The organism is Saccharopolyspora sp. NPDC050642 (assembly GCF_040654735.1).
GTDB classification, from domain to species: domain Bacteria; phylum Actinomycetota; class Actinomycetes; order Mycobacteriales; family Pseudonocardiaceae; genus Saccharopolyspora; species Saccharopolyspora elongata.
The window spans coordinates 1-57,671 of sequence record NZ_JBFAIN010000021.1 but is presented as its reverse complement, the minus strand read 5'-3'; the positions used below and the strand labels follow the sequence as shown (position 1 = coordinate 57,671).

Genomic DNA, 57,671 nt, shown 5'->3' with positions numbered 1-57,671 from the left:
GTCGGACTCCCCGTCCCGGCGCCGCCGCACGTCGACGCCGACGACGTCCCGGTGGACGACCCAACTCCCCTCGACCGCCCCGGTGCGAACGGCCAGCCGGACCCTGTGCACGGGAGGCAGCACGTCGACCACCGCTCCGGCGGGCCGCGACCACGCGCCGCCTTCCCCGGCGGCGAAAACCGCGTACCCGACGCTCCCGCCCGCCGCCACGGCGGCGTCCACCACCACCGTCTCCGCGCCTTCGGCGACCACGTCGCCGTCGTCGGCGTCGCCGGGCGTCCGCCCGGCTCGCCGCACCACCCGGTACCGGGTGGCGTCGTCGTGGTCGGGCTTCGCCCGCCACGACACCCGCACCCCGACGCCTTCCGGCTGCGCCGTCACGGCGTCGACCGGGCTCAGCGGGATGCGCCGCAGCTCCGCCGCTATCGCGTCGTCGTCGACGGCGAGCCGCGCGGCTTCGCCGAGCTGGCGCCTGGCTTCGGCTTCGGCTCCGCCTCGCAGCGCGCGGTCCGCCGCTTCGCGGAGTTCCCGCACCTGCTGCGCGTGCCGGTCGACGGCCGCTTTCGCGGCCGCGGCCTCGTCGGTATCCGTGATCGCGGCCAGGGTTTGTTGTGCGGCGATGAGGTTTCCGGCGGCGAGGAGTTCGGTGACCTTCTGCAGCCCGGTGACCGGCGGTGCGGCAGTGCCGGTTTCGCTGAGCACGCTGAGCACCGCCAGCCGTGCTTCGTCCGCGTCCAGGCTGCTGCGGCCGAGCACTCGCAGCAGCGCGCTGGCCGGTGCGCCGTTCTCACGGAGCCGTCGCACGTCGTCGAGCAGGTGGTAGAGCGCGAGCAGCCGGAGGTCTGCGCCTTCCTTGCCCGCGGCGGTGTTGAGCAGGCCGAGCGCTTCGCGGGCGGGCTGGTTGCCGGAGCGCCGGTTCTCCCGGTCGATCGCCTGCTGGACGGCTTTGGCGGTGAGTCCGGCGGGTTTGGGCGGGCTGCTCTCGAAGTCCGCCAGGAGCTTGTAGCTGTCGAGATTTCCGTGCAGGAGCTCGGGAATCCCGGTGATCTCGGCGTCGCCCAGCAGCGCCTTGAGACGGCGGAAGAGGGTGTCGGGCAGGCCGCTGGTCTTCGGCAGTTCCGTCGGCGGCGCGGTCCGCACCCCGGCCTTGGCCAGGGCCTGGTCTACTTCGGCGGGCGCCAGCTGGCCGAAGGTCTCGCGCATCGCCTCCAGCTGGCCGGGCGTGATCAGGCCGAGTTCGCCGAAGTTCGCCTTCAGCATCGCGACGAGTTCGTCGACCTGCGCCTGACTGGCCCCGGCCCGGGCGTCGTTGCGGTTGCGCCACCAGGCCATGCTGGACATCTCGTTGCCAGGCGCGCGCCGCAGTTCCTCGTCCTCGCGCAGGAAGGCCTTGTAGACGCTGGTGGTGAAGCTGGACTTCGCGGTGGACTGGGCGCTCTTGTTCCAGTGCGAGCGGACCTCGGCGAGCCGCTGCGACAGCTCCGCGTCCGAGAAGCCCGGCTCGACCGCGTACCTGGTCAGCAGGTCGTCGGGTAATCGGCCGCTGCGTCCCCGCAGCGGCCGGACCACCTCGCGCTCGTAGACCTTGGGATCGAAGGGTTGCATCGGAGCCCGTCTCTGACCTCGTGATTCCGGTGGAAACCAACGCGCTGATTCGCATCGAGCCGCTTTGTCGTGAGTGGCGATGGTCGCTCGGACGGCCACCGCCACTCACGACCGTCCGCCTCGCTTCGTGAGTGGCGATGGTCGCTGGAGCGACCACTGCCGCTCACGACCCCACCGGCGCCGAGACGCGGGCAGGTTCGGGTGGAGCCGCTTCAGCCGGAGACCGTGATCCCGGCGACCACCCTCTTGGCCTCGGCGACCTCCTCATCGCTGCGGACGCTCACCCGGACCTTGATGTCCAGCGACTTCCCGGTGGACGGTTCGGTGGCGGTCAGCTCCAGCAGGCCCTCGTCGTCGACGGTCATCCGGATGTTCACCGGCGATCCGACCGGCAGCGGCGGCAGCCCGTCGATGAGGCCCTTGCCCTCGTTGATCGGCTTGTTCTCGGCTAGTTCCGGCCCGGCGACCACCCCGGACTGCTCGAACAGCTCGATCATCACCCCGGTCTGGCCCGCTTCGACGGTGGCCGCCTCCAGGACGCGCTCCGCGGTGGGCAGCGAGTCGTTGGCGTGCACGAGGTGCTTGACGAAGTGCTGCGTCGGCTTCTGCTGCCAGTCCGGGTCGCTGGTGTCCACCAGCTTCACGCCGAAGGCCTTGGGCAGCACGTTGCGGGTCTTCTTGGCGGCCAGGTCCTCCAGCGCCTTGACCGAAATCCCGGTCTGCTGCGCCACGTTCTGCACGGCCTCCGCGACGCCGGTGGCGCCCTGCTCGGCGGCGTCGGTCATCTCGCGGTGCACCACGCGGCCCAGCGCGTACAGCGCGGCGCCCTTGGCCACCGCCAGGTCCGGGTCGTGCAGCTTCGGCTCCCAGCCGAAGTCGGCGCGCAGCCGCTCGGCGACCGCCGGCATCTTCGTCGACCCGCCGACCAGCAGCACGTCGTCGATCTGCGCGCCGGGCTGCTTCTCCTGCAGCGTCGCCAGGGTGCGCTTGAGGATGTCGACGGTCTTGTCCAGCAGGTCCTGGGTTTCGGACTCGAACTGCGCGCGGGTCACCTCGACGCGCGCGCTGACGCCGGCGCCGCGCAGCGCCACCGCCCGGGATTCGGCCTTGGAGAGCTGCTTCTTGGTGTCCTCGGCGGTGGTCGCCAGCGACTGCAGGAACTCCTCGTCGTCCTCGACCTCGGTGCCGTCCGGCGCCTGCTCCAGGAACTTCGCCAGCAGGTGGTTGCGCAGCCGCAGGTCCCAGTCCGCGCCGCCGAGGTGGTCGTCGCCGTCGGTGCAGACCACCACGATCTCGTCCTTCGACACCCGGATCACCGTGGTGTCGAAGGTGCCGCCGCCGAGGTCGTAGACGAGGATCGTCTTGTCCTCGGCGTCGGTGGTCGCCTCGTAGTGCAGCGCCGCGGCCACCGGCTCGGGCACGATGCCGATCACGTCCAGCCCGGCGATCTGGCCGGCGTTCTTGGTCGCGCTGCGCTCCAGCATGCCGAAGTAGGCGGGCACGGTGATCACGGCGCGGCTCGCCTCGCCGCCGGTGTGCGCGGCCGCGTCCTGGGCGAGCTGCTTGAGGATCAGCGCCGAGATCGATTCCGGCGTGTAGGTGGTGCCGTGGAACTCGAACTCGGCGTCGCTGCCCATCTGCCGCTTGATCAGCGACACCACCCGGTCCGGGTCGATGATCGCGGAGTTCTTGGCCACCGACCCGACGACCACGTTGGACTCGTTCTCGAAGAACACCACCGAGGGCGTGGTCTCGCTGCTGTCGGTGTTGCGGCAGACGGTCGGGCGGCCGGTCTCGTCGACGTACGAGATGGCCGAGTAGGTGGTGCCCAGGTCGATGCCGAACACCTTCAGGTCGCTGTCAGACATCTGCGCTCATCCCCTCTGCTCGCGGGTCGTTCTCGGTGGCGGGCGCGGTTTCGGCGCTCCAGCGGTACACGTGCACCCGCGCGGGGACGGTCACGCGATCGGTCGTGGTGTCCAGGTATCCGTCGGAGACGACGAGGGCGATCTGCTCGTGCCGGCCGGGGTCGTCGGCCGGGAGGACCTTGATGGCGCGGTGCTCGCGCGCCGAGAACGCGGCGCCGACCTCGGGCCGGATCGGCGCGCTGCCGCAGCGCTCCAGGGCCTGTTCCGCGCTCAGCGCGAAGGATTCGAGGAGGTCCGCGACCTGCTGCCGACCGAGCTCCGCGGGCAGCGTGCGGGCCTGGTGCAGCAGGTCCTTGCGGAGGTTCTGCAGATCTGTGGTGATCGGGCGCAGCACGAGGTTCTGCTCCCCGGCGCGCAGCCGCTCCACCTCGGCGTGCAGCTTGTCGATGACGCGCTCGCGGGCGGCGGCGCGCTCGTGGTGCTCGCGAACCTGCTCGGTGAGCGCCGCGACCGCCTCGGTCAGCTGCGCGAGCGGGTCCGGCTCGGGTAACGGCTCGGCGGATTCCGCAAGCGGCTCAACCGGTTCCGGCGCCTGGTCCGCCTCCGGTACCGCCGGTTCGGGTACGCCGGCGACCGCGTCGACCGGCTCCCCGGTGTCCGCCCGCCGGTCGCCGTGCCCTGGCTCGTCGCGCATGAACTCGCCCGCCTCGCTGCTCACCGCTGCCGCGGAGTGACCAGTAGATGATCACCAAGCCTAGTATTCTCCCGCACCGTTCAAGCGGGATTCGCGGACTTTGACGGCAGCACGGCGGAAGCGGTTCCCGGCGGCGGTTGCTCCGAACCGGTGAGTCACGACCCGTGAGTACGTTGTGCCGCTATCGCAGCACAACGTGCTCACGGCTGGTGATCAGCGGAAATGAAGAGGGTGGCGGCGCATCGGGGCGCGGACCGCCGCCACCCGCGCACTCACCGGGTGGCGAGCACGTCCTCGCGGAACACCTGCGGCGCGATCAGCACGCCACCGGCGAAGTTCCGCTCGACCTCGGCGATCTCATCCGGGTTCGGCTTGGGGTTGTCGCAGTCCGGCCCGGCGCTGGCGCCCGACATCAGGTCCTCGCACAGCCCGGTCCGGTTGTCCGGCAGGCCGAGGATGTGCCCGAGCTCGTGCGCCGCGATGCGGATGGTGTCGTGGCCCTCGTTCACGGCCTGGCGCCCCATCCAGACCCGGCCCTTCCCGAGCCCGATCACCTCGGCGCGCGGCCAGCCGTCGTCGGCGAGCACCACCACGTCGGCGGCGCCGCCGGAGGCCGGCTCCAGCCGGACGTTCTGCACGTTCTCGTTCCAGACCTTCGCGCCGGCGTCCACCGCATCGCGGAATTCGGCCGCCTGGCTGGCGTCGTAGGTGACGACCCGGACGTTCTCCGGGACCACCGCGCCGGCCGAGGCCGGGACGACGAGTGCGACCAGGAATGCGATGAGCAAACCGACGACGGGTCTTATCGTTCGGGGCAGGTTCATCTGCGGACCTCCTGAAACGAACCGGATCACGGTGTCCTCGAACGTATTGCCCCCACCAGCGCCGCACGGTCTCCTGGCGTAGATGTGCCACGACGCGAATTTCCCGGAATTGCGGCGGTCGGTCGCTTTTCCCGCGAAATACCGGAAATTGCGTGGCCGCCGGATCGACGCAACAGCAGAATGAACTAGTGCCACCGGAACTTTGGGAGGACATCGAGATGACCGGCGAACTCAAGCCCATGCCCCGGGACTGGCAGCGCGCGCTGGCCATCGTCGCGCACCCGGACGACCTCGAGTACGGCTGCTCGGGCGCGGTGGCCGCCTGGACCGCGACCGGCCGGGAGGTCTCCTACCTCCTGGTGACGCGCGGCGAGGCGGGCATCGACGGGGTCCCTCCTGGGCAGGCGGCGCCGCTGCGCGAAGCCGAGCAGCTCGCCGGCGCCGCCGAGGTGGGCGTGCATTCGGTGGAGTTCCTCGACCACCGCGACGGCGTGATCGAGTACGGCCTGGCGCTGCGCCGGGACCTGGCGCGCGCCATCCGCGAGCACCGGCCGGGGCTGGTGATCACGCTCAACCACCACGACACCTGGGGGCCGGGCAGCTGGAACAGCGCCGACCACCGGGCGGTGGGCCGGGCGGCGCTGGACGCGGTGGCGGACGCCGGGAACCGCTGGATCTTCCCGGAGCTCGTCGAGCACGGCTACGAACCGTGGTCGGGGGTGCGCTGGGTCGCGGTGGCCGGATCGCCGTACCCGACGCACGCCGTGGACATCACCGACACCCTGGACCGGGCGGTGGCGTCGCTGGCGGCGCACCGCACCTACCTGGAGGCGCTCAGCGACGAGCCCGCCGAGCAGCACGCCCGGAGCTTCCTGGAGGGAGCGGCCCGGGAGCACGCCGACCGCTTCGGCGGCCGCACGTGCGCCGCGTTCGAGCTGATCGGCGAGGCCTGATGGGGTCCCCGTAGTACTCAGGAAATTTCGGGCGGATATGCCTGAGTAAGCTTCTGAGCTGGGGATCTTCGGGGTGCTGGCTGGAGGCGTGGGTGGCGCAGGTGTTCGCGGACGAGGAGTTGGAGCGCCTGCGGGGCTTCCCGGAGATCGGCCGGGACGAGCTGTTCCGGTTCTTCACCCTCACCCCTGCGGACGTCGACTTCGTGGACCCCGGTCGGGGCCGAGGTCCGGCGGACCGACTAGGCCTTGCGGTGGCGCTGTGCACGCTGCCGTGGCTGGGATTCGTGCCGGACAAGGTGTCTACCGCACCGCCAGTAGCGGTGGCCCGGCTGGCCGACCAGTTGGGTATCGACCCCGTCGAGCTGCGGTCCTACGGCCGGCGGGCGAAGACCCGCACCGAGCACCTGCGGCTGGTCGCGCAGTACCTGGGTTGGCGCCCGCTGTCGACGCTGGAGCTCAAGGAGCTCGACGAGTTCCTGCTTGCGCGAGCGATGGAGCACGACTCGCCCACGCTGCTGTTCCGATTGGCGTGCGAGTACCTGATCTCTGCGCGGGTGATCCGGCCCGGACCGGTGATCGTGGTGAAACGGGTCTCGCACGCCCGAGAGGAAGCGCAACGGGAAACCTTCGCCCGGCTGGCACACGAGTTCACCGACGTTCGGTGTGCCGCGCTAGACGGGCTGTTGGTCACCGACCCCGAGGTCAAGACCACACGGCTGCGGTGGCTGGCCACCGGCCCGGTCGAGGCGTCCCCCGGCCGCGATCAAGGCGGAAGTCACGAAACTGGCGTTCTTGCGCGGCCTGGGCGCCGATGCCCTGGACTTGTCGGTGCTCCCGGCCGAGCGGCGCCGGTTCCTGGCCACCGTCGGCCGCAGGCTGACCGCCCAGGCGCTGGAGCGGCGAGATCCTCAGCGCCGCTACCCGATCCTGCTCACGCTGCTGGCGCCGACGTGCTCGACGAGGTGGTGGGGTTGTTCGACCAGGCCATCTCGGCGCGGGAAGGCACGGCCGAGCGGAAGATGCGCGACACGCTGGCCGAGCGCGGGAAGTCCGGAGAGGACCGCCAGGCCCTGCTCGACGATCTCCTGGACATCATCTTCGACCTGGGGCTCGACGACGAGCGGATCGGCGGGTTGATCCGGGGCGAGCGGATCGGGTGGCCCCGCCTACGGTCGGCACGGGAGCAGGCCGCGCCTCGGCTGCCGCGCGACCACGGGCACCTGGTTGCCCTGGATGGCTCTTACGGGTATCTGCGGCAGTTCACTCCCCCGGCCGAGGTGTCGGCGTGGCTGCTGCACTCCCGGTTCCCGCAGCAGCAGCGTCATTTCTTGCGGCTTCGGTGATCGCCACGCTCCCGCCGACGGCAGGAGGGCCTGTGACTCCGCCAGCGTGGGTGAGGGGAGCAGGCCGCTGCCAAAGCTGTTGAAGCGATGGCTGTTGTGACGGTGAGGAAGGTGGGGCGAGCATCGCGAGGGTGCTGTGCCGGTGCCGGGCGTCGTAGCGGCGCATCTGGCAGTGGTCGAGTTGGCCTCGAAAACCGACGGATGAGTGTCTCGGCGCAGTCACGATGTTCCTCGTTTGCCCAGCTGTGCATTCTCCGGTGTCCTAACGGGCACTCCACGTGACCTCGCTCCCGCCTTGTACGAAAGTCAGTGACCAAGTGGAATCACCTGGTGTGCCCAGGTGGTCGAAGTTCCCCCGAGGAGACGAATGTGACCAGCGCAGCACACCATCTCATCGGCGGCAGCACCACTGCGACGAGTGCCACGGCACCCCGGCCCAGGACAGGCGCGGAGCCCCTGTCGCGGCTACCGGCCGAGGACCTCGACACCCTGCTGATGATCCGTCACTTCGAACTGGCCGTGCTGGAACTGTTCTCGCAGGGTCTGCTGCACGGCACCACGCACACCTGCCTCGGGCAGGAGTACATTCCCGTCGCGCTCTACGCACTGCTGGACGAGGGCGACTACGTCTTCAGCAACCACCGCGGGCACGGCCACTACCTGGCCCGCTTCCGGGACCCGCACGGCCTGCTGGCGGAGATCATGGGGCGCGAGGGCGCCGTGTGCCACGGGGTGGGCGGCAGCCAGCACATCTACCGCGACCGCTACCTGTCCACCGGCGTACAGGGCGAGAGCCTGCCGGTGGCCGCGGGTGTCGCCCTGCACCTGCGACGGGCCGAGCCCGGACGGATCGCGGTGGTGCACATCGGCGACGGCACGTGGGGCGAAGGCGCGGTGTACGAGGCGCTCAACATGGCCCAGTTGTGGCGGCTGCCCCTGCTGGTCGTGGTCGAGAACAACAAGATCGCCCAGTCCACTCCGACCGAGCGGCAGATGGCCGGCACCATCCAGGCGCGCGCGGCGGCCTTCGGCATCCGGCACCACCACGTCACCTCTCATGATGTCGCCCGGGTGCGCCGGGAGTTGTCCGGCGTGATCGACGACGTCCGCACCCAACACCAGCCCTTGGTGGTGGAGTTCACCACGAACCGCGTGGGCCCACACAGCAAGGGAGACGACTCCCGCCCCGCCGAGGTGATACGGCACGCGGCCGCGCACGACTGGTACCACCGGTACGAGGAGCAGCACCCGGAGCATTTCGCCGTGTCGGACCGGAGCCAGCGACTGGCGATCGCCGAGGTCGTGCGCGAGGTCCAGGCCCGCCCCGCGTCCCGCTGGGAGCACTCATGACCAGGCCGGAACGGGTGATCGGCAACCTCAACCGGGCCCTGCACACGCTCCTCGACAACGATCCCCGCGCCTACGTCATCGGCGAGGACATCGCCGACCCGTACGGCGGCGCCTTCAAGGCCGCCCGGGGCCTGTCGGACCGCCACCCGGAACGGGTGATCTCCTCGCCGATCAGCGAGGGCGGCATCGTGGGCGTCGCCGCCGGGCTCGCGCTGACCGGCAACCACCCGGTCGTGGAAATGATGTTCTCCGACTTCGCCGCCCTCGCCTTCGACCAACTCCTGAACTTCGCCAGCAAGTCCGTGTCGATGTACGGCCGCACCGTTCCGATGAGCATGGTGGTCCGCTGCCCCACCGGCGGCAACCGGGGCTACGGGCCGACCCACAGTCAGAGCCTGCAGAAGCACTTCATCGGCATCCCCGCGCTCAGCCTGCACGAGATGTCGCCGTTCCACGACAACGCGGACGTCCTCACCGCCATGCTCTCCCGCGAGCAGCCGTGCGTGCTGTTCGAGGACAAGACGCTCTACACCCGCACGATGCACCAGGGCGGGGTCGTCGACGACCTCTTCCGGTACGAGCTGCTCGACGACCCGAGCCGGACCGCGCGCGTGTTCCCCGTGGACTGCGCTGACCCGGACTGGATCATCCTGGCCCCCGGGGGCCTGACCGAGCGAGCCGTCGCCGCCATGCGCACCCTGCTGCTGGAGGAGGAAGTCACCTGCGAACTCCTGGTGCCCTCCCGGCTCTACCCGTTCACCGTCGAACCGCTGCTCGCGACGGTGTCCCGCGCCCGCCGCATCTGTGTCGCAGAGGACAGCGCGGCAGGCGGCACCTGGGGTGAAATGCTCGCCCAGCAGCTGCATGAGCACCTGTGGCGACGGCTGGCCCGCCCCGTACTGCTGCTCAGTGCCCAACCGAGCGTCATCCCCACCGCCGCCCACCTGGAGCACACCGTCCTGCTCCAGGCGACCGCACTCCGCCGCGCCCTCACGGAGGCTTCCCAGTGATCAGCGTCAAGCTGCCCACCCTCAACACCAACGACGCCAGCTACGTCTTGGTCGAATGGCTCGCCGAGCACGGCGCACGCATCAAGAAAGGGCAGCCGCTGGTGGTGATCGAGACCTCCAAGACCCAGGAAGAGATCGACAGCACCGCCGACGGCATCCTGCACACCCTCCTCGCAGGCGGCGCTGACTGCCGCCCCGGTCAGACCGTCGCCCACCTCTTCGCCTCGGCGGACGAACGCGATGCCTACCTCTCCGCACCGGCCGTCGACCCCACCGCACGGCCGGAGCCGGCAACCGATGCCGGCCTGACGCTCACCAAGGCGGCGCGCGCCCTCGCGGACCAGCACGGCCTGACCGACAACGAACTGCGCGGACTGGGCCGCACCGTGATCCGCGCAGCCGACATCGAAGCGCTGCTGCCACGCCCCGCGCAAGCCGGTGCCCCCACCGACCGGCAACTGTCGGCGCAGCAGCGGGCGGTGGGCGCCGTGGTCACCGAGTCGATGCGCACCATCCCGGCCGCCGCCGCCTACGCCAAGGTCGACGTCGGCCAGGCTCAGGACCTCGCCCGGCAACTGCGCCAGCGCACCGGCAGCTTCGTCTCCCTGCTCGGCCTCCTCGTCAAGTCGGTGGCAGACCAACTCCCGGCGCACCCAAGCCTGTTCACCCGGCTCCTCGACGACGGCACCATCCAGCCCGCCCCCTGCGCACACGTCGCGGTGGCCGTGGACGCCGGAAAGGGCCTGTACACCCCGGTCGTACACAACACCGCCGCGCTGAGCGTCGCCCAGATCGCCGACGTGATAACAGGATTCCGCGACAAAGCCGTCCGCGGCACTTTCCGAGCCGACGAGCTCACCGGCGCCAACATCTTGATCGCTTCGCACACCGCCGACGGTGTGGTCTTCGCCACCCCCATCGTCTTCCCCGGCCAGACCTGCGCGCTCTCCCTGGGCGGCATCGACGAACAGCTCGTCCTGGACCAGCGGGGCAGGCCGGAAGCCCGCCGGTTCACGTACCTCGGTCTGGTCTACGACCATCGCGTGGTCAACGGCCGCGACGCGATGGCCTTCCTTGGCGACCTCAAACAAGCACTGGAGACACCAGCCGCCCTCGCGGCCGGTACCGAAGGCGACGAGGACGCGCCAAAGAAGGCGTGCGAGCCCCCGACCTGACAGGGGCCTCCACGCGCGGCGCGGCAGCCGGAGCACGGCGTCCGCAGCCCACTCCTCGGCATACGACTGCGGGTGCCGGGGAGGTGATCGCTGCCTATGCACCCACCTGGTCCCTGTGATGTGTGACGTCTCAATTGATCTTTGACCTTTTGTTGTCGACACATGCTTACCCTCATGCGGGGCTATGGTGCCGGATGGTGGGCGCGGTGGCAGCGGCTCGGTCGTGATCCGCGCTCCACGCAGGCGTGCGCGCTGGTCGTGGTCAACGGGCGCGGGCAGGGTCTTGACCAACTGGCCGTCGCGGATGACGTGCGCGAGGTGGCCGTCCAGGCGAAGGGTGACTTGTGCACCAGCGAGTTGTGGATCGAGGTAGAGGTACTTGCCTCCGAGCTGTGTGGAGCCGTCGCGGGTGACGATGCGGTCGACCTCGATCACGGTGGCTGGCGGAAGAAGGCTGGCGCGGGGCAGCGCTGGCGCAGCGGGCGCCGGTCCGGCTGGGCGTGCTCCACGCATCACCAGCTGCTGGAGGTGCGTGTCGGACAGGCGGGAGGAGACGGTCTTGAGGTGGTTGCCGTCGAGGAGGACGTGAACGCTGCGATGGTCGGCCCAGACGGTGATGAGCTGGCCGACGAAGTGCTTGCCCAACCACAGTTGCTGATGTCCGACCAGACTGGCTGATCCGACGTCGGAACGAGCACGTCGATCTCCACCGCGTTGTGTAACGCGGTGTTCGACGCCGCAGGAGCTGTCGGTGGTGTGATGGGACTCGGGCCCTGTAGTTCGACAGCCGCGGTGTCGACTGGTGCTGGTCGTTCCTGATCGACCGCTGTGTTCGTCTGCCGAAGGCGAGGCCGGAAAAGACTGGCGGGGGTTGCCATGTCCAGCGATTGGTGCGGCGGTCGTGATTGTAGGACTGGATCCAGGCGTCCAGAGCATCCTGGGCTGCGTGGATGTCGGTGAACTCGCCGGCCTCGTCCAGGAGCTCGCGGCGCAGGGTTTGGTGCCAGCGCTCGATTTTTCCCGTAGTGGTGGGCGACCGGCGTTTGGTCAGCCGGTGGGTGACCCCATACTCGCGGCACGTCCGCTCGAACAGCACCTCGGCGGGGACAGGACGGGTGAACCGGCCGGTGAACTGCTTGCCGTTGTCCGTGAGCACTTCGAACGGCACACCGTAGTGACGTATTGCCGCGGTGAACGCCTCGACCACCGCGCCGCCGGTCGGGCGTTCCAGCACGGTGGCGGCGACAACGAACCGGGAGTGGTCGTCGATGGCGGTGAGGATTTTGCACTCCCGGCCGTCGGCGAGGAACACCCCGCCCACGAGGTCGAGCTGCCATAAGTGCATCGGCGCTTCCCGTTGCGATGTCTCGAGGCGTCACACGACACCCGGCGGCGGGCCGAGCGTGCGCCCGTAGTCGCGTGGAGCAGGTGGCGCCGGTCCCCTATGAGGAGCGGTCCAGCGGTCGGGCCGGCAGGTTTGTATCCAGTGCTCCATGAAGGAGTTCATCGACGGCATTCGGATGCCGCTGGTGACGACAGTGATCCCGTCGAAGGACTGAGTGTGCGGCTGGTCCGGTCAGTCAGCCTTCGGCGGCGCTCCGCAATGCCGAGAAGTTAGGGCTCGGGCTCTTCCCTCAAGCGAGTGGGCGAAAGTCTGTAGTGCCCCAGTTTGGGTCGTTCCAGGAAGCCGAGAGTGGCCCCCGCGGACGCGTCCCAACCAGGCGCGGTTATCGGTGGTGTCCGGCATGTGCAGTGAGTGGCAGCCGTCGAAGGCCACCGTGCGTAGCCCGCGATAGCCCACGCCCGGCGTGCCGACCGAGGAGCGGAACCGCCAGGACCTCGAACAAGGCGCGAAACGGCGTCGGCCCCGGCCGGGCCCGCAGATGCCGCAGCGCCGCCGCAGTAGGGCGCGTAGTCCGAGTGCCCCATGAGTGGACCAGCTTCTCCCACACCAGTGCCATCCCCAGGCGCGGGAACAGACTCAAGGCGAGCACAAAATACACGCCGCAGAGGGATGGCAGCAGGCGCAGTCGTTGCTGGAGCCGACCGGTCTCCGTCAGGACCGGATGGCGTCCCTCCTGAACGACGGTCTGGCTATCGGGCGGCCCGGGAACCTCCGGCGCCCTGGGGATCTCGACGCACGGTCATCGTCCCCAGGGCCTCGACGGTTGCGGCGTCAGCGTCCCCCTGGCCCATTACGTGACGTTCCGGGTGGGGAATTGGCTGACCGTCGACACATGTACAGCCGTGCGCGCTTCCAGCCGCTCCTGCATACCCGGATCTCACCCAGTCATAAAGAGTGCCGGCAACGGCACGGCCCGGCCGGAACCCGGAGCCGACATCCCGCTGTTCGTCGCCTCCTGCGTGTTCACCAAGCAAGGCCGCGCGTGCGGTTGCCCGAAGGCCGCGAGCACCACTTGACGTATGGATAAGCAACCGCGGAGAGCACAGACAGGTGCTCGCCAGGTGCGGTCAACCGCGCAGGCCCCCGGGATGCCTCATCCGGCAGGACGCGCGCCGATGACTGAGCAGACCGTGGCGTCGCGATAACCGAGCCGGACCTGCTCGGGCAGGACGCGAACCGTGAAGTCCGCGGGGAGCGAGGGTACCGAAAGCCCCGGGGCGTCACCGTAAGGCTCGAAGCCGCAGCGGCGCAGCCGGTTGATCCAGGTAGCGGCCGCCTCGTGCCGCTCGAAACGCTGGTCGTCGGTGCGCGAGCCGACGATGTTCATGACCTCGCGGGCGAAGAACGTCTTCATGTGGTCCTTCTCCTGCCGGGTGGCAGGCGCGGCCTCGATGGCGCGAAGGATGGTGCCGAAGAACCGCCATGAGTTGAAGAACCGCTGCGGGAAGGACACCTCATGGTGGTCGGTGTCGAACTCGTTCAGCACCACCCCGCACGGGACCAGCATGCGCAACCGCTGGAAGAACTCGTCCCGGGCGTCGTGACCGGGACTCGGGTCCTGCATGTGGTGGAGCGCCAAAGAGGCGTTGACCACCAACGGGACGTCAATACGGGACAGGCTCATCCAGTCGTCATCGTCAAGTTCCTCAGCCACCTTCGCCACGGGGAGGAAGTCCAGATCGACACCGTGCTCGGCCGTGGCCTGCCGCAGGGTGCGCTCGGCTGTGGCCAGGCTTTCCCGGTCGGGGTCGACACCGATGACCGTGCAGTGACGCAATCCCGGGTTTCCGGCCGCGAGACTGTGCAGCAGCGCGCTCTCCTGGCGGCCGTGCCCAATGCCGACCGACATCAGGGCGAAGTCGTCCGCGGCGCCCACCTGCCCGGCGAGCAGCTCGTTGACGACCCGGCTCGTGTCCATGAACGGCAGGTAGGTGGTGAGCAGGTAGTACAGATCGATCTGCGGCTGGTCGTAGGCCTGTCTGTACAGGTTGGTCTCCGAGGGGCTGCCGTGCTCCTCGACACGGTTGACCAGTGCGGCACGGTAGAGCTCGTACGCCGCGTCCTGTGGCCGCACCTCGGGCCCGATCAGCTTCCGCAAGGTCTCCAGCGCGGGACGGGCCTGCGCGGGGCGGCCGGCGTGGATGTGGGCGACGGCGTCGCACAGCAGGGCGAACTTCTCCATGCCTGTCCGCGACAGGGGCTCCGCGTCTGTCCGCGACAGGGGCTCCGCGCCTGTCCGGGGCGGGGGTGCCGTGGTCTCCGTCGCAGTGGTGCTGCCGCCGATGAGATGGTGTGCTGCGCTGGCCACAGTCGTCTCCTTAGGGAACTTCGACCACCTGGGCACACCAGGCGATCCCACTTGGTCACTGACTTTCGTACAAGTCGGGAGCGAGGGTCACGTGGAGTGCCCGTTAGGACACCGGAGAATGCACAGCTGGGCAAATGAGGAACATCGTGACTGCGCCGAGACACTCATCCGTCGGTTTTCGAGGCCAACTCGACCGCTGCAAGATGCGCCGCTACGACGCCCGGCACCGGCACAGCACCATCGCGAGAGTTCGACAAGGGCAGCCGGCGGTTCCGCATGACCTACCGCACCGCCGAACGACACCTCGGCACCGCGAGCAGCGGCTGGGACTTGCACGACCTACGCCATTCCCGGCTCACCCATGCCGGTGAGGACGGCGCCACCGAGGCCGACCTGATGAACCTCTCCGGCCACGAGGACCGCCGCACGCTTCAGCGGTACCTCAAGCTGTCCAAGGAAGGCACCCACCGACGGCTGGACGAGATCGACGCCCAACGCGGCACCTGGACACCCAGCGCGGAGGAACTCGCCGCCCGCATGACCACGCACTGATCAGAATCAGTGCAGGTCAGGCATATCCGCCCGAAATTTCCTGAGAACTACGGGAACCCCCTGATGTCCCGCGCCGGAGTTTCCGCTGGTCGCTCCGGCCGTGCGCGTTTCGGGGTGCTATCGCGCCCCGAGGCACTCACGGCCCGGGACCTGCCGGAACGCCTCCGGAGCGGGTCCTCGATCGGTATGACGAGGAGTGGGAACGCGGGTAGCATCGCGGTATGAAGGTGAGTGTGAGCCTGACCGACGAAGACGTCAGCTTCGTCGACGAGTACGCCCAGCAGATCGGCGCGCCCTCCCGCTCGGCGGTGATCCACCAAGCGATCAACCTGCTGCGCAGCGCCGATCTGGAAGACGCCTACGCCAGCGCCTGGGAGGAGTGGGACGCCGGCGACGACGCGCAGCTGTGGGACGCGACGGCCGCCGACGGGATCGCCGATGCGCCGCGGTGACCTCTACTGGGTCGACTTCGAACCGATCCGCGGCTCGGAGGCCAACAAGACCCGCCCCGCGGTCGTGATCAGCAACGACGCCGCGAACCGCAGCGCCCAGCGCGCGGGCCGAGGGGTGATCACCGTGGTGCCGGTGACGTCCAACGTCGACCGGGTCCACCCGTTCCAGGTGCTCCTGCGGGCCGACGAATGCGGCCTGCCCAAGGACTCGAAGGCCCAGGCCGAGCAGATCCGGGCGGTGGCGGTGCACCGCCTCGGCAACCGGATCGGAACGCTACCGCCCAAGACCCTCGAGAAGCTCGACAACGCCCTCCGCCTGCACCTGCGGCTCTGACTCGTCCGGCGCGGGTAGCGGACCGCCTCGACTCCGGGATCCCCCGGTGACGGCGGCTCAGACCAGAGCGGGCAGGCCGACCGCTGCGTCCACGGCGATCGCCACGAACAACAGCGCCAGGTACGAGTTCGACAGGTGGAACAGCTTCATCGGGTTGTAGGCCCGGCCGTCGCGCACCGCCGCGTGCATGCGCTGCGCGACGATCAGGAACGCCGCCCCGGCGAGCACCGCGAACGCCACGTACACCCAGCTCGTCACCGGCACCAGCAGCAGCGTGCAGCCCACCGTCGCCCAGCTGTAGGCCAGGATCCGCGCGGACACCTGCCGCGTGGTGGCGACCACCGGCAGCATCGGCACCCCGGCTCGCGCGTAGTCGTCCTTGTACTTCATCGCCAGCGACCAGAAGTGCGGCGGCGTCCACAGGAACACCACGCCGAACATCACCAGCGCCGGCCACTCCACCTTGCCGGTGACGGCGGCCCAGCCGACCACCACGGGCATGCAGCCGGCCGCGCCGCCCCACACGATGTTCTGCGAGGTCCGGCGCTTGAGCACCAGCGTGTAGACGAAGACGTAGAACAGCAGCGCGGCGGTGGCCAGGATCGCCGACAGCAGGTTCGCGCCCAGCCACAACACGGCGAAGGACACCAGGCCCAGCACGATGCCGAAGATCAGGGCGTTGCGGCGCGGCACCTCGTAGCGCACCAGCGGGCGCTTCTTGGTCCGGTTCATCACCGCGTCGATGTCGGAGTCCGCCACGCAGTTGAGGGCGTTCGCGGCCCCGGCCGACATGGCGCCGCCGAGCAGCGTCACGGCCACCAGCCACAGCGACGGGATGCCGCGCTGCGCGAGGAACATCGCGGGGATCGTGGTGACCAGCAGCAGCTCGATGACGCGCGGCTTGGTCAACGCCACGTAGGCCGCCAGCACGCCGCGCCGGCGACCGGCGGGCGGGGCGGATTCGGGGGCGGCAGAAGAAGGGATGGCTGTCATGAGGCGCGCGATTCCTCCGGTTTCGCGGGCTCGACGATCGGCTTGCCCGCCATCCGCAGCTCGTGCCAGTGCGTCACCTTGCGCTCGGCGACGAACGCGCCGAACGGGATCGTGCCGGCCAGCAGCACCAGCAGCATCCGGCCGATCGGCACGCGGAGCTGGGTGGTGGCGACCACGGCTACGAGCAGGTACACCATGTACAGCCAGCCGTGCGCCACGCCGATCCGGAAGGTCCACGTCTCGCCGAGCTGCTGGGTAGCGGAACCCTCCGCCCACAGACCGGCGAAATGGCCGTACTTGAGCACCATCGACGCGCAAAGCAGGATCAACAGCACCGCGGTGACGTACGCCATGATCCGGTAGAACGCCAGCACACCAGGCTTCACGCCAATCCCTCAATCCCGCCTCGTGCTTGGAAAGACCGGTGTCAATAGACCGTACGCCACACGCTCGGAGGACCTGCGCCGGACCTCGTGCAAGAGTGGCGGCGCCCACCTTTGAACCTGCTCTCGTGGTCATTTTGCGTACGTGGTCCCGTAGCGGAGCCTCAGACGCCGCCTCGGTCCGGGATCCCCGACTCATGCGGCCCACGAAGCGTCAGATCATCCGGTACGCCTTGGCGATCAGCTCGAAGGAGTGCAGCTTGGTGTCCCGGTCCGGGACGTTGGCGGTCAGCATCAGCTCATCGGCGCCCGTGCGTTCGCGCAGCTCCTCGAGCCCGGCCCGGACGGTGTCCGGCGCGCCGTGCACGGCGTCGGCCAGCCAGCTGTCGAGGAAGCTCCGCTCCAGCTCGGAGTACGGGTACTCACGGGCTTCCCGGCGGGACGGCTGCTTGCCCGGCATGCCGCGCCGCAGCCGCAGCATGCTCAGCGCGACCGGGCGGATGATGTCCAGCGCCTCCTCGTCGGTGTCGGCGGCGACGGCCTGCACGCCGATCAGCGCGTACGGCTCGTCCAGCACCTCCGAGGGCCTGAACGACCGCCGGTAGAGATCCAGCGCCGGCACCGTGTTCTGCGCGCTGAAGTGGTGCGCGAAGGCGAACGGCAGGCCGAGCTCGCCGGCCAGCTGCGCGCTGAACCCGCTGGAACCGAGCAGCCAGATCGGCGGCGTGGGGCCGTGCGGCACGGACTGGATCGCGGCGTAGGGGTGGTCGACCGGGAAGTCGTCGCCGAGGAAGGCGATCAGCTCGCCGAGCTGCTGCGGGAAGTCGTCGACGGACAGCGGCCCGGTGGTGCGCCGCAGGGCGCGGGCGGTGGCCTGGTCGGTGCCGGGCGCGCGGCCGATGCCGAGGTCGATGCGGCCGGGGTGCAGCGCCTGCAGGGTGCCGAACTGCTCGGCGACGACCAGCGGCGCGTGGTTGGGCAGCATCACGCCGCCGGAGCCCAGGCGCAGGCTGGTGGTGTGCGCGGCGAGGTGCGCGATCACCACGGCGGGCGCGGAGCTGGCGATGCCGGGCATGCCGTGGTGCTCGGCGACCCACAGCCGGTGGAATCCCCACTGCTCGACGCCGCGGGCCAGCTCGGTGGTGGTGTTCAAGGCATCGGCCGGGCTGTGCGCGACGCCGACCGTGGACAGGTCGAGCACGGACAAGGGCACGGGCGAATCGCCGCGGGCGACGCCCCTGATCGGATCGTCCTGCGGGGAGGTCGCGCTGCCCTCGGCGCGCTCCGGCGTCACATCGGTCTCCATCGCCAAACCCAACCACCGGGCCGTCACCCTTGTTCCCCGGCCACGCCCGCTGTGCCCGCGATTACAACGCACCCACACCGACGAAGGCGCCCGATTTCAGGAATCCACCCCGCCCCGGAAATCCGGAAATCCCCCGCCGCTGTCCGGGAGCTCCCGATTTCAGGCGGGGTCGGGAATTCACGATCCCCTCGTTCCGAGCCGGGCGGCGGGCGGATTCCCGATTTCAGGCAAGAATCGCCGAACCCGCCGCGGCCGCGCTTTCAGCCCGGGGTCAGGGCGTAATCCCGCGTGGTTTCCGGCGCCGGGCGGCGGGTGATGATCGAATCGCGGATCTCGCCCGCCCGGACCGCGCCGTTCGACAGCAACGACGACGTGAGGCCGTGCGTGTGCTCGGTGCCGCCCTGGAGGTAGATGCCGCCCCCGAGATCGGTGGTGCGGATCCGGTAGTCGCGTTCCACCTGCAGCCGCCCCTGGTCGTCGCGGGCGCAGTAGCGGGCGGCCTCGCCGAGGATCCCGAACGGATCGCGCGGGCGGCACCCGGTCGCGTACACGAGCAGGTCGGACTCCAGCACGGTCCGCTCGCCCGAGGGCAGGAACTCGACGGTGACCGCCACGCCGTCCGAACGCGTCGATACGTCGGTGACGCGGGAGGCGTTGAGGATCCGCAGCCGCTGCTCTCCGCGCACCTTCTCCTGGTACGCCCGCGAGTACAGCTCCTCGATGAGGTCGAGGTCGACCACCGAGTAGTTGGTGTTGCGGTGGTAGTTCATCAGGTCGCCGCGGACCTCCGGGGACGCCGCGTAGAAGTCGTCCACCGCCTGCGGGTCGAAGATCCGGTTGGCGAACGGGCTGTCATCGGCGGGGCTGAACCCGTACCGGCTGAACACCGAGCACACCTCGGCGGCGGGGAACGTCCGGTGCAGGTATTCGGTGGCCTCGGCGGCGCTCTGCCCGGCACCGACGACGACGCAGCGCCGCGGCGCGTCGGTGAGCTCGCCGACGCGGTGCAGCAGGTCCAGGTTGTGCCACACCCGGTCGCCGAGTTCCGCGCCCGCAGGCAGGTTCGCTTCGAGCCCCATCGCGAGCACGACGTTGCGCGCCCGGTGCACCGTCGTCCGGCCGTCGTGGCGGACGACCACCTCGAAGTGCTCTCCCCCGGGCCGGATCTCGACGACCTCGGAGTCGTAGTGCACGACGTCGTCGAGCCGGGCCGCGGCCCATTCCAGGTAGTCGTGGTATTCGACGCGGGTCGGGAACATCGTCTTGTGGTTGATGAAGTCGACCAGCCGCTGCTTGTCGTGCAGGTAGGAGAGGAACGAGAAGTCGCTGGCCGGATTGCGCATCGTGACCAGGTCCTTGAGGAACGACACCTGCATGGTGGTGCCCTCGATCAGCATTCCCCGGTGCCACCCGAACGCGGCCTTCCGTTCGAAGAACACGCCGTCGAGCCGGTCCGACCCAGGCGCGGTGCGGTTGTGCTCCTCGATGGCGATGGCCAGCGCCAGGTTGGACGGTCCGAACCCGATTCCCAGCACGTCGTGGATTTTGTCGTCGACCGCAGACACGTCTTCCCCTCAGCTTCGCCGGCACCGTTTCGCGGGCACCCGGATCTACCGGCGAAATCCGCTGGATCGCGCCGGGGCCCGGACCGGGTCGTCAGTCCCGGTCGTGGTTGTGCTTGTCGTGGTATTCCGTTTCGGCCATGCCGTACTTCCAGTAACCGATGGCGAGGACGGAGTGCGCGTCCATGCCGCGGTCCGCGCGCAGGTGTTGCCGGATGCCGCGGACGATTCCGGATTCTCCCGCGACCCACGCCGAAACGTCCACGCCCGACGGCATTTCCAGCCCTTGCACGGCGTCGATCAGCCGCCGCGAACGGCCGGCCACCGCGCCTTCCCTGGGCAGCCAGGTCCACCGCATGTCCAGCGGCGTCTCGACGTGCTGCTGGTCGGCGGAGTCGCCGACCTCGACGAACACCTGGCCGCGCGCGGTGGGCGGCAGGTTCTCGACGATCGCGGAGATCGCGGGCAGCGCGGTCTCGTCGCCGGCCAGCAGGTACCAGTCGGCGGCCCGGCAGGTCTTGCCGCCCGGCCCCATCACGCCGAGCCGGTCGCCCGGCCTGGCCCGCCGAGCCCAGTTGGAGGCCACGCCGTGATCGCCGTGCAGCACGAAGTCGACGTCGAGCTCGCCGCTGGCCTCGTCGTAGCGGCGCACGGTGTAGGTGCGCATGGTCGGCCGCTCGTGCTGCTCCGGCCACCGGTAGCGGCCGGTGTCCTCGTCGATCACGGGCAGCACCGGGCGCTGCTGCCCCTGCTGCGGAACGAAGACCTTGATGTTCGGGCCGGTGTGCTCGTCCAGGAATCCCGAGAGCTCGGCCCCGCCCAGGGTGATCCGCCGCATCGACGGGCTGAGTTCAGCCGTGCGCAGCACTTGCAGGTCGCGTGCCGGTGGCCGCTTGCGCCGGAGTCGATCCGCGGTACCCATCGGTCATGCATTCCTTCCTGCCACCGGTGATCATGTCAGTTAAGGCTAACCTAACCATAGACGCCGGTCGTTGTCTTCCCCGCGGTGGCTCAGATCTCTACCGCCGCGCGGCGACGAGTTTTCGGCCCTGCGGCGCGGAATCCTCGATGCGCGCCGCGAGGATCGCGCCCACCAGCGCGAATCCGGCCGACACCAGCATCGCCAGGTGGTAGCCGCCGAGACCGTCGGTGCCGACGGCGGCCAGCACGGACGCGGTGATCGCCACGCCCAGCGCGGACCCGATCTGGCGCTGGACGTTGAACAGCGTCGAGGCTCCGCCGGTCGCGGGCTTGTCGATCGTCGCGAAGGCGACGACCTGCAGCTCGGCGGAGGCCGCGCCGACGAAGAAGCCCGAGGCCAGCTGGACGGCCGCGGCGAGCCAGGCGTCGCCGGGGCCGATCGCGTTCATCAGCGCGAACGACGCCGCGGCGCCGAGCATCGAGGCCGCGATCAGCCGCCGCGGCCCGAACCTGCGGTGCGCCCAGCCGACCAGCTGCGAGGCGATCATCAGCCCGATCGCCTTCGGCAGCGTCACCAGCCCGGTCTCCCACGCCGACGCGCCCAGCCCCGACTGGTACATCAGCGTGAACCCGTAGAGCGTGCCGAGGAATCCGGCGACGCAGGCGAACAGGATCAAGCTGCCGCGCCGGAACGACGCGTCGGCGAACAGCTTCAGGTCGAGCATCGGTTGCGCCGCCCGCAACTGCGTCCGGACCAGCACCGCCAGGCAGCCGATACCGGCCAGCCCGCAGGCCCAGAAGTGCGGCGAGGCGGGGCCGGTCTGCGACACCGCCTCCAGCGCGAACATGACCAGCCCCAGCCCCGGCGCGGCCAGGGCGAATCCGAGCCCGTCGAAGCGCTTCTCCGGCGCCTCCACGTGCTCGGCCAGGAACCACGCGCCGAACAGCAGGGCCAGCAGCCCGACCGGCAGGTTCACGTAGAAGCCCCAGCGCCAGGTGAGGTGCTCGACGAAGAAGCCGCCCAGCACCGGGCCGAGCGCGGGGGCCACCGCCGTCGGCAGCAGCAGCACGCGGGACAGCCGGATCCGCTCGTGCGGCGGATAGGCCCGGAACAGCATGGTCAGCGCCACCGGGCTCATCACCCCGCCACCGGCGCCCTGCAGCACCCGCGCGAGGGTCAGCTGCGTCAGGTCGGTGGCCAGGCCGCAGAGCGCCGACGCGACGACGAACGCCCCGAAAGCGCCGAGGAATACCCGTTTCGTGCCGAAGCGGTCGCCGAGCCAGCCGGAGACCGGGATGCACGCCGCCAGGCTGACCAGGTAGCCGACATTGATCGCCGAGGTCGCGGAGGGCGGGACGGCGAACTCGGCGCCGATCGCTGGCAACGCGACGTTGACGATCGTGGCGTCCATGCCGTTCATGAACATCGCCGCCACGTAGCAGATGCACACCGCGACCTGCGGCCGAACGCCGCGCAGCACCGTCGCCATCAGCGTGCGGGCCGCATGTCGGTCCAGTTCACCTCGATGTGGTCGACGCAGGACTCCCGGTCGGCGGGGCCGTGCGCGACGCTCCACCCGGCGGGCACGTCAATCGCGGCGGGCCACAGCGAGTACTGGTCCTGATCGTTGATCAGCGCGTAGTACTCCGCGCCGGGGTCGTCGAACGGGTTGGTCATGTTCGTGCTCCTTGCAGTGTTCACCCGAAACCCACCGCGCCCCCGGCTCGGCGGGGGCGCGATTCCGGCACGACCGCGATCACGTGGTGACCTCGGTCAGGGTTCGGTCGACGATCGCCGCGATCTCCGCGAGCGGTTCGCGTTGCGTCATGTCCTTGTGCTCGCAGGCGATGTCGTGGTCGTGCACCACCCCATCGACGTACGGCTGCCACATCTGCGCGGTCAGCTCGGCCTTGGCCGGGTTGACCGTGGCGGTGAAGAACAGCACGTCGCCGTGGAACTTGTCGTGGTCGGCCTGGTTCTCCAGCACCGCGCAGTTGGCGAAGTTGTCGATGATCGCCGTGATGCTGTGCTCTTCGAGGTTGGCCAGCGCGCTGCCCTCCGCCGACAGGATCTCCATCACGTCCGCCCTGGTCAGCGGCCCCTCGCCCAGTTCGGAGAGGTCGTAGCCGGCCATGTAGAGCAGCGCCATCAGCGCTTCTTCCTCGGTGGGCAGCTCGTCCCACACGTCCTTCGGGTACGAGTCGAGCATGCACAGGAACCGCACCTCTTCGCCCTGTTCCTGCAGCTGGGTGCTCATCTCGTGCGCGACGACGCCGCCGAAGGACCAGCCGAGGAAGTGGTACGGCCCGTGCGGCTGCACCTCCCGGATGTGCTCCAGGTATTCGGCGGCCATCTCCCGCAGGCTCGCCGCGACGGGCTTCGGTTCGGCGAGCCCGCGCGACTGGACGCCGTAGATCGGCCGCTCGGCGTCGATGTGCTTGAGCAGCCCGGAGAACGGCCAGGCCAGCCCGGCCGCCGGGTGCACGCAGAACAGCGGTTCCTTGCCGCCCTCCGTGCGCAGCGGCAGCAGGATCTCCAGCGCGTCGCGCGATCCCCCGCTGTGCAGCCGCTCCGCGAGACCGGCCACGGTCGGCGCGGCGAAGAGGCTACCGACGTTGACGCGCAAGCCCAGCGCGTCGCGGATGCGGCCGATCAGCTTGGCGGCCAGCAGCGAATGCCCGCCGAGGTCGAAGAAGCTGTCCTCGACGCCGACCCGCGGCAGCCCGAGCACCTCGGCGAACAACCCGCAGAGGATTTCCTCGGTCGGGTTGCGCGGCATCTCGTTGCCGACGGATTCGCCGAGGTCAGGCGCGGGCAGCGCGCGGCGGTCGAGCTTTCCGTTGGGCAGCAACGGCAACGCGTCGACGAACACCACCGCCGCGGGCACCATGTAGTCCGGCAGCGACTCCGCCACGTGCCGCCGCAGCTCGGCCGGGTCGCCGCCGCCGACGACGTAGGCGACGAGCCGCTTGTCGCCCGGGACGTCCTGGCGGACCACGGCCGCGACCTGCGCGACATCGGGATGCCTGGCCAGCACCGCCTCGACCTCGCCGAGCTCGATGCGGAACCCGCGGATCTTCACCTGGTCGTCCGCGCGGCCGGCGAAGTCCAGCACGCCGTCCGCCCGCCAACGCACCAGGTCACCGGTGCGGTACATGCGCGCACCGGGCGGCCCGAACGGGTCGGCGACGAACCGCCCGGCGGTCAGGCCCGGCCGGTCGAGGTAGCCGCGCGCCAGCCCGTGCCCGGCGACGTAGAGCTCGCCGACCACGCCGGGCGGCGTGGGCTGGAGCGCCTCGTCCAGCACGTAGAGCCGGGCGCCCGGGTCGGGCACGCCGATCGGCACCGTGCTGCCGACGGAATCGGGATCGCAGTCCCACAGCGTCGAGTTGACGGTGGCCTCGGTCGGCCCGTAGCAGTTGAGCATCCGCCGGTCCCGCGCCCACCTCAGCACCAGCTCGGACGGCACGTTCTCGGCCCCGCACAACAAGGTTGCGTTCGGCGGCAGCTCGGTGTCGGCCGGGAACATGCCCATCATCGACGGCCCGATCGCCAGGTGCGTGACGCGGTGCCGCCGCGCGTACTCCGCGAGCGGTTCGCCCGGCACCCGCAGGTCGGAGGGCACGACGACGAGGGTGCCGCCGCCGAGCAATCCCATGCAGATCTCCCAGAACGCCACGTCGAAGCTCGGCGAGGCGAACTGCAGCACCCGGCTGTCGGCGGTGATGCCGACCCGGTGGCGCTGGGTGGCGATCAGCTTGGCGATGCCGCGGTGCGGCACGACCACGCCCTTCGGGGTGCCGGTGGAGCCGGAGGTGTAGATGACGTACGCCGCGTCGTCCAACCCCGGCCTCGCCGGCTCGACGCCGCCGGAAGGGATGTCTTCGCAGCTCAGCAGGGTTGTTGGTAGGTCGGCGCGGAGATCGTCGGTGAGCACCAGGCGCGGCTTCGCGTCCTCGACCATGTGCCGCAGCCGCTCCGCCGGGTATTCCGGGTCGAGCGCCAGGTACGCCGCGCCGGCGGCCATCACCGCGAGCAGGCCGATGATCAGCTCGGGCGAGCGGGGCAGCAGCACGCCGACGATGTCGCCGGGGCCGACGCCGTGCTCGGCCAGCAGCCGCGCCTGCTCGGTCACCCGCCGGTCGAGCTCGCGGTAGCTGAGCTCCACGTCTTCGAAGATCAGCGCGGGCTTGTCCGGCTCCCGCGCGACCTGCTCGGCGAACAGCTCCGGGAAGGTCCCGGCCGCGGCCACGTCGGCGGCGGCGTCACCCCAGGCCAGCACCTCCCGCCGGGCCGCATCGCCCAGGACGTCCAGGCGCCCGATCGGCGCCGCCGGGTCTTCCACGGCGGCCGCGAGAAGCCGGACGAACCGCGCGGCCAGGTCTTCGACGGTGCGCTCGGTGAACAGGTCGGTGCTGTACTGCACCAGTCCGTCGGACCCGCCGTCGGCGCGCTCGCTGAGGCTGAACGCCAGGTCGAACTTGGCCGCCCCGGCGGGCACGGTGTCCACTGTGGTCTCGAGCCCGGGCAGGTCCGCCGCGACGGCCTCGGCCGCGCCCCAGTACGCGAGCATCACCTGGAACAGCGGGTGCCGGGACAGCGAACGAGCCGGGTTGAGCACCTCGGCGAGCCGCTCGAACGGCAGCTCCGCGTTGTCGAACGCGGCCAGGTCGACCTGCCGCCCCCGGTCGACCAGCTCGGCGAAGCTCGGCTCCCCGGAGGTGTCGGTGCGCAGCACGAGGCTGTTGACGAAGAAGCCGACCAGGTCGTCGAGCGAGTCGTCGCCGCGACCGGCCACCGGCGACCCGATCGGGATGTCGGTGCCGGCGCCGTGCCTGGTCAGCAGCGCCGCCAGCCCGGCCTGCAGCACCATGAAAACGCTGGCCCGGTGTTCGCCCGCCAGCCGCCGGAGCCGCTGGTGCAGGGCGGGATCGAGCTCGAACCGCACCGTCCCGCCCCGGTGGCTGGACACCGCCGGGCGCGGGAAGTCGGTGGGCAGCTCCAGCTGGTCGGGCAGGTCGGCGAGGGCCTGCCGCCAGAACGCCAGCTGCCGCCCCGCGAGCCCGTCCGGGTCGACCTCGTCCCCGAGCAGTTCCCGCTGCCAGAGCGTGTAATCCACGTACTGCACGGGAAGATCCGGCCAGTCCGGGGCCGTGCCCGCCGCCCGCGCGGCATAGGCGGTCGACAGGTCGCGCACCAGCGGTCGAGTGGACCACTCGTCACCGGCCACGTGGTGCAGCAGCACGAGCAGCAGGTGCTCGCCGCGCTCCTGGGCCGATTCGGACGCCGTGAAGAGCACTGTCCGCATCGGCGGCTCCTCGGCCAGGTCGAACCCCCGCCGAACGGCGGCCTCAAACTCACCGTCAACCCCGATCACCGGCTCCGACCCCTCGGAGTTCAGCAGTTTCAATTGAAACTGCTGATCACCGGAAGCCGGGACCCGGACCACTGTCAGCTCGGGCACGGCGTCGAGCACCTGCTGGCGCGGCTCGCCGAGCTCGTCCGGGAAGATCGTGCGCAGGCTCTCGTGCCGGCGCACGACGTCGCCGATGGCCGCGCGCAGCGCCGCCACGTCCAGCTCGCCGGACATCCTCAGCACCAGCGGCATGTTGTAGGTGGCGCTGCTGCCTTCCAGCCGGTTCAGGAACCACAAGCGCTGCTGCGCGAACGAAAGCGGGATCTGCTCCGGCCGTTGCACCGGCCGCAGCGCGGGCCGTCGCGCACCCGTTCCGAGCTGCGCGGCGAGGCCCGCGACGGTCGGGTGGTCGAAGAGGCTGCGGATGGTCAGCTCCGCACCGAGCTCGGTGCGCACCCGCGCCAGCAACCGCGCGGCCAGCAGGGAATGCCCGCCCAGCTCGAAGAACCCGTCGTCGATGCCGACCCCGCGGACGCCGAGCACCTCGGCGAACAACCGGCACAGCGCCGCCTCGACGGCGTCGCGCGGTTCCCGGCCACCGGCATCCCCGCCGAAGTCCGGCGCGGGCAACGCCCGGATGTCCAGCTTCCCGTTGGCCGTCAACGGGATCTCGTCCACCGGCACGAAGGCCGACGGCACCATGTAGCCCGGCAGCCGCTCGGCCAGGTGCCCCCGCAGTTCGCTCGCCGCGGCCGCGCCGACCACGTAGCCGACCAGCCGCTGATCGCCCGGCTGGTCCTCGCGCACCACGACGGCGGCCTGCCGCACCGCCGGATGCGCGAGCAGCTGCGCCTCGATCTCGCCGAGCTCGATGCGGAACCCGCGCACCTTGACCTGCTGGTCGGCGCGGCCGACGAACTCGATGCCGCCGTCCGGCCGCCACCTGCCCAGGTCGCCGGAGCGGTACATGCGGGTGCCCGGCGCGCCGTGCGGGTCCGCGACGAACCGCTGCGCGGTCAGCCCGCGCCGCCCGAGGTAGCCGCGGGCCAGGCCTTCGCCGGCCACGTACAGCTCCCCGACCACGCCCGGCGGCACCGGCTGCAGCAGCCCGTCGAGCAGGTACACCCGCAGGTCCGGGATGCCGCGGCCGATCAGGCTGCCGTCGCGGCGGGCCACCGCCTCGCGGTCGAGCTCCACGTAGGACACGTGCACGGTGGTCTCGGTGATCCCGTACATGTTGATCAGCTTCGGCGACTCCGGCCGCCGGGCGTACCAGTCGTCCAACCTGGACAGTTCCAGCGCCTCGCCGCCGAAGATCACGTACCGCAGCGCCAGCTCGGTGCCCGGGTTCTCCCGGTCGGCCTGGCTTAGCTGGTAGAACGCCGAAGGCGTCTGGTTGAGCACGGTCACGCGTTCGCGGGCCAGCAGCCGCAGGAACTCCTGCGGCGACCGGCTGACCTCGTGCGGGACCACCACGAGCCGGCCGCCGTGCAGCAGCGCGCCCCACAGCTCCCAGACGGAGAAGTCGAAGGCGTAGGAGTGGAACAGCGTCCAGACGTCGTCGGCGCCGAAGGAGAACCACGGGTCGGTGGCGCCGAAGAGCCGGACCACGTTGTGGTGCGGGATCGCCACGCCCTTGGGCCGCCCGGTCGAGCCGGAGGTGTAGATCACGTAGGCGGCGTGCTCGGCGGTCAGCGGCCCGCGCTCGCCCGACTTCGGGTCGCGCTGCGAATGCCGGGCGATCTCCGCGATCTCGCCCGGATCGTCCAGCAGGATGCGCGTGGTGCCCTCCGGCAGCCGCGCCGCGTGGTCGGCATCGCTGATCAGCACGGTCGGCTGCGCGTCGCCGACGATGTAGCGGATCCGCTCGGCGGGGTGCCCCGGGTCCAGCGGCAGGTACGCGGCACCGGCCTTCAGCACCGCCAGCAGCGCCACGACCAGCTCGGCGGAGCGCGGCAGCGCCAGCGCGACCAGCTGCTCCGGCCCGACGCCGTGGTCGATGAGGTGGTGCGCGAGCTGGTTGGCCTGCGCGTCGAGCTCGGCGTAGGTGAGGCGCTGGTCGCCGAACGTGACCGCGACCGCGTCCGGTGTGCGCATCGCCTGCTCCTCGAACAGCTGCGGCAGGGTCGCCGCGGGCTGTTCCCGGATGCCCGGGATCGGCGCGTTCCACTCGTCGAGGATCCGGTCGCGCTCCTGCGGCGAGAGCAGGTCGATCCGGCCGACCGGGGTGTCGCCGGGGCAGTCCGCGAACGCCTGGAGGAAGCGCAGGAACCGTTCGCGGTGCGCGGTGAGCTCCGGCTCGCCGTAGCGATCCGGGTTGGCGTCGAACTCGAACCGCAGCTCGTCGTCGCCGGTCGGGTACGCCGCGACGGTCAGGTCGTCGACCGGCCCGGCCGCGAGGTTGTGCACGGTCGCCGGGCTTCCGTCGAAGGCCAGCTCGTAGTCGAAGGACTTGATGTTGATCAGCGGTCCGAACAGCGGCCGGTCCGAGCCCAGCAGCCCGAGGTCCCGGCGCAGGTCTTCGCCGCGGTAGCGCTGGTGCTTGTGCACCTCGCGCATGGCCTTGCCGACCTGCGAGATCAGCTCGGCGCGCGTGGTGTCCGGGGCGATCCGCAGCCGCAGCGGCAGCACGTTGACGACCATGCCGGGCACCCGCAGCAACCCCGCCGACCCGAGCCGCCCCATCACCGGCAGCCCGAGCACCACGTCCGCGGCTCCGGTCATCCGGTGCAGGTAGGCGCCGAAGGCGGCGATGAGCGCGTGCGTCCCGGTCGCGCGGCTCTCGCTCCCGGCGAGCGCCAGCGCGCGCCCCGCCGCGGAGGTGCCGGTCTGCCGGCGGAACGAGTGCGCGGCGGCGCTCGAATCCCCGGCCAGCGACACGACGTCCGGGTGGTCGGCGAACTGCTCCCGCCAGAACTCCGCGTCGGCGGCGAACTTCGGCGACTCCCGGTAGTCCAGTTCCGCGGCCGGCAGCGAGCTCAGCGGGCCGAACGGCGACGGCCCGGCGTCCGGTTCGTCGTACAGCTCGGCGACCCGTCGGAGCAGCAGGGAGAAGCCGTACCCGTCGATGGCCACGTGGTGGATCCGCTGGTACCACCACCAGCGCTCGTCGCCGAGCTTGAGCAGCGCCGCGGTCCACAGCCGGCCGCCATCGGCCCGCGACCGCGTCAGGTCGACGGGTTCCCGCAGGTCGGCGCGCATCCAGGCGAGCGCGTGCGCCTCGGGATCGGCGGCGGTCGAGCAGTCGATCACCGGGAGCTCGAAGTCGTCGGGCTCGTCGATGACCTGCCGCGGCTCACCTGCGGAGTCGACCACCCGCAGCCGCAGCGTCTCCGCCTCGGCGACCACCCGGCGCAACGCCGACGCGAACCGGGCCGGGTCCACGGGCCCGTGCACCTCGACGTACTCGGCGGTGTTGAAGATCGGGTTGGCTGGATCCAGCTGCTGCGCGAACCAGATCCCCGCCTGCGCGGTGGACAATGGCAGTTGCTCGTCGGCACGGCCCGGCATCGGTCTCCCCACGATCAACAAAACAGGTAAGGCTTACCTTAATTCCCAACCGTTTCGCGGTACAGCCGCCAGGCGCATCGACCGACGTGGGGCTACTCACCCGACGCGGGTCGCGCGAACACCATCAGGGCCGAGTTCTTGTTCGGCAGACCCACCTCCGCGGCCCGGTCGAAGCCGGCCTTGCCGAACGCGCCCACTGAGGCTCCATTGTGGACGTTGGGCTCGGCGACGACCCGCCGGCATTCCCGGTCGGCGGCCAGCAATCCCTCGGCCACCGCGCGCAGCAGCGCCGACCCTACGCCGCGCCCGATCGCGTCCGGCTCGCCGATCGCGATGTGCACGCCGAGGTCGTGCGGCTCGTGCGAGTAGCAGCGCGCCAACTTGTCGCGCTGCACCCGGTACAGCTCGACGTATCCGACATCCCGCCCGTCGAGCCCGACGATGCACGGCACCGAATGCTGCCCGGCGAGCTGACCGGCCAGCTCGTCCCGCCACTGCGCCACCGGCCACGCCTGGTCCCAGTTGACCGCGACGTGCTCGTTGTTCATCCAGCGGTGCACCAGCTCGACGTCCGGCCCGCCGTCCGCGCCGTCGACCCGGACCGGCCGCAGCGACCAGCCCGCGCCCAGCTCCGGGATCGGCACGCCGGGAACGTCCGGGACGTCCGACCGCAGCGGGTTCCGCACCTCGAACGGCACCGCCTGCACCCGGATCTCCCCCGACTCCGCGCGATACCGCAGCCCGGAGCCATTGAGCGCGGCGAGATCGGTCAGCGTCGGGCTGGTCAACCAGTGCCCGACCAGCCATTCCAGGTCCGGATACGCCTCGGCGACGGCCCGCAGCCGATCCGCGAGCGCGGCGAGCAGATCCGCCTCGTGCACGACACCGCGCCGCCCCAGCAACCCGATGACCGTCAGCGCGCCACGCGTCAACAGCGCCGCGGTCGCACCGGTGACGTCGCCGGGCTGCCAGCCGCGAACCGCGGGCAGCAATCGGCCCTCGACGTGCGAGGACAACCAGCGCTGCGCCTCCTCGGCATCGGAGACCGAGCGGGCCACCGCGACCAGGTCCTCGGGCAGTGCCAGCGGATCGACCGCGCGACGCGGCAAGGCGTCGACCAGCCAGTCCAGCAGCGAGCCCGAGCCGGCGGCGTTGATCGGTGCATCGGGCAGCGCCCGGGCTCGCGCGTCGGCGGAGCACGCGGCCGCGAGCAACGCCGGCTCGGCCACCTCGACCGGGCCGCCCGTCGCGTCCAGCACGTGGATCGGGCCGAAGCCGTGCGCGCCGGTCGGCGAGTCGTAGACGACGTCCGTGCGCAGGCGCAGCGATCCGATGGTCAACCGCAGAGGTCCCTCGGCGACCGGGGTGTGCGTCTCGGCCAGCCACCGCCGCAACAGCACCGAGGTCCGCTGGTGCGGCTGCCCGGCAAGGTCGACTCCAGTCGTCACGCAACGCTCCCTAAGCACAGCAATCCGTTCCGTTCTGTGAGCGAAGCCTAACCTGACTACCCGATCTCGTGACCGTGCCTCACCCGACTGACGCATCCCGGCGCGCGGCCGGCCCGGACTCGTCACCGAACGTGCGAAATGAGCACAGTGGACGAAGCCGCGTCACGATCACTGAGAGTGCGACGGCGTTGTGATCGCCTGATCATCAGTACCTGATCCGGTGATGATCGTTGTTTTCCGCTGGGCGAGCACCCACCATCGCCCCTACTCTCCGAGCTATCGAATCGGCCGCACCGTCCGGAGAGGAGTTCACCAATGGAAGACGCCGACTCTGTCGTGCCCCTCCGGCCGGGATTCGACATCCAGGTCCGAGGCTTCAACCGCCACCAGGTCATCGAGCACCTGGAACTGCTGGAGGACCAGCTGCGACTGGTCACCATCGACCGCAACGAAGCGGCACAGCTCAACTCCGACCTCCGGAAGCTCTGCGACGACACCCGCCGCAGCCTCGACGCCGCCGAGGAACGCCTCAAGCGCATCGAATCCTCCGACACCGGACTGCCCGCCGCCTCCCAGCGCGTGCAGAACATGCTCTCGATCGCCGAAGAAGAGGTGCAGACCCTGCGCGATCGGGCGCGGCGGCAGGCCGAGATCATCCGCGGCACCGCGGAGACCGAGGCGCGCGAGCTGATCGGCGAAGCCGAACGAGCCGCGGGCGAGCTGCGAAACGAGTGCAGCGAGCTGGTCGCGGACGTCGAATCGAGGCGCGCGCGGCTGCACCGCGAGCACGACCAGAAGGCCAGCGATCTGCGCTCCCGGGAACACCGGCTGCGGCAGAACATCCGCAACGAGTACAAGCGGACCATGTCGGAGGCCCAGGAAGAGGCCGACACGCTGATCGCCGACACCCGCCGGCAGTGCGGCGAGTGGGACGCCGAAACCGAGAAGCGGCGGCTGGCCGCGCTGGAGGAGATCCGCACCAAGCAGCTCCGACTGGAGGAGATGCGCACCTCGGTGCTGGCGGCGATGGACAACGCCCGCCGACTGCTGGACGACTCCGCGGCCGACCTGCGCGGCCAGAACACGGCGCTGAGCATCGCGGACGACGAGACCAGGCAAGTCACCCAGGAAGCGCAGATCGAGCAGCAGCCGGTGCGACTGCCCGAACAGCGCGAGGACGTGCAGACCTACACCATCCCCATCGAGCGGGCGCGCACCAACGGCGCCGCCCCGCACCCCGGACCCGCCCGGCAGAGCTGATCGGAGCACCTCGTGGACCTGCTCGTGCTGATGTTCGTCACCGGTTTCGCCTTGGCCACGCTGATCTTCTGGCCGCTGCTGCAACGGGCGAACCGGCGTCTCGCCGAGAGCGGTGTCTCCGAAGCGGCGATCGCACCGAAGGGCAAGCACGCGCTGCGCACGCCGGACGCCCCGGCCAGGTCGGCCTCGCCGACGGTCATCGCCCGGCGGCCGAGCACCGATCAGGCGGCACCGGCGGAGCCCGAGCCGAAGCCCGAGGAGCCCCAGCCGGTGTCGGTCGCGCCGCAGCAGCGCACGGCGGAGCCGGTGGAGATCCCGGAGCTGCCGACCGACCTGTTCGAGAAGCACTTCGAGGCCAAGTTCAACCGGTCCCGCCAGCGGCTGGCCCGGCTCCGCGACGAGATCGGCAAGGAATGATCCTCGCCGCTGTTAATACTCAGTCGTTCGTCCAGTCGACCTTCAGCTCGTCGCGCTGACCGAACCGCTCGAGGTGGCGGCCGATCACGTCCTGCACCCGGTCGAGCACCTCGGCGTTCTCCGCCTCGGCGCGCAGGGCGAGCGCGTCCGGCTCGCTCACCAGCAGGCAGCTGCCCGCACCGCGATCGGCGGGCAGGGTGATGCGGATGCCTTCCGGCTCCTCGGAAACCTCGCACTTCCGGCCGAGGTGCGAGGACAACTGCTTGGCGTAGCGAGCCGGCTTGTCGGTGCCCACCTTCGCCTGCGATCGAATCGTCAAGACGCCTCCCAAGTTGTGGGGCCTTTCAGCATGCGGCGTCAGCCGCATGCGGTGTGGGACTCAGCTCGCACCGCCGCGGGTTCTCAGACGTCGTCTGGCGAGGACAGCCCCGACGCCGCGTATTGGGTCATACGCAAGTCGGGGATCCCGGAGTCCAGACGGCGGCCGCAATTCCCGCAGGGGGCCGCCACCCGCACCGCTATGCAAGCCCCATCCCGAAATCATCTCCAAGTTAAGTTAGCCCAACCTAATTGGTACCAGTGGCGAGAGCCGGGTGCGAGATCTCACTCGCCCCGGCCTTCGGGGCCGACTCGTTGCTACGTTCGAAAGGGACTCGGCACCCGAAGGCTGGAGCCCCTTGTTGACCAACCCGCCGACCATCTACCTCGTCGCCACCACCGGACATCCGAACTACGGGGACGAGCTGATCGCCGCGGCCTGGCTGAAGCACCTGGCGCGCGTCGCCCCGGACAGCGAGATCTGGGTCGACTGCCCCAACCCCGGACCGAGCGAGGTGCTGCTCGGTCACTTGCACCCGCGGGTCCGGTTCACCGACACGTTCTGGCGGCTGTGCTGGGAAGCCCCGTCCGACGGCCCGTGGGAGGTCGCGTCGTTCGTGCAGCACGCGATCGACAACCCGGGGCTGGCGCCGCGCTGGGTGGCGGGCATCGAACTGGCCGCCCGGGTCGACCTGGTGCACGTCATCGGCGGCGGGTTCGTCAACGGCATCTGGCCGCGCCACCTCGGCCTGCTCGCGGCCGCAGTGGCGGCGACCCGGCGGTCCGGCGGCCGGGCCGTGATGACCGGTCAGGGCTTCTGGCCGGTCGCGCCCGAAGCGGAGCCGCTGCTGCGCAACCTCACCGCGCAGTTCGACGTCGTCGACGTGCGCGACGAGCCGTCGGTGGCGCTGGCCGGCGCCGCCTCGCACACCGGCGACGACATGTTCTTCGGCGTCGAACCCGGCCTGTACCGGGACGACGACCTGCGCGAGGTCATGGTGTGCCTGCAGTCGGACCTGCTCGACGTGACGGTGCCCGCGCTGGCCGGATTCCTGCTGGACACGCTCAGCGAATGGGGCGTGCGACCCGAGCAGGTCGGCATCGTGGAGGGCATCCCGCGGGTGGACCGCGAGGTCTTCGCGCTGGTCGAGCACGACCTGCCGGGCGCCCGGTTCTACCCGTTCGCCGAGATCATGGACGCCGGGCTGCCCGCGACGGGTGGGCAGCGCTGGCTGTCCAGCCGGTTCCACCTGCACCTGATGGCCGCGGCGGCCGGGGCGCACGGGGTCGCGGTGTCGATCAACTCGGGCTACTACACCAACAAGCACCGGTCGCTGATCGACCGCGGTTCCGGCTGGACGCTCAGCGAAGGACTGCGGGTCCCGGCCATGCCGACCAGCGGCGGATTCGCCACCGACGTGCTGCGAGAACTGAAGCAGGCAAAGGAAGAACTCGCGAAGGCGATCTACGGGCGCTGAGCTACTCCTCGCCGCCCGCGATGTCTTCGCGCTGCCGACGGCGGTCGGCGATGTAGAACGGCGCAGCCGCCAGCACGGGCACCAGCATGCCCGCGATGACGATCAGAAGAGAAGTGCCCACGGCCGACGAAACTCCGTCCACGGGTGGAAGAATCCACGCTTTGCTCCTCGCCCGGACGGGCGTCTCGCAGAGAGCATCGCTGCACCGCACGATACGTTAGCGGTGCAACATGTGCGCCCGGTCACATCGAGTCGGCGCGGATTATTCCCACCTCGCAACGGGTTTCGCCCGTGGGCCCGCTGCCGCCCGACCCGCCCGCGCAACTTGCGCCGCCGCGCGGACGAGCCGGGAAATCCTCAGCCGAGGAAGCGCGCGGTGGGCCATTCCTCCTTGATCCAGGCGCTGTTCCAGAACAGCCACTCGTACTCGGTGGCCCGGGTGAACGCTTCGAGCATCCGCTGCCGGGTCTCGTCGTCCGCGGCCTCGGCGACCCGATCGGTGAGGTCGCGGGCGGTCAGCACGGCCGCGGCGAACTCGTCGTCGGCGTAGGTCTGGATCCACGCCCGGTACGGGTGGCCCTCGGCGCCTCCGGTGGCCTCCAGGATCGCGGTGCCGACGTGCTGGTACACCCAGAAGCACGGCAGGATCGCCGCCAGCAGCACCGGATACGCCTCGGTCAGCGCGTTCGCGCGCAGGAACGAGGTGTAGGCCAGGCAGGACGGGGACGTGCCGATCCCGGCGATCTCGGCGTCGGACAGGCCGAACTCGGCGACGTACCCGGCGTGCAACCGGCGCTCCTCGACCAGCGCGCCCTGCGAGGCGCCGGCGAGGAACGCGGCGTCCTCGGCGTTGTCGGCGCGCGTCGCGGCGGCGGCCAGCGCCTGCGCGAAACCGACCAGGTAGCGCGCGTCCTGCACGATGTAGAACGCGAAGCGGTCGCGGTCCAGGGTGCCGTCGGTCAGCGCGGCGTTGAACGGGTGCTCGACGATCGCCTGCTGCAGATCGGCGGTGTGCGCCCAAGCCTTGGCGCAGAAACCGTCGGCGGGCGGAGCGGGCAACTTGCTCATCAGAACCTCTCGTGATCGTGTCTCGGCACCGCGGCGAACGGCGCACGCAATTTCAATGGAAATCGAAGGTCCGATTTCCATTGAAATTGCGGCAGGGCGGGTCGCCGGGTCACCACCAGTGGTGGAAGTGGTGGACCGGGCCGTGGCCGTGGCCCACGTCGAGCCGGTCGGAGGCGCGCAGGGCCTCCGTCAGGTACTCCTTGGCCTCGCGCACCGCTTCGAGCCAGTCGCCGCGCTGCGGCCGCAGCGCGGCGATCGCGGCCGACAGCGTGCAGCCGGTGCCGTGGTCGTTGGTGGTCGCGACCCGCTCGCTGGAGAGGAACTCGGCGATCCCGTCGCCGTACAGCAGGTCCACGCTGGTCCCGCCGTCGAGGTGGCCGCCCTTGAGCAGCACCTGCTTCGCCCCCAGCCCGGCCAGCCGCTCGGCCTGCGCGGGCATGTCGGCGGGGTCGGTGAGCTCCGGCTCGCCCAGCAGGTCCGCGGCCTCCGGCAGGTTCGGGGTGATCAGGTCCACCCGCGGCAGCAGTTCCTCGCGCAGCGCGCCGACCGCTTCCGGGGCGAGCAGCCGGTCCCCGCTCTTGGCGACCATCACCGGGTCCAGCACGACGTGCGGCGGCGCGTAGCGGTCGAGCACCTCGACCACCGCGCGGATCACCTCGGCGTTGGCCAGCATGCCGATCTTGACCGCGTCCACCCGCACGTCGTCGAGCAACGTGACCAGCTGCGCGGTGATGAACTCCGGCGGCACCTCGTGGACCTCGGAAACCCCGGTGGTCGTCTGCGCGACCAGCGCGGTGATCACGGACATGCCGTAGGCGCCGTGCGCCGAGAAGGTCTTCAGGTCGGCCTGCACGCCTGCTCCGCCGCTGGGGTCGGTGCCGGCGATGGTCAGCACATTGGGAACCATGACGTCCCTCCGCTAGTACGAGCTAGGTCAGGTTCAACGGGTCTGTTCTCAGCCCGGCAGCCGGGCACCCCGCGTCACTGCCACCAACCTAACAACCGGGCCCGGCCCGCGACCACGCCCGCCTTGCTGTTTCCGAACTCGTTCTGCGTGGCGGTGCAAGTAGCGGCCCCCTGCGGGAGTTACAGACGCCGCCTGGACTCCGGGATCCCCGACTTGCGAATGACCACGCGGCATCGGGGACTGGCCTCGCCCAGTAGCCCAGAAGGGCGGGCACGGTCTGAGAACCCGCGGCGGTGCGAGTTGCGAGGGTGGGCTACGCGGCTTCGCCGCTTCAAAGCGCAAAAGCCCGCGCTGCCGCAGCCTCCCGGGCAGCTCTCAGTCGATCAGGCCCACCACCACGCCGGCGGTGAGCACCTCGCCGGGCCGCACCTGGTGCCACAGCGTGCCGGTGGCCAGCGCGGAAACCCAGCCGACCGTCCGACCGCAGCGATCGCCGCCCACCCGGATCTCCGCCAACCGGTCGCCCACGCGCACCCGGCTGCCGTCCGCGACCAGCCAGCACACCAGCACGCCGCGCGCCGGATCGCGACCGGCCTGCCTGCGCCCGAGTTCGGGGAAGTGCACCTCGGTCATCCCGCTCCCCTCGATGATCGCCCCAGCATTGCCCCAGGTGCGCCGCGCGACAAGACCGTTCGGCGGCCGGACCACTCCGATCGCCGAGCCGTCCGCCTGCTCCGATCGGCCCACGCGACCCGGGCGGAATCGGCACAGCGATCGAATTCACACCGTGAAGGCACCCACCGGTAGGCAAGGGGACCCTTCATCGCGGACTAAAGTGGTTGATGATGGAAACCACGACCGATGCCCCGAGCTTCGCCCGTTCCCGCCGGCAACCCCGGCCGGAGGATCCCGCCCGGATCTGGGCCCCGCTGGCGGACCTGACCGAAGCCGCCGTGGCGGCCGCCGGCTCGGGGACGGTGGCGATCACCCGCGGATTCGACCGCAACAGCAGGCAGCGCGCGAAGGCGCTGCGCGAGCTGCTGAACCGGCGCGACGTCGACGCCGTCGAAGTGACGCCGGCTCCGGGCAGCGCCCGGCTGCTGGCCGACGTCGACGTCACCGCGGTGGTCAACCTGATCGGCGCCGGGTCGTGGCAGCCCTACCGGGTGGCCGCCGAGCTGCGCGCCCCGGTGCTCACGCCGAAGCCGGGCGACGGCCCGGCCGAGGAGGTCACGCGGGACGTGATCGCCCTGGCCGGCGACTCGGGCCACCGCGACGTCGCGATCTCGCACGTCGCCGTCCGCTCCGAGGACCCCGCCGCCAGCCGGCTCACCCTGACCTACGACGGCGAGCAGCTGACGGTGCCCGGCGGTTGGTTGACCATCGCGGTGCAGGGCAGCGAGCTGGAGGTCAAGGTCGGCGGCGTGGACTTCCCGGAGCGCACGCTGAGCACCGGCGAGATCCGGGTGGAGGCCTTCGACGCGCCGCACCGGCTGGTCCGCGACGAGCTGCCGATCGCCGACTTCGAAGAAGCGGCGGTCACCTTCACCGCCGAGGCGAACGGCCTGGTGGTCCGCCCGGTCTGAGCCCCAGCCCGCCGACTCACGTCCGCAGCTTCGAACGGAGCTGCGGACTTCTGCTTTTCCGGGAACCGCCGTTCGAGTGAACGATCACTCGAAATTTCCAGATAACCCGATGGAGATGTGTTCTGAGCCACTCCCGCGACTGATCTTGTCATATGCCGTCACGGTTCATACCCAACCGCGTCCCTCGATCAATACCGCGCGCTGGAGGCAGAGCGCGCGGACTGCAACAGGGAGGCTGGGGATCGTGGAGCCCACCAAGCAGTGGCACGTGAGCTGCCGCGATGTCGCCGGCAGACGTCGGGACATGTCGGTGTTCGTCAACCAGGAGAACGTCGTGCTGATCGCCCCGCCGGGCGAGACCGCAGTGCTGTCGCCGCTGGAGGTCGGCAGGCTGCGGGCGGCCTTGCGCGACGCGATCGTGCAGGCCGCCACGCTCGAGTGAACACCCATCGAGAGCGGGGGCGGACGACGGTCCGCCCCCGCTCTCGTGATCTCGGTCTTCCCCGCGCAGTCCGCCCACGGCATTATCTACTCTCGGTAACCTGGCGACCGAGAGGTGACTGCGTGAGCACGTTCTGGCAACGATCAGCCGCGCTCCTCGGGCGCGGAACGTCCGGCCTGCACACGGCGTTCGTCCTGGCCAAGCAGGGGGTGATCAGCCCGCTCCGGCCGGACAAGCTGCTGCGGGTCGTCCTCGCCTGGCGGCGCTGGGGCATCACGCCGCCGCTGGGCTTCGCCGTCGGCTCGGTGCGCCACGCCGACCGCCCGGCCGTAATCGACGAGCGCGGCGCGCTCAGCTACGCCGAGCTCTCGCAACGCACCACCCGGTTGGCCAACGGCCTGCGCGACCGCGTCCCCGGCGGCACCCGGATCGGCGTGCTGTGCCGCAACCACCACGGCCCGGTCGAAACGATCGTCGCCGCCGCCAAGCTCGGCGTCGACGTGGTGCTGCTCAACACCGGCCTGAGCAGCCGCCAGCTCGTCGACGTGATCGCCGAGCAGCGGGTCGGCCTGCTCGTCCTGGACGCCGAGTTCCGCAGCCACCTGCCGAACCTGCCCGAGGACCTCGATGCCGTGCTGGCATGGACCGAGGGCACCACCCGCCACGACACCCTCGAGCACCTGATCACCACCGCCCCGGCCAAGCAGCTGCCCCGGCCGGGCCGGCACTCCCGGATGATCGTGCTCACCTCCGGCACCACCGGAACCCCGAAGGGCGCCCGCCGCCCCGATCCGCCGGGGCTGGCCCCCGCGGCATCGATCCTGTCCCGGGTGCCGCTGCGCAGCGGCGAACGAGTGCTCGTCAGCGCGCCGCTGTTCCACACCTGGGGAATCGCGGCGTTCCAGCTCGGCTCGGTGCTCGGCGCGACCCTGGTGCTGCACCGCAAGTTCGATCCCGAGCACGCGCTCAGTGCCCTGGAGCGCCACCAGTGCACGTCGATGTTCGCGGTGCCGGTGATGCTGCAGCGCATCCTCGAACTCCCCGAGCGGATCCGCACCAAGTACGGACACGACGCGCTGCGCATCGTGGCGAGCAGCGGTTCGGCGCTGCCCGCCGACCTGGCCACCAGGTTCCAGCGCGCCTTCGGGCCGGTGCTCTACAACCTCTACGGCTCCACCGAGGTGTCGTGGGTGAGCATCGCGGCACCGCACGACCTGCGCGCCGCTCCCGGCACTGCGGGCCGGCCGCCGCGAGGCACGATCGTGCGCATCCTCGGCGAGGACGGGACACCGGTGCGCCGCGGCGCGACCGGGCGGATCTTCGCGGGCAACGACATGCTCTTCGAGGGCTACACCAACGGCAGCAGCCGGGAGATCCGCGACGGGCTGATGTCCACCGGCGACCTCGGGCGCATCGACGCCGCCGGGCGGCTGTTCGTCGTCGGCCGCGAAGACGACATGATCATCTCCGGTGGTGAGAACGTCTACCCCAAGGAGACCGAGGACGCCATCGCCGGGATGCCCGAGGTGTCCGAGGCCGCCGTCATCGGCGTCGACGACGCCGAGTTCGGACAGCGGCTCGCGGCGTTCGTGGCGCTCCGCGCCGACGGCGACCTGGACGCCGAGCAGCTGCGCGACCGGCTTCGCGGCAGGCTGTCGAAATTCGCCATGCCCCGCGATGTGGTGTTCCTCGACGAGCTGCCGCGCAACGCCACCGGCAAGGTCGTGCCGCGCGAACTGCTCGCCCGCCTGGAGGCATGACCGGCACGGCTGCACGATCACGTCCCGTGGCGGGTTAGGCTGCCTCGGGTGAATGACCGTCTAGTGTGGATCGACTGCGAAATGACCGGTCTCGATCTCGGCAAGGACGCGCTGATCGAGATCGCCGCCCTGGTCACCGATGCCGACCTCAACATCCTCGGCGAAGGCGTGGACATCGTCATCCACGCCGACGACGAGGCGCTCGCCGGGATGCCCGACGTGGTGCGCGACATGCACGACCGCTCCGGGCTCACCGAAGAGGTGCGCCGCTCCGAGGTGACCCTCGAAGAAGCCGAACAGCGGGTGCTGGAGTACATCCGCCAGTACGTGCCGGTCGACCGTTCCGCGCCGCTGGCCGGCAACTCGATCGCCACCGACCGCGGCTTCATCTCGCGCGACATGCCGCGGCTGGACGCCCACCTGCACTACCGGATGGTGGACGTGTCGTCCATCAAGGAGCTGTGCCGCCGCTGGTACCCGCGGATCTACTACGCGCAGCCGGAGAAGGGCCTCGCGCACCGCGCGCTGGCCGACATCCGGGAGTCCATCCGCGAGCTGGCCTACTACCGGCGGACGGCGTTCGTCCCGCAGCCGGGGCCGACCAGCGAACAGGCCCAGGCGGTGGCCGCCGAACTGCTCAACGGCGATGGCGCCGGCAAGGCCCGCGAGACCCCGGAGAACGGCCGCTGACCAGCGCGCACCGGGATAACCGGAGCCGGTGGGAAACCCGGTGACAGCGCACGCTACTATGTGAGCGTTGCTCCGGAAGGGGTCCGAAAGGGCCGGTCCGAGCGGCCGAGGTGGGTGTAGCTCAGTCGGTAGAGCACTGGGTTGTGGTCCCAGGTGTCGCGGGTTCGATTCCCGTCACTCACCCCAATGAAGAAAGGCCCCGTTCCGCTGGAACGGGGCCTTTCTTCATTGCCCGGTCGCTCGGGGCGAGCGGTCGTTCCCGGTGCTGCCGGGAACGACCGCTCACGCCCAACTCACCTGTTGCCCTGCACCCACTGGTCCCACGGGATCTGCCAGTCCCCGAAACCGTCCCAGGAACGCAGGTTCGGCCCGCCGGAATTGGTGATCTGCACGACGTCGCCCTTCTTCAGCAGGTCGAAGACCCACTTGGCGTTCTCCATGCTCATGTTGATGCAGCCGTGGCTGACGTTGCGCCGTCCTTGGTCGCCCACCGACCACGGCGCGGCGTGCAGGAACTCTCCACCGTTGGAGATCCGGACCGCCCACTTCACCTCGGTGCGGTAGCCGCCGGCCTCGATCGGCAGACCGTAGGTCGAGGAGTCCATCACCTTGGTGGCGTGGTGCTCGGTGACCACGTGCACGCCGTTGTTGGACGGGAAGGACGGCTTGCCCAGCGACACCGGCATGGTCCGGATCACCTCGCCGTTCTTCTCGATGCTCATCTGGTGCGAGGCACCGTCGGCCTTCAGGACGACCGCATCGCCGATCGTGATGGTGGCCTTGCGGTCCTCCTCGCCCCAGACCCCGTTGCCGAGGTCCTTGCCGTACACGTCGACGTCGATCGACACCTTGGTGCCCGGCTTCCAGTAGTCCTTCGGCCGCCAGTGCACCTCGCGGCTGTTGAACCAGTAGAAGGCGCCCTCCACGGCCGGCTCGGTGCTGATCTTGATCGCTTCCTCGGCCTTGGCCTTGTCCGGCGCCGGGGCGTTCTGGCTGAAGTAGAAGGCCAGCGGCTGCCCCACGCCGACGGTCTGCCCGTCGAGCGGGTTCATCGACACGAAGCTCTTCTTGCCCGGCGAGACCGTGCTGAAGGTGGATTGCTGGGTGATGGCCGGCCCGCTCGCCCCCTGTGCGGTCACGGACAGCGTGTAGGTCTTGCCGTAGCCGAGCTTCTCGCCCGCCGTCCAGCTCGCCCCGTCCGGCGCGATGGCACCGGACAGCTTCCCGCCTTCCGAGTTGGTCAGCACTGCCTCGACGATCTTGCCGTTGACCGCCGTCGCCTTGATCGGCCCGGCCGGTGAGATGTCCTTGGCGCCGTTCTGCGGCGCCAGTTCCAGTGTCGGTGCGGGCGGCACCTCATCGGACGCCGGAGTGGCCCCCGAACCCGATTCGCTGCAGCCGGCGACGAGCAACGCCACCAAGCCGAAGATCAACATTGTCAACAGTCGTGAAACCCGTACGGGAACCCCGACCGAATTACGCCACTCCCTCATGGGCAACAGTCCGTCCGATCCGATGCGCCACTACGCCTGTGAACAGTGTGCAGCAATGCCCCGACAGTGTGTGAAGGGACCACAAGATGCACACCGGGTGATCGCCCCTGACCGATCGCCCTCCATAGAGACGCAACGCCCCGCCCCGAGGTTGCGTTCCCACCCCGGCAACCTCGCCGAACCCAAAACCGACCCCCCTGTTCGGCGCCCCCACACGACCGTGCTAATGTTTTCCACGTCGCCAGGGAGACCGGCCGGAACGGGAAACCGAAAGGGAACCGAACCGAACGGATCAGAACTGACCGGCAGCCAGCGCCAATAGCTCAACTGGCAGAGCAGCTGACTCTTAATCAGCGGGTTCGGGGTTCGAGTCCCTGTTGGCGCACTCGATATGCGGAACGCCCTGCTTACGCGGGGCGTTTCGCTTTTTCCATATCTCGTCATTTTTTGGGGGGCCGAGCCCCCCAGGCCCCCCACGGTGCGGTGTGCGGCTTCCGTTCTCGGGTCGCCTTGGGTGGGCTTCCGGGCCTGGGTAGCTCCTGGGCCATAAAGCATCCTTCGGACTGGGTGGTTCCCCTTCTCCGCTTGGTGAGGGACGTCACCTTCCAGTCCGGCCTTCGCAGGTGGCCGTTGGTTGTTGCTCGGCTGCGCCGTCGCTGGGGTGCTGCTTTCGAGCCGATGGCTCCTCTTCTCCGCCTGGATTGGGGTGCTGCCTCTTTCTTCGGGTTTGGGGTTTGGTTTGGGTGGGCCGTCCCCGCGGTCTGCGGGGGGACAGGGGTGCGGGGACGGCCCGGTTCTTGGGCCTTCAGGCCGCCGTTGGTATCTGGTTGGTCGGGGTTGGTCGTTCGCCGTCGTGGGCTCGGAGGACCTGGGCCAGGTTTTCCAGGATGTTCGCCAGGTCGTGGCATTGCTGGGCGGTGTACTGGCGGTTCGGGATCGCGTAGGCCGCGTCGTCGAGCGCCCATTGGGCACCTCTCAGCGCTACCGCCAACGCTCGGTCCTGGTGTGCCATCGCGTTCTTCACTTCAGCTCGCCGTGGGCAGTGGCTGGGACAGGTAGGGGAACTCGGCTCGCGGTTCGCCCGTGGCCGCGCGGTGGTCCAGGCCCAAGGGCACCGCTTTGTTCAGCACCAGGGCGAACATGACCTCCGGGGCGCACTCCTGCAGTGCCCGGCCGTTTCGGTTGGCGAAGCCGAAGTTCGCCCGGGTGCCGACCTCGTAGCGCAGGACGTCCGGGAAGATCGCTTCGCTCACCTGGCGGGCGTAGTCCGCCGGGTCAGCGGCTGTTCCCATCGCCGCCACCGCCGCGGTGACCAGCTCGCGGACCCGCGGACCGTAGATCTCCCGGTCCTGGCCGGGCTGGGTGGTGTTGTAGTCGCTGGCCAGGCCCGAGTCGTCCGGGTGGAAGATCGTGTTGATCAGAGGGTGCGCGCAGCGGTTGATCTGGCGCCAGCCACCGGCATCGGTCGGCAGCACCGTGACACCCCAGAAACCGATGGTGGGCACCTCGAACACGTCGTCCGGGACCTCCAGCACGATCGCGCTGACGTTGGTGCCCGCGAACAGGTTCGCCGCCGCAGCCGGGTCCCAGTCGCCGAGGTCCACCGGTTCGCCCTCGGCGACAGCCGTCTTGACCGCGGTGATCACGTTGGGCTCGATGTAGAACGGATCCGCCGCCGGTCCCGCCCAGACGCGGAGGCCACCCGTGCCGGAGATCTCCTCCCCCGTCCTACCGCTGGCGACCAGCACGCCCGCGGCGTCGCGGTCGCGCGCGTCCGCACCGTCGAGCCGGCGCAGCTCCACCGGCTGCCGCCCGCCCGCGTCGTGCTCGCCGAAGGTCACCCGGAACGTGATGTCCTCGACCGCATCACCGTCGGTGTCGACTTTGAACTCGTACACGCCCTCGGGATGGAAGGCACCCGCACCGGACAGCGGGTTGACGTTGATGACGAACACCGTTCCTCCGGCGCCGCGGAACAGGTAGACATCGCTGATGTCCAGCCGCGGATCCTGCCTGGCGAGCGGGGAATCTAGGTGGTGCGACATGAACGCTCCGGTGGTCGGGCCGATGTTGGCGCCGACAGTAGGAGCGGGTGATCACGGCGTCCAGGACCGGTTTGCACAGCCATCACCCGGTTCAGTATCAGTTTGCTGCGTCGAAGACCCGCAGCGCCAGGTAGAGGTCGTACCTCGCGGAGGGGCCGCTCAGCAAGGACCTGCCGAGCAGGTTCTCGACGCGCAGCAACCGCTTTCGCACACCCACGACCGAGACCCCGAGCTCGGCGGCGACGCTCTCCAACCTGGTGTTGTTGCGCAGCCAGCTGCGCAACGTCGCCAACAGCGTGCTGGCCCCCACGCCCAGCAGCGGATCGAGCAGGCTCTCCGCCCACTGCCGCACCGGGAATGTGGCCAACAGCTCGTCGAGCTCGCGGATTCCCCTTCGCCCAGCCGAAACCCGGTTCAAGCGGTTGAGCCGCAACGCCAGGTGCAGCTCGGCCTGCGTGCCCAGATCGGTCAGGTCGCAGTCGAGGATCTGCTCGATCCGCCGCAGCCGCGCCGCGACCGTGTTCCGGTGGACCTTCAACTGCCGAGCGGCTCGGCCGTGCAAGTCGAGCCACGAGCGCAAGGTCGCCATCAGCTCGTCACCGTCGGGGTCCTGGCGCCGCTCCGGAGAGAACTCCAGCAGCGCGGCGACGACGCCGCTGGCCCACGCCTGCCCGGCGCGGCCGAGCAACGCGTCGAGCTCCGCGCGCGGGCTGAACGACGCGAAGCCGTCCGGGAGGTTCCTGGCTGCCGCGAGCGCGTGGAAGGCCTGCTGGTAACCGCTGCTGGTGTCCAGCAACGACACCACGCGTCCGCCGCCGACGCGCACCCGGCTGCCCGCGACGCCGCTCAGCGCGTGGTCGACCACAAGCAGATCTGCCGGTGGTTCAGCTGGGGCGAGCACGATGAGGTGCTCGTCGTAGACCGGGCACTCGACGATCCAGGTCCGTCCACCGGAAGCGCGCCGGCAGCGCTGCGCGACCTCTCGGCGGTCGACGCCGTCGCATTCGACTAGGTACACCCGCAACACGTCGGGCAGCTGCTGCCCCAGCGCTCCCGCCGCGCGCCTGGCGCCGTCGAGCTGGCCGACCATGAGCAGGTGCAGGATGGCCTCGCGGGTGAGCGCTTCGGCCTGTTCGGCCGCGATGTGGCGGCGGTCGCCCTCGTCCGCCCGCCAGCGCAGCCGGAGCAGCCTCGCCACGTCGGCGATCGCGGCGGCCGCGTCGTCGGGCAGCGAGCCCCGCTTGGCGACGACCAGGGTCGGGCCGAGCCGTTCAGCGTCGACGGCCAGCACCCGGATCGAATGCGCCCCGGTCTGGCAGCTCGCCGAGCGGTAGCGCAGGGATACGACGGAGGCGATGCTGTCCGCCGCCGCGTCGAGCAGGCCGTTCGGCGGTTCGGGGTAGGACTCCGACAACGCACCGAACTCGTCGAGCAGGACCGCCGAACAGCCGATGCGCTCGGCCAGCCACCGCAGCAGGCAGCGGACACCATCCGGGCGTCCGGCGCGGCGGAGCAGATCCCGCAGGTCCTCGACACCTGGACGGTGCACGTCCGTCATGCGATCGCCCATCGTGATCGAACTGTCCGTGATCATCCAGCAGAACGCGATCACCCTACCGATGAGTGCCGACACCCGCAGCACGATCGAGGGGCCGGGCCCGCAGCATCCGCGGGCACAGGAGTGCACGGCAGATCTAGACCTCGGCCGGTCGGCTCGCGAACAATCGACCACGGGCAGTCGCCAAGCGAGCGCTGAACGTCGCGGAAGGTGGACATGATCGACCTCCTGATCACCGGCGCGGTCATCGCGGTGACAGCCGCTTCCCTCGCCCGCCTCTTCTTCCGGCGCACCAGCGTGGACGTGGTGCACGCGCTGATGGGCGTCGGCATGGTTGCGATGCTCGTGCTCCCAGTGCTTCCGGCGGCTGTTTGGGCGGCACTGTTCGTCGCCTGCGCGGGCTGGATGGGCATGCTCGCACTTCGCCGCCGTCCGGCGGGCACCTACCTGCACCACGCGGTCGGCGGGCTGGCGATGGCGTACATGTTCGCCGCCGCACAGGAACACGAGCCCACCACGCACCTGATTTCGACCACGCACTCTCCCGGGCACGCCCACGGAGCCACGCTGACTGTCGTCGCAACCCAGCCGGCCGGTTTCGCCTTCCCGCTGGTGGCGTGGACACTGGCGGTCTACTACCTGCTCAGCGCGGGCATCGCCGGGACCGATCTGCTGCGCAGCGAGGCAAAACTCGCCACCGCAACGGAGCTGGTGCTGTCCCTGGGCATGGTCTACATGTTCCTCACCATGCTGTGAGCCGCGCTCCTCAGTCCATTCCGGACACTCGGAGGGTGATGTTCAGGCGGCCCGCCGCCATGCCGATCTCCGGTCCCGTGCCCGGGAACGTCTTCGGCACCCCGTGGTAGGCCAGGCGGGACGGGCCGCCGAAGACGAACAGGTCGCCCGAGCACAGCTCCACGTCCGTCCACGGCTTGTTGCGGTTCTCCGCGTTCCCGAAGCGGAAGACGCAACTGTCGCCGAGGCTCAGCGACACCACCGGCTCCCGGCTCCGCTCGTCGCGGTCCTGGTGCATGCCCATCCGCGCGTCGGCGTCGTAGAAGTTGACCAGCGCCACGTCCGGCCGGTAGTCCTCGGCGGCGCGGCCGTAGGCGTCGGCCAGCGCTCTGCGCCCCAGGTCGCCGAGCCAGTCCGGGAACGGCGTGACCGGGGAACCGTCGCCGTCGTCGACCGTTCGCGAGTAGCGGTAGGGATACCAGTGCCAGCCGAGGCACACGGTCCGCACCGACATCACGCCGCCGCTGGGCAGCCGCGCCGATCGCAGGCCCGCCGGCGACCGCGCCCATTCCCGGCACGCGACGACCAGTTCGCGCTGCCGCTCGACGTCCAGCCAGTCGGGCACGTGCACCGCCCCCGGGGCGATCTCGGCCCGCTCGCGCGGGATCAACGAATCCACATCCGCCCCTCTACCACGCCAAGATCATCGCAGCTCGGCGATCTCCGCGTGAGAACGCTCTCAATACTGGTTTCGCTACTCCGTTCAGGTTAGGCTTGCCAAACTTTTGGAGCCAACCGGACAGGCAGGGAGCACCATGTTCCGTCCTCGTCGACTGCTCGCGGTCATCACCGCCGTGCTCGCGCTCGGCACCGCCGCGGCGTGCGGCACGTCGACCCCCGAGCAGTCCCCCGCGCCCCAAGGCACCGAGCGGATCGTCACTCACGCCAAGGGCCAGACCAAGATCACCGGCACCCCGCAGCGGGTGGTCGTGCTGGACACCGGAGAACTCGACGCGGTGCTGGCGCTGGGGGTCAAGCCGATCGGAACCGTGCTGCCGGACGCCAACAAGACGCTGCAGCCGTACCTCGCCGAGAAGGCCGGTGACATCGAGATCGTCGGCACCATCGGCTCGCCCAACCTGGAGAAGATCACCGCGCTCCAGCCGGACCTGATCCTCTCCAGCAAGGTCCGCGACGACCAGAACTACGAGGCGCTGAGCAGGATCGCGCCGACCGTGTTCGCCGAGACCGTCGGCAAGACCTGGAAGCAGAACTTCCTGCTCGACGCCGAGGCACTGGGCAAGAAGGACGAGGCGCAGCGGATCCTCGACGCCTACCAGCAGCGCGCCGCCGACATCGGCAAGCAGGTCGGCGACCCGGCCGCCCGCAAGGTCAGCATGCTGCGGTTCATCCCCGGCGACATCCGCCTGTACGGCAAGGGCTCCTTCATCGGCACGATCCTGGCCGACGCGGGCTTCGGCCGCCCCGACAACCAGCAGATCGAGCAGACCCACACCAAGATCAGCCGCGAGCAGATCTCCCAGGCCGACGGCGACCAGCTGTTCTACGCCGCCTACGGCGAAAGCGCCAAGCAGCAGATGACCGGTGTGGTCGACTCGGTGCAGTGGACGACCCTCAACGCCGTGAAGAACGGCAAGGCCATCGAGGTCCAGGACGACACCTGGTACCTCGGCCTCGGCCCGATCGCCGCCAACCTGGTCCTGGACGACCTGCAGAAGGCCTTCGCCCAGCAGTGACCCGGAGAAGAGCCCGTGGGTCCACCGGACTCACGGGCTCTTCGCTGCGCCGATCCGCAGATCGCCGGCGCTGCGCCCGACGCGCAGCTCGCCCGACCCGGGCTCGACGTCCACCACCACCGACACCTCGGCTCCCGCCTCGGCCTCGGCGACGGCGAACCCCGCCAGCCGCAGCGGCTCCGCGGCGTACACCTGCACCACCTCGCGTCCCGCTCGGTCGCCGGTGTTGCGCAGCTTGACCCGCACGCCCTCGCCTTCGGCGACGGCCTCCAGGTACTCCCAGGTCGTGTACCCGAGCCCGTGTCCGAAGTGGAACGCCGGTGTCACGCCCCGGTCCTCGTACGCGCGGTAGCCGACCAAGGTTCCCTCGGTGTAATGCAGTTCGCCGTCCACCGGCTGCACGCCGGGCAGCGGGACCGGGACGTCGGCGAGCTCGGCGGGGAACGTCGTCGGCAGCCGGCCGCCGGGCTCCGCCTCGCCCAGCAGCACATCGGCCAGCGCGTCCCCGTACTCCTGGCTGCCGAACCAGGTCCACAGCACCGCGGGCACGTCGGCGGCCCACGGCATGAGCACCGGCGAGCCGGCGTTGACCACCACGACGGTGTTCGGATTCGCCGCCACGACCTTGCGGATCAGCTCGTTCTGCGCGCCGGGCAGGTCCAGCGAATCGCGGTCGCGGCCCTCTGTCTCGACCTCGTCGTTGGTGCCGACCACGACCACCGCGACATCGGCGTCCCTGGCGATCGCGAGGGCCGCCGCGAGTTCGCTGGCGTCGTCCCATTCCCGTGCGCGGTGCCCGATTCCGACCGCCACCAGCGCATCGAGGCTCTGCGGGGTGAACTCCACGGTCAGCGCGGCCCGACCGGCGTCGTCCAGGTCCGATTCCACGAGCACCACGTTGAACCGCTGCTCGGGCGGCTCCAGCATGTCGCCCATCGGATCGTCGATCCCGTCCGCGCGCACCACGTCCGCGGCCAGCACCTCCCGGCCCGCGAGTTCGACGCGGAAGCCGCCGGTGCCGTTCACCCCGAACACGTGCTCACCGACGTCGAGCCGGAGGTTCCCCCGCAACCGCAACGACTTCGTCCCGGCAGGCAGCCCGCCGAGCCACAGCAGCCGCTCGGTGCCGCGCAATTCGCTTTCGAGCACCTCGCCGTCGGCACCGAGGTAGTCGACGCGCAGGCCGCTGCCCTCGCCCTCCGGATCGGTGACCTCCGCTCCCGGGATCACGTCCAGCAGCCGCCGGTGCCGGACACCGCGCTGGTACACGACATCCGCGTCCGGCAGCGCCGCCCGCAGCCCGTCCAGCGGCGTCACCACGTGCGGCGGGCTGACGTGCGAGGAGCCGCCGCCCTGCACCGCCGGGATGGTGGCGTTCTCGCCGATCACCGCGACCTTGGCGACCTTCGGGTCGATCGGCAGCAGCGGCGCGTCCGACACGACCTCGTTGCGCAGCAACACGAACCCCTGCGCCGCGAGCCGCCGGATGACCGGCCGGGCCTCCTCCGACGGACCGCCACCGCCGGGCTCGGAGTCCTCGAACGCGCCCACGCGGTCGGCCAGCCGCAGGACGCGCAGGACCTTGTCGTCGAGCACCGACTCGGAAACTCCGCCCTTCTCCACGGCCTTCGCGAGTTTCCCGCCGCTCCAAGGGCTTTTCGGCCCGGGCATCGCCAGGTCGAGGCCGCCGAGCGCCGCCGCCTGGAGCGAACGGGTGGCGAACCAGTCCGACACGAGCACGCCGTCCCACGCCCACTCGCCCTTGAGGATGTCGTTCACCAGCGCGGAATTCTCGGTCATCGTGCTGCCGTTCACCGAGTTGTAGGCGGCCATCAGCACCCACGGCGAAGCCTTCGCGATGATCCTCTCGAACGGCTTGAGGTAGAGGTCGCGCAGCGTCCGCTCGTCGACGATCGCGTCGTAGCTGAGCCGCTCGGTCTCGCTGTCGTTGGCCACGAAGTGCTTCGGCGTCGCGGCCACCCCGCGCGACTGGATGCCCGCGACCACCTCGGCGCCGATCTCGCCGATCAGCAGCGGATCCTCCGAGAAGTTCTCGAAATGCCTTCCGCCGAAAGGACTTCGGTGCACGTTGACGGTCGGCGCCAGCACCACGTGCACGCCCCGGCGGCGCGCCTCGTCGCCGAACATCTCCCCCGCGGTCCGCGCCGCCGCCCGGTCCCACGTCGCCGCCAGCGCGGACGCCACCGGGAACAGCAGCGAGGTGTCGCGCTCGTCCCAGGTCGTTCCGCGCACCCCGTTCGGGCCGTCGGAGAGCACCAGCGACCGCAGCCCGATCTGGGGCATCGGGTGCAGGGTCCAGAAGTCGGCTCCGGTCAGCAGCCGCGCCTTGTCCGCCACGGTCAGCTCCGAGAGCAACGACCGAAGCTTCGCCTCGTCCACCGGGTCCCCTTTCGCCAGCCCCCGGCCGCCCAGTCTCGGCCACCGCGCCCGGACTGTCGACCGGTACCGCGCCACGCCGTTATCTGCCCATGCACGCCTCCCCCGAACCCAACATGTAGTGTGTCGATCGCTGGTGGTTCACCGGAGGCATCCGGTGAGGCAAGAGGGAACCCGGTGCGAATCCGGGACTGCCCCGCAGCGGTGAACGGGAACGAAAGTCGTGACCCGGCTGCCGAACGGCAGCGGGTAGAGCACTGGGCGAACAGCCTGGGAAGCCACGACCACTAGGCCGCCCGTGAGTCCGAAGACCTGCCACCGGTGCACGCGCGAAGCGTGCTGTCCGGGACCTCGAGGGCGGGTCTGCGCGGACGACCAGCGGCTGCCGCCGCGGGTCTCCTCGCGCGCCGTCGTGGTCCGCCGAGCTCGCGAGGGAGAGAGCCCGTGACGGCGACACTCAACGACTGGACCCGCGTGTCCACTGTGGTCCACCAAGCCTGCGCCGGGCTGTCCGGCGTGTCCGCCGAAGCCGTGCTCGACGAGGTGCGGCGCACCGGCTACACCGGCATCAGCGACGACGAGCTCTCGCTGGCCCAGGTCATGGCGGCGCGCACGCTGATCGAGACCGAACCGAACTACTCGCAGGTCACCGCCCGGCTGCTGCTGGACCGGATGCGCCGCGAGGCGCTGAGCTACCTGGGCGAGCCGCAGGAGGCCGACCAGGAGGAGATGCGCGCCCGCTACCCGGAGTACTTCGCCGACTACGTGCGGCGCGGCATCGAGCTGGAGATGCTGGATCCGGAGCTGGGCGCCTTCGACCTGGCGCGGCTGGGCGGCGCGCTGGTGGCGGAACGCGACCTGACCTTCGGTTTCCTCGGGCTGCAGACCCTCTACGACCGGTACTTCCTGCACCACGACGGCACCCGGTTCGAGCTGCCGCAGGCCTTCTTCATGCGGGTCGCGATGGGCCTCGCGCTGCGCGAGGACGACCGCGAGGCGCGGGCCATCGAGTTCTACCACCTGCTCTCGTCGTTCGACTTCATGTGCTCGACGCCGACGCTGTTCAACGCCGGCACCACCCGGCCGCAGCTGTCGTCCTGCTTCCTGACCACTGTGGACGACGACCTGTCCGGCATCTTCCACTCGATCAGCAACAACGCGCTGCTGTCGAAGTACGCCGGCGGGCTGGGCAACGACTGGACGCCGGTGCGCGGCATCGGCGCCCACATCAACGGCACCAACGGCAAGTCGCAGGGCGTGGTGCCGTTCCTGAAGATCGCCAACGACACCGCGGTGGCGGTCAACCAGGGCGGCAAGCGCAAGGGCGCGGTGTGCGCGTACCTGGAGACCTGGCACATCGACGTCGAGGAGTTCCTCGACCTGCGCAAGAACACCGGCGACGACCGCCGCCGCACCCACGACATGAACACCGCGAACTGGGTGCCCGACGAGTTCCTGCGCCGCGTCGAAGCCGACGAGCAGTGGACGCTGTTCTCCCCGGACGAGACCTCTGACCTGCACGACCTCTACGGCAAGGCGTTCGCCGAGCGCTACCGCGCCTACGAGCAGGCCGCCGACCGCGGCGAGATCAAGGTGTTCAAGCGGGTCCGCGCGGTGGAGCTGTGGCGGCGGATGCTGACCATGCTTTTCGAGACCGGCCACCCGTGGATCACCTTCAAGGACCCGTGCAACCTGCGCTCGCCGCAGCAGCACAACGGCGTCGTGCACTCCTCGAACCTGTGCACCGAGATCACCCTGAACACCAGCACCGACGAGGTGGCGGTGTGCAACCTCGGGTCGATCAACCTGGCCCGGCACGTCACGGCCGACGGCATCGATGCCGAGAAGCTGGAGCGCACCACCCGCACCGCCGTGCGGATGCTGGACAACGTCATCGACATCAACTTCTACACGATCCCCGAGGCGCGCCGGTCCAACCTGCGGCACCGGCCGGTCGGGCTGGGGCTGATGGGCTTCGCGGACGCGCTGTTCGTGCAGCGCATCCCGGTGTCGTCGGATGCGGCGGTGGAGTTCGCCGACCGCAGCATGGAGCAGATCAGCTACCACGCCATCGCCGCGTCGAGCGCGCTGGCGGCCGAGCGGGGCCGCTACGAGTCCTTCGACGGTTCGCTGTGGAGCCGCGGCATCCTGCCGATCGACTCGCTCGAACTGCTCGCCGAGGCCCGCGACGGCGACGTCGACCTGGACCGGTCGTCCACGCTGGACTGGGAGGCGCTGCGGGCGCGGGTGGTGCGCGATGGCATGCGCAACTCCAACGTGATGGCCATCGCGCCGACCGCCACGATCTCCAACATCTGCGGCGTCAACCAGTCCATCGAGCCGGTCTACCGCAACCTGTACGTCAAGGCGAACATGTCCGGCGACTTCACCGTGGTCAACCCGCACCTGGTCGCCGACCTGAAGCGCGTGGGGCTGTGGGATGACGCGATGGTCGCGGACCTGAAGTTCCACGACGGCAGCCTGCTGCCGATCGAGCGGATCCCGCAGGAGCTCAAAGAGCTCTACGCCACCGCGTTCGAGATCGAGCCGCGCTGGCTGGTCGAAGCTGCGGCGCGGCGCCAGAAGTGGATCGACCAGGCGCAGTCGCTGAACCTCTACGTCAGCCGGCCCAGCGGCCGCACCCTCGACGAGCTCTACCGGCTCGCCTGGCACAAGGGCCTGAAGACCACGTACTACCTGCGCTCCACCAGCGCGACCCACGTGGAGAAGAGCACCCTGCGCGGCACCGACGGCAAGCTCAACGCGGTCCCAACCGCGGGCCCGACGGCGGTCGCTACCGCGGTCCCGGTCGCGGAGATCCCGACCGCGGCGCCCGGCGCGGCCTGCTCGGTCGAAGACCCCGACTGCGAAGCCTGCCAGTAACCCCCACCCTGGCATCCCGCCGCAATTTCAATGGAAATCGAAGGTCCGATTTCCATTGAAATTGCGGGACCCGAGGGCCGGAGCCCAGGTCACGTCCTGTTCGACGCGCGGACTCGAATCGCGCGATTTCCCATGGAGCAACACAGCATGACCTCCTTGCAATCCCCCTCCTCGGCCGCCGGGCTCGGCGAGATCGACCGCTCCGGCGGGCGCGTCGCCGTCGGCGACAAGGCGATGATCAACGCCCGCGCCGACGTCAACCAGCTGCTCCCGCTCAAGTACGGCTGGGCGTGGGAGAAGTACCTCGCGGGCTGCAACAACCACTGGATGCCCACCGAGATCTCGATGCAGGCCGACATCGCGCTGTGGAAGTCCGCCGAAGGTCTCAGCGCGGACGAGCGCCTGCTGCTCAAGCGCAACCTCGGGTTCTTCGCCACCGCGGAATCCCTGGTGGCCAACAACATCGTGCTCGCCGTCTACCGGCACATCACCAACCCCGAGTGCCGCCAGTACCTGCTGCGGCAGGCCTTCGAAGAGGCCGTGCACACCCACACCTTCCAGTACATCTGCGAAAGCCTCGGCCTCGACGAGGGCGAGCTGTTCAACATGTACCGCGAGATCCCGTCGATCGCCGACAAGGACGCTTGGGCGCTGCAGTACACCCGCAGCCTGGAGGACCCCGACTTCGCCACCGGCAGCACCGAGGCCGACCAGGCGTTCCTGCGCGACCTCGTGGCGTTCTACGTGATCTTCGAGGGCATGTGGTTCTACACCGGGTTCGCGCAGATCCTCGCGCTGGGCCGGCGGAACAAGATGGTCGGCATCGCCGAGCAGTACCAGTACATCCTGCGCGACGAGTCGATCCACCTGAACTTCGGCATCGACTGCATCAACCAGATCAAGCTGGAGAACCCGCATCTGTGGACCGAGGAGTTCCAGGCCGAGGTCCGGCGGATGCTGGCGGAGGCCTGCGAACTGGAGATCGCCTACGGGCGCGACACGATGCCGCGCGGCCTGCTCGGCATCAACGCCGAGCTCTGCGCCCAGTACATGCACTTCATCACCAACCGGCGCTGCGCCCAGCTGGGCCTGGAACCGGTGTTCCCGGAGGCCGACAACCCCTTCCCGTGGATGTCTGAGGCCATGGACCTGAAGAAGGAGAAGAACTTCTTCGAAACCCGGGTGATCGAGTACCAGTCCGGCGGCTCCCTCCAGTGGGACTGACGCCGGCGAACTAGAACGAACGGCCTGTTCACGCCGCTAGGTGGGGTGAACAGGCCGTTCGTTCTCGATGTGATCACGCCCACCCGTCGACGATGGAGCAACCCACCCCGTTCGAGTCCCGGCCCGCCGGCACCTGCCCTAGCGTCAGCTGGCGATCGCACACCGCACCGGGGAGGAAAGCTTGATCATCTGGGGATTCCGGAGCACCGTCCAGCGGCTGGCCAGCCTGCTGCTCGTCTGCCCGGGCTGCCGCGGCACATATGCGACGACCCTCAACAAGGGCGTCACCAAGTTCACGCTGTTCTTCATCCCGCTGTTCCCGACCAGCACCCGGTACGCGCTGACCTGCACCTGGTGCGGCACGACGTCTCCGATCACCAAGGAAATGGCGGAACAGCTCCAGGCCCAGGCCCAGCAGGGCCTGCAGGCCTGATCACTCGCAGACCGCTCCTTCGGCCGCGGAGCCGACCAGCTTCGCGTACTTGCCGAGCACGCCCTTGCGGAACCGCGGTGCCGGCGGTGACCAGTTCTCCCGACGGCGCAGGAGTTCTTCGTCGCCGACGAGCAGGTCCAGGGTCCGGTTGGCGAGGTCGAGGCGGATCGGATCGCCGTCCTGCACCAGCGCGATCGGTCCGCCGTCGGTCGCCTCCGGCGCCACGTGCCCGATGCACAACCCCGTGGTGCCGCCGGAGAACCGGCCGTCCGTCACCAACAGCACGTCCTTGCCGAGCCCAGCACCCTTGATCGCACCGGTCACGGCGAGCATCTCCCGCATGCCCGGCCCGCCGCGTGGCCCCTCGTAGCGGATGATGACCACGTCCCCGGGCTTCAGCGTGCCGTCCTCCACGGCATCCATCGCCCCCTGCTCGCCGTCGAAGACTCGCGCCGTGCCCTCGAAGCTCGCCGAGTCGAAACCCGCGCTCTTGACCACCGCGCCGTCCGGCGCGAGCGATCCGCGCAGGATGGTGAGCCCGCCGGTGGGGTGGATCGGGTTCGAAAGACGGTGCAGCACCTCGCCGTCGAGGTCCGGCGGATCGAGTTCGGCGAGGTTCTCCGCAACGGTGCGGCCGGTCACCGTCATGCAGTCGCCGTGCAGCAGGCCGGCGTCGAGCAGGGCCTTCATCATCACCGGCACGCCGCCGATCCGGTCCACCGCCGGCATCACGTACCGGCCGAACGGCTTGACGTCGGCCAGGTGCGGCACGCGGTCGCCGATCCGGTTGAAGTCGTCCAGCCGGAGGTCGACCTCGGCCTCCCTGGCGATCGCGAGCAGGTGCAGCACCGCATTGGTCGATCCGCCGAAGGCCATCGTCACGGCGATCGCGTTCTCGAACGCCTCCTTCGTGAGGATCTGCCGGGCCGTCAGCTGCCGGGCCAGCATGCCGACCGCCAGCCGGCCGGCTTCGCGAGCACCCCCGTCACGGCGCCGATCCACCGACGGCGGGCTGGCCGACCCGGGCACCGACATGCCGAGGGCCTCGGCCGCGCAGGCCATGGTGTTCGCGGTGTACATCCCCCCGCAGGCACCTTCGCCCGGGCAGATGGCGCGCTCGATCCGATCCACCTCCGCGCGCGTGATGAGGCCGCGCGCGCACGCCCCCACCGCCTCGAAGGCGTCGATGATGGTGACCTCGCGGTCGTCGACGCGGCCCGGCAGGATCGAGCCGGCGTAGACGAACACCGACGCCAGGTCCAGCCTCGCCGCCGCCATCAGCATGCCCGGCAGGCTCTTGTCACAGCCCGCGAGCAGGACGGAACCGTCCAGCCGCTCGGCTTCCATCACGGTCTCGACGGAGTCCGCGATGATCTCCCGGGACACCAGGGAGTAGTGCATGCCGACGTGCCCCATCGAGATGCCGTCGGAGACCGAGATCGTGCCGAACTCCATCGGGTACCCGCCGGCCTCGTGCACGCCTTCCTTCGCCGCCTGCGCCAGGCGCTGCAGCGAGAGGTTGCACGGGGTGATCTCGTTCCAGGAGGACGCCACCCCGATCTGGGGTTTGGCGAAGTCGGCGTCCTGCATGCCGACGGCGCGCAACATCCCGCGCGCCGCGGCCCGCTCCATTCCTTCGGTGACCTCGCTGCTGCGAGGCTTCAGCGTGCGCTGGTCGCTCGTGAGCTTGGCATGGTCCACGCCTCGACTGTAGTCCGCATCACACCCGAACCGCCCGTCACAGGACGACGTGTCGGGGCCGGGAACAGAGAAAGGGTCCCTTCTCTCCCGGGAAAACCAGGAAAGAAGGGACCCTTCTCAAATAATGTGTCGGCGGTGTCTTACTCTCCCACACCCTGTCGAGTGC

The 57,671-nt window shown here is 70.0% G+C and carries 47 protein-coding genes, 2 tRNA genes, 1 pseudogene and 2 riboswitches (1 of these 52 running past the window's edge); of the genes and pseudogenes, 23 read left to right on the top strand and 27 right to left on the bottom strand.

The window, feature by feature from the left end; genetic code table 11:
- The 4 genes from AB0H93_RS27665 to AB0H93_RS27650 form a co-directional block, all read right to left on the bottom strand.
- Window positions 1-1,605 carry the 5' portion of a hypothetical protein gene (locus AB0H93_RS27665; RefSeq protein WP_358576221.1) on the bottom strand. Its footprint begins 756 nt before the window's first position, so the window shows 1,605 of its 2,361 coding nt (coding positions 1-1,605); the start codon lies at window positions 1,603-1,605; its stop codon lies off the left edge, out of view.
- A gap of 212 nt (window positions 1,606-1,817) precedes the next feature.
- Window positions 1,818-3,473 (bottom strand): Hsp70 family protein, encoded by a 1,656-nt coding sequence (locus AB0H93_RS27660; protein WP_358576219.1) that lies wholly within the window; start codon window positions 3,471-3,473, stop codon window positions 1,818-1,820.
- The gene (grpE, locus tag AB0H93_RS27655) at window positions 3,466-4,191 is read right to left on the bottom strand and encodes a nucleotide exchange factor GrpE (RefSeq protein WP_358576218.1); all 726 of its coding nucleotides are present in this window, start codon (window positions 4,189-4,191) and stop codon (window positions 3,466-3,468) included. The genes AB0H93_RS27660 and grpE overlap by 8 nt, the downstream gene beginning before the upstream one ends.
- Before the next feature lie 248 nt (window positions 4,192-4,439).
- Window positions 4,440-4,991, bottom strand: coding sequence for a snapalysin family zinc-dependent metalloprotease (locus tag AB0H93_RS27650; RefSeq protein WP_358576217.1), 552 nt, complete (start codon window positions 4,989-4,991; stop codon window positions 4,440-4,442).
- A gap of 218 nt (window positions 4,992-5,209) precedes the next feature.
- On the opposite strand from AB0H93_RS27650, the gene AB0H93_RS27645 reads away from it, so the two are divergent.
- The 6 genes from AB0H93_RS27645 (at window position 5,210) to AB0H93_RS27620 (ending at window position 11,500) form a co-directional block, all read left to right on the top strand.
- Entirely contained in the window at window positions 5,210-5,944 is a 735-nt protein-coding gene (locus AB0H93_RS27645) for a PIG-L deacetylase family protein (RefSeq protein WP_358576302.1), read from the top strand.
- 92 nt (window positions 5,945-6,036) lie between these two features.
- Window positions 6,037-7,287 (top strand): DUF4158 domain-containing protein, encoded by a 1,251-nt coding sequence (locus AB0H93_RS27640; protein ID WP_358576216.1) that lies wholly within the window; start codon window positions 6,037-6,039, stop codon window positions 7,285-7,287.
- Between the two features lie 369 nt (window positions 7,288-7,656).
- On the top strand, window positions 7,657-8,637 hold the full coding sequence (locus AB0H93_RS27635) for a thiamine pyrophosphate-dependent dehydrogenase E1 component subunit alpha (RefSeq protein WP_358576215.1): 981 nt from the start codon (window positions 7,657-7,659) through the stop codon (window positions 8,635-8,637).
- Window positions 8,634-9,647: a transketolase C-terminal domain-containing protein gene (locus AB0H93_RS27630; RefSeq protein WP_358576214.1), complete on the top strand. Its 1,014-nt coding sequence runs from the start codon at window positions 8,634-8,636 to the stop codon at window positions 9,645-9,647. The genes AB0H93_RS27635 and AB0H93_RS27630 overlap by 4 nt, the downstream gene beginning before the upstream one ends.
- Window positions 9,644-10,822 carry a 2-oxo acid dehydrogenase subunit E2 gene (locus AB0H93_RS27625; protein ID WP_358576213.1) on the top strand — a complete coding sequence of 393 codons (1,179 nt, stop codon included), beginning with the start codon at window positions 9,644-9,646 and terminating at the stop codon, window positions 10,820-10,822. Before AB0H93_RS27630 ends, AB0H93_RS27625 begins: the two co-directional genes overlap by 4 nt.
- 174 nt (window positions 10,823-10,996) lie before the next feature.
- Window positions 10,997-11,500, top strand: a complete 504-nt coding sequence (locus AB0H93_RS27620) for a hypothetical protein (protein ID WP_358576305.1) — start codon at window positions 10,997-10,999, stop codon at window positions 11,498-11,500.
- Window positions 11,501-11,747: 247 nt separating this feature from the next.
- On the opposite strand, the pseudogene AB0H93_RS27615 reads toward AB0H93_RS27620, so the two are convergent.
- From AB0H93_RS27615 to AB0H93_RS27605, 3 genes and pseudogenes are all read right to left on the bottom strand, one after another.
- Window positions 11,748-12,167 (bottom strand): annotated as a pseudogene (locus tag AB0H93_RS27615) (DDE-type integrase/transposase/recombinase); the annotation flags it as partial.
- A 382-nt stretch (window positions 12,168-12,549) separates the two neighbouring features.
- Window positions 12,550-12,882 (bottom strand): transposase domain-containing protein, encoded by a 333-nt coding sequence (locus tag AB0H93_RS27610; RefSeq protein ID WP_358576301.1) that lies wholly within the window; start codon window positions 12,880-12,882, stop codon window positions 12,550-12,552.
- A 438-nt stretch (window positions 12,883-13,320) separates the two neighbouring features.
- Window positions 13,321-14,409, bottom strand: coding sequence for a GRAS family protein (locus AB0H93_RS27605; RefSeq protein ID WP_358576212.1), 1,089 nt, complete (start codon window positions 14,407-14,409; stop codon window positions 13,321-13,323).
- 276 nt (window positions 14,410-14,685) lie between these two features.
- Between AB0H93_RS27605 and AB0H93_RS27600 the strand changes: the two genes are divergently transcribed.
- The 3 genes from AB0H93_RS27600 to AB0H93_RS27590 all read left to right on the top strand — a co-directional run bounded on the left by AB0H93_RS27600 (window position 14,686) and on the right by AB0H93_RS27590 (window position 15,873).
- A complete protein-coding gene (locus AB0H93_RS27600) occupies window positions 14,686-15,087 on the top strand; it encodes a tyrosine-type recombinase/integrase (protein ID WP_358576300.1) in 402 nt (133 codons plus the stop codon).
- A 221-nt stretch (window positions 15,088-15,308) separates the two neighbouring features.
- On the top strand, window positions 15,309-15,539 hold the full coding sequence (locus AB0H93_RS27595) for a ribbon-helix-helix domain-containing protein (protein ID WP_358576211.1): 231 nt from the start codon (window positions 15,309-15,311) through the stop codon (window positions 15,537-15,539).
- The gene (locus tag AB0H93_RS27590; protein WP_358576210.1) at window positions 15,526-15,873 is read left to right on the top strand and encodes a type II toxin-antitoxin system PemK/MazF family toxin; all 348 of its coding nucleotides are present in this window, start codon (window positions 15,526-15,528) and stop codon (window positions 15,871-15,873) included. The genes AB0H93_RS27595 and AB0H93_RS27590 overlap by 14 nt, the downstream gene beginning before the upstream one ends.
- Before the next feature lie 57 nt (window positions 15,874-15,930).
- Here the strand turns inward: AB0H93_RS27590 and AB0H93_RS27585 are convergent, their stop codons facing one another.
- The 9 genes from AB0H93_RS27585 to AB0H93_RS27545 all read right to left on the bottom strand — a co-directional run bounded on the left by AB0H93_RS27585 (window position 15,931) and on the right by AB0H93_RS27545 (window position 31,353).
- Window positions 15,931-16,866 (bottom strand): heme o synthase, encoded by a 936-nt coding sequence (locus AB0H93_RS27585; protein WP_358576209.1) that lies wholly within the window; start codon window positions 16,864-16,866, stop codon window positions 15,931-15,933.
- A complete protein-coding gene (locus tag AB0H93_RS27580) occupies window positions 16,863-17,252 on the bottom strand; it encodes a DUF3817 domain-containing protein (protein ID WP_358576208.1) in 390 nt (129 codons plus the stop codon). The genes AB0H93_RS27585 and AB0H93_RS27580 overlap by 4 nt, the downstream gene beginning before the upstream one ends.
- Before the next feature lie 211 nt (window positions 17,253-17,463).
- Window positions 17,464-18,555, bottom strand: coding sequence for an LLM class flavin-dependent oxidoreductase (locus AB0H93_RS27575; RefSeq protein WP_358576207.1), 1,092 nt, complete (start codon window positions 18,553-18,555; stop codon window positions 17,464-17,466).
- Between the two features lie 260 nt (window positions 18,556-18,815).
- Entirely contained in the window at window positions 18,816-20,120 is a 1,305-nt protein-coding gene (locus AB0H93_RS27570; protein ID WP_358576206.1) for a lysine N(6)-hydroxylase/L-ornithine N(5)-oxygenase family protein, read from the bottom strand.
- A 91-nt stretch (window positions 20,121-20,211) separates the two neighbouring features.
- Window positions 20,212-21,039 carry a siderophore-interacting protein gene (locus AB0H93_RS27565; protein ID WP_358576205.1) on the bottom strand — a complete coding sequence of 276 codons (828 nt, stop codon included), beginning with the start codon at window positions 21,037-21,039 and terminating at the stop codon, window positions 20,212-20,214.
- A gap of 97 nt (window positions 21,040-21,136) precedes the next feature.
- Window positions 21,137-22,528: an MDR family MFS transporter gene (locus tag AB0H93_RS27560; RefSeq protein WP_358576204.1), complete on the bottom strand. Its 1,392-nt coding sequence runs from the start codon at window positions 22,526-22,528 to the stop codon at window positions 21,137-21,139.
- Window positions 22,528-22,716 carry an MbtH family protein gene (locus AB0H93_RS27555; RefSeq protein WP_358576203.1) on the bottom strand — a complete coding sequence of 63 codons (189 nt, stop codon included), beginning with the start codon at window positions 22,714-22,716 and terminating at the stop codon, window positions 22,528-22,530. Before AB0H93_RS27555 ends, AB0H93_RS27560 begins: the two co-directional genes overlap by 1 nt.
- 79 nt (window positions 22,717-22,795) lie before the next feature.
- Complete coding sequence (locus AB0H93_RS27550) at window positions 22,796-29,905, bottom strand: amino acid adenylation domain-containing protein (protein WP_358576202.1); 7,110 nt, start codon at window positions 29,903-29,905, stop codon at window positions 22,796-22,798.
- Between the two features lie 92 nt (window positions 29,906-29,997).
- Window positions 29,998-31,353: a GNAT family N-acetyltransferase gene (locus AB0H93_RS27545; protein ID WP_358576201.1), complete on the bottom strand. Its 1,356-nt coding sequence runs from the start codon at window positions 31,351-31,353 to the stop codon at window positions 29,998-30,000.
- A 315-nt stretch (window positions 31,354-31,668) separates the two neighbouring features.
- Between AB0H93_RS27545 and AB0H93_RS27540 the strand changes: the two genes are divergently transcribed.
- Window positions 31,669-32,613 carry a hypothetical protein gene (locus AB0H93_RS27540; protein WP_358576200.1) on the top strand — a complete coding sequence of 315 codons (945 nt, stop codon included), beginning with the start codon at window positions 31,669-31,671 and terminating at the stop codon, window positions 32,611-32,613.
- Between the two features lie 12 nt (window positions 32,614-32,625).
- Window positions 32,626-33,030 carry a hypothetical protein gene (locus AB0H93_RS27535; RefSeq protein WP_358576198.1) on the top strand — a complete coding sequence of 135 codons (405 nt, stop codon included), beginning with the start codon at window positions 32,626-32,628 and terminating at the stop codon, window positions 33,028-33,030.
- Window positions 33,031-33,049: 19 nt separating this feature from the next.
- Here the strand turns inward: AB0H93_RS27535 and AB0H93_RS27530 are convergent, their stop codons facing one another.
- Window positions 33,050-33,349, bottom strand: a complete 300-nt coding sequence (locus tag AB0H93_RS27530) for a DUF2218 domain-containing protein (RefSeq protein WP_235884152.1) — start codon at window positions 33,347-33,349, stop codon at window positions 33,050-33,052.
- A 361-nt stretch (window positions 33,350-33,710) separates the two neighbouring features.
- On the opposite strand from AB0H93_RS27530, the gene AB0H93_RS27525 reads away from it, so the two are divergent.
- Complete coding sequence (locus AB0H93_RS27525) at window positions 33,711-34,826, top strand: polysaccharide pyruvyl transferase family protein (RefSeq protein ID WP_358576197.1); 1,116 nt, start codon at window positions 33,711-33,713, stop codon at window positions 34,824-34,826.
- A 357-nt stretch (window positions 34,827-35,183) separates the two neighbouring features.
- Here AB0H93_RS27525 and tenA read toward each other — a convergent pair whose 3' ends face one another.
- The 3 genes from tenA to AB0H93_RS27510 all read right to left on the bottom strand — a co-directional run bounded on the left by tenA (window position 35,184) and on the right by AB0H93_RS27510 (window position 37,548).
- Window positions 35,184-35,894: a thiaminase II gene (gene tenA / locus AB0H93_RS27520; RefSeq protein WP_358576196.1), complete on the bottom strand. Its 711-nt coding sequence runs from the start codon at window positions 35,892-35,894 to the stop codon at window positions 35,184-35,186.
- Between the two features lie 109 nt (window positions 35,895-36,003).
- Window positions 36,004-36,801, bottom strand: coding sequence for a bifunctional hydroxymethylpyrimidine kinase/phosphomethylpyrimidine kinase (gene thiD, locus AB0H93_RS27515; RefSeq protein ID WP_358576195.1), 798 nt, complete (start codon window positions 36,799-36,801; stop codon window positions 36,004-36,006).
- A riboswitch (TPP riboswitch) is annotated at window positions 36,789-36,883 on the bottom strand. It overlaps the preceding gene by 13 nt.
- A 293-nt stretch (window positions 36,884-37,176) precedes the next feature.
- Window positions 37,177-37,548, bottom strand: a complete 372-nt coding sequence (locus tag AB0H93_RS27510) for a hypothetical protein (RefSeq protein WP_358576193.1) — start codon at window positions 37,546-37,548, stop codon at window positions 37,177-37,179.
- 98 nt (window positions 37,549-37,646) lie between these two features.
- Between AB0H93_RS27510 and AB0H93_RS27505 the strand changes: the two genes are divergently transcribed.
- The 5 genes from AB0H93_RS27505 (at window position 37,647) to AB0H93_RS27485 (ending at window position 41,465) form a co-directional block, all read left to right on the top strand.
- Window positions 37,647-38,387 carry a hypothetical protein gene (locus tag AB0H93_RS27505; RefSeq protein WP_358576191.1) on the top strand — a complete coding sequence of 247 codons (741 nt, stop codon included), beginning with the start codon at window positions 37,647-37,649 and terminating at the stop codon, window positions 38,385-38,387.
- Between the two features lie 244 nt (window positions 38,388-38,631).
- On the top strand, window positions 38,632-38,829 hold the full coding sequence (locus tag AB0H93_RS27500) for a hypothetical protein (protein ID WP_132494028.1): 198 nt from the start codon (window positions 38,632-38,634) through the stop codon (window positions 38,827-38,829).
- A gap of 122 nt (window positions 38,830-38,951) precedes the next feature.
- Window positions 38,952-40,589 carry an AMP-binding protein gene (locus AB0H93_RS27495; protein WP_358576189.1) on the top strand — a complete coding sequence of 546 codons (1,638 nt, stop codon included), beginning with the start codon at window positions 38,952-38,954 and terminating at the stop codon, window positions 40,587-40,589.
- Window positions 40,590-40,637: 48 nt separating this feature from the next.
- A complete protein-coding gene (gene orn / locus AB0H93_RS27490; RefSeq protein WP_358576187.1) occupies window positions 40,638-41,279 on the top strand; it encodes an oligoribonuclease in 642 nt (213 codons plus the stop codon).
- Window positions 41,280-41,389: 110 nt separating this feature from the next.
- Window positions 41,390-41,465: transfer RNA gene (locus AB0H93_RS27485), tRNA-His, on the top strand.
- Window positions 41,466-41,572: 107 nt separating this feature from the next.
- Here AB0H93_RS27485 and AB0H93_RS27480 read toward each other — a convergent pair.
- The gene (locus AB0H93_RS27480; protein ID WP_358576298.1) at window positions 41,573-42,715 is read right to left on the bottom strand and encodes an Ig-like domain-containing protein; all 1,143 of its coding nucleotides are present in this window, start codon (window positions 42,713-42,715) and stop codon (window positions 41,573-41,575) included.
- Between the two features lie 369 nt (window positions 42,716-43,084).
- Between AB0H93_RS27480 and AB0H93_RS27475 the strand changes: the two genes are divergently transcribed.
- Window positions 43,085-43,157: transfer RNA gene (locus AB0H93_RS27475), tRNA-Lys, on the top strand.
- A 420-nt stretch (window positions 43,158-43,577) separates the two neighbouring features.
- On the opposite strand, the gene AB0H93_RS27470 is transcribed toward AB0H93_RS27475, so the two are convergent.
- The 3 genes from AB0H93_RS27470 to AB0H93_RS27460 all read right to left on the bottom strand — a co-directional run bounded on the left by AB0H93_RS27470 (window position 43,578) and on the right by AB0H93_RS27460 (window position 46,375).
- Entirely contained in the window at window positions 43,578-43,784 is a 207-nt protein-coding gene (locus AB0H93_RS27470; RefSeq protein WP_358576186.1) for a hypothetical protein, read from the bottom strand.
- Window positions 43,785-43,797: 13 nt separating this feature from the next.
- Window positions 43,798-44,817, bottom strand: coding sequence for a DUF4331 family protein (locus AB0H93_RS27465; RefSeq protein ID WP_358576184.1), 1,020 nt, complete (start codon window positions 44,815-44,817; stop codon window positions 43,798-43,800).
- 97 nt (window positions 44,818-44,914) lie between these two features.
- Entirely contained in the window at window positions 44,915-46,375 is a 1,461-nt protein-coding gene (locus tag AB0H93_RS27460; RefSeq protein ID WP_358576183.1) for a helix-turn-helix domain-containing protein, read from the bottom strand.
- A gap of 216 nt (window positions 46,376-46,591) precedes the next feature.
- Between AB0H93_RS27460 and AB0H93_RS27455 the strand changes: the two genes are divergently transcribed.
- The gene (locus AB0H93_RS27455; RefSeq protein ID WP_358576182.1) at window positions 46,592-47,131 is read left to right on the top strand and encodes a DUF5134 domain-containing protein; all 540 of its coding nucleotides are present in this window, start codon (window positions 46,592-46,594) and stop codon (window positions 47,129-47,131) included.
- Between the two features lie 10 nt (window positions 47,132-47,141).
- Here the strand turns inward: AB0H93_RS27455 and AB0H93_RS27450 are convergent, their stop codons facing one another.
- On the bottom strand, window positions 47,142-47,789 hold the full coding sequence (locus AB0H93_RS27450; RefSeq protein WP_358576181.1) for an alpha-ketoglutarate-dependent dioxygenase AlkB: 648 nt from the start codon (window positions 47,787-47,789) through the stop codon (window positions 47,142-47,144).
- Between the two features lie 136 nt (window positions 47,790-47,925).
- Between AB0H93_RS27450 and AB0H93_RS27445 the strand changes: the two genes are divergently transcribed.
- A complete protein-coding gene (locus tag AB0H93_RS27445; protein WP_358576180.1) occupies window positions 47,926-48,867 on the top strand; it encodes an ABC transporter substrate-binding protein in 942 nt (313 codons plus the stop codon).
- A gap of 30 nt (window positions 48,868-48,897) precedes the next feature.
- Here the strand turns inward: AB0H93_RS27445 and AB0H93_RS27440 are convergent, their stop codons facing one another.
- Complete coding sequence (locus AB0H93_RS27440) at window positions 48,898-51,267, bottom strand: glycoside hydrolase family 3 C-terminal domain-containing protein (RefSeq protein WP_358576179.1); 2,370 nt, start codon at window positions 51,265-51,267, stop codon at window positions 48,898-48,900.
- A 117-nt stretch (window positions 51,268-51,384) separates the two neighbouring features.
- Window positions 51,385-51,599: riboswitch (cobalamin riboswitch) on the top strand.
- Window positions 51,600-51,708: 109 nt separating this feature from the next.
- On the opposite strand from AB0H93_RS27440, the gene AB0H93_RS27435 reads away from it, so the two are divergent.
- From AB0H93_RS27435 to AB0H93_RS27425, 3 genes are all read left to right on the top strand, one after another.
- On the top strand, window positions 51,709-54,147 hold the full coding sequence (locus tag AB0H93_RS27435) for a ribonucleoside-diphosphate reductase subunit alpha (RefSeq protein WP_358576178.1): 2,439 nt from the start codon (window positions 51,709-51,711) through the stop codon (window positions 54,145-54,147).
- 147 nt (window positions 54,148-54,294) lie between these two features.
- Window positions 54,295-55,371 carry a ribonucleotide-diphosphate reductase subunit beta gene (locus AB0H93_RS27430; protein WP_358576177.1) on the top strand — a complete coding sequence of 359 codons (1,077 nt, stop codon included), beginning with the start codon at window positions 54,295-54,297 and terminating at the stop codon, window positions 55,369-55,371.
- A gap of 181 nt (window positions 55,372-55,552) precedes the next feature.
- Window positions 55,553-55,804 carry a zinc-ribbon domain-containing protein gene (locus tag AB0H93_RS27425; protein ID WP_358576176.1) on the top strand — a complete coding sequence of 84 codons (252 nt, stop codon included), beginning with the start codon at window positions 55,553-55,555 and terminating at the stop codon, window positions 55,802-55,804.
- Here AB0H93_RS27425 and ilvD read toward each other — a convergent pair whose 3' ends face one another.
- Window positions 55,805-57,505 (bottom strand): dihydroxy-acid dehydratase, encoded by a 1,701-nt coding sequence (gene ilvD, locus AB0H93_RS27420; RefSeq protein WP_358576175.1) that lies wholly within the window; start codon window positions 57,503-57,505, stop codon window positions 55,805-55,807.
- Window positions 57,506-57,671 lie beyond the last annotated feature (166 nt).

Coding starts and splice junctions, on each gene's coding strand:
- AB0H93_RS27585 (WP_358576209.1), bottom strand. CDS start 16,866: ATGACAGCCATCCCTTCTTCTGCCGCCCCCGAATCCGCCCCGCCCGCC.
- AB0H93_RS27660 (WP_358576219.1), bottom strand. CDS start 3,473: ATGTCTGACAGCGACCTGAAGGTGTTCGGCATCGACCTGGGCACCACC.
- AB0H93_RS27620 (WP_358576305.1), top strand. CDS start 10,997: ATGCGGGGCTATGGTGCCGGATGGTGGGCGCGGTGGCAGCGGCTCGGT.
- AB0H93_RS27590 (WP_358576210.1), top strand. CDS start 15,526: ATGCGCCGCGGTGACCTCTACTGGGTCGACTTCGAACCGATCCGCGGC.
- AB0H93_RS27445 (WP_358576180.1), top strand. CDS start 47,926: ATGTTCCGTCCTCGTCGACTGCTCGCGGTCATCACCGCCGTGCTCGCG.
- AB0H93_RS27555 (WP_358576203.1), bottom strand. CDS start 22,716: ATGACCAACCCGTTCGACGACCCCGGCGCGGAGTACTACGCGCTGATC.
- AB0H93_RS27465 (WP_358576184.1), bottom strand. CDS start 44,817: ATGTCGCACCACCTAGATTCCCCGCTCGCCAGGCAGGATCCGCGGCTG.
- AB0H93_RS27575 (WP_358576207.1), bottom strand. CDS start 18,555: ATGGAGACCGATGTGACGCCGGAGCGCGCCGAGGGCAGCGCGACCTCC.
- tenA (WP_358576196.1), bottom strand. CDS start 35,894: ATGAGCAAGTTGCCCGCTCCGCCCGCCGACGGTTTCTGCGCCAAGGCT.
- AB0H93_RS27480 (WP_358576298.1), bottom strand. CDS start 42,715: ATGTTGATCTTCGGCTTGGTGGCGTTGCTCGTCGCCGGCTGCAGCGAA.
- AB0H93_RS27560 (WP_358576204.1), bottom strand. CDS start 22,528: ATGGCGACGGTGCTGCGCGGCGTTCGGCCGCAGGTCGCGGTGTGCATC.
- AB0H93_RS27455 (WP_358576182.1), top strand. CDS start 46,592: ATGATCGACCTCCTGATCACCGGCGCGGTCATCGCGGTGACAGCCGCT.
- AB0H93_RS27645 (WP_358576302.1), top strand. CDS start 5,210: ATGACCGGCGAACTCAAGCCCATGCCCCGGGACTGGCAGCGCGCGCTG.
- AB0H93_RS27505 (WP_358576191.1), top strand. CDS start 37,647: ATGGAAACCACGACCGATGCCCCGAGCTTCGCCCGTTCCCGCCGGCAA.
- AB0H93_RS27630 (WP_358576214.1), top strand. CDS start 8,634: ATGACCAGGCCGGAACGGGTGATCGGCAACCTCAACCGGGCCCTGCAC.
- AB0H93_RS27605 (WP_358576212.1), bottom strand. CDS start 14,409: ATGGAGAAGTTCGCCCTGCTGTGCGACGCCGTCGCCCACATCCACGCC.
- AB0H93_RS27470 (WP_358576186.1), bottom strand. CDS start 43,784: ATGGCACACCAGGACCGAGCGTTGGCGGTAGCGCTGAGAGGTGCCCAA.
- AB0H93_RS27595 (WP_358576211.1), top strand. CDS start 15,309: ATGAAGGTGAGTGTGAGCCTGACCGACGAAGACGTCAGCTTCGTCGAC.
- AB0H93_RS27550 (WP_358576202.1), bottom strand. CDS start 29,905: ATGCCGGGCCGTGCCGACGAGCAACTGCCATTGTCCACCGCGCAGGCG.
- AB0H93_RS27565 (WP_358576205.1), bottom strand. CDS start 21,039: ATGGGTACCGCGGATCGACTCCGGCGCAAGCGGCCACCGGCACGCGAC.
- thiD (WP_358576195.1), bottom strand. CDS start 36,801: ATGGTTCCCAATGTGCTGACCATCGCCGGCACCGACCCCAGCGGCGGA.
- AB0H93_RS27650 (WP_358576217.1), bottom strand. CDS start 4,991: ATGAACCTGCCCCGAACGATAAGACCCGTCGTCGGTTTGCTCATCGCA.
- AB0H93_RS27460 (WP_358576183.1), bottom strand. CDS start 46,375: ATGACGGACGTGCACCGTCCAGGTGTCGAGGACCTGCGGGATCTGCTC.
- AB0H93_RS27430 (WP_358576177.1), top strand. CDS start 54,295: ATGACCTCCTTGCAATCCCCCTCCTCGGCCGCCGGGCTCGGCGAGATC.
- AB0H93_RS27540 (WP_358576200.1), top strand. CDS start 31,669: ATGGAAGACGCCGACTCTGTCGTGCCCCTCCGGCCGGGATTCGACATC.